A 54809-nucleotide genomic window follows, 5' to 3' on the forward strand; every position below is an offset into this window, starting at 1 on the left:
CGCCAGTGGTGACAGCCCGCCCTTCGCGACCACCCTCGCCCAGGCGATCGCGCTCGCCCAGGAGGAACTGGGCATCACCATCACCCTGCACGAGCCGACCACTCTCGTCCCCGGCAGCGGCGACCCGCTGGAGCCGCCGAGCGTCCTCTCCGCGCTCAACTCCCGCCTGTCCCGGACGTTGGTGGTCACCGGCGACATCACCTACCCCGAGGACCTGGACATCGACGGCGACCGCGGCCGCCAAGGCACCCTGATCGTGGCCCGGGCCACGCTGACGAAGGACCTGCCGTACGAACTGCTCTCGTACGCGGCGGCCCACCCGGTCTTCCCGCACGACAGCACCAGTGACCAGTGGTTCGACCACCGGCAGTTCGACGCGTACCAGACCCTCGGGCGCTGTCTGGGGAAGCGGGTGCAGGAACTGCTGGACGGGGCGGAGGCGTCCTGAGGGGCGAAAGGCTCCACAACGGGGGAACGGAACGGTGATGGCGGGCACGGCCGAAGAACAGGGTGGGCGGCGCGGGGGTACCGCGTGGCCGAGGTTGCGGGCGGAACACGTGGTGGGCGCGGGCGCGGTGCTGGGCGTCGCCGCCCTCGTCGAGCGCATACCGAGGTTCGTGCCCGCACGCGAGTACATCCTGTGCCACACCTCGCCGACCCTCGACCACCTGACCCTCACGGCCCTGGGCCTGGTACTGGCGGCCGGGGCCGCCGCGGTGGCGGGCGGCGTCATGATGCAGGCCCGGCGGGCCCCGGGCCGGGCGCTCCCCGTCGTATGGCTGGTGATCGTCGCCGCCCTGCTGGTCGCGGCGGACGGGGTCGACGCCCACGGCGAGGCGTTGGCCGCGAAGCAGGCGGCGACGGAGTTCACGGAAGGCGCGTGCGACTACGTCCCGCAGGAGTACAGCGCGACGCCGGGATGGTTCTTCTGGTGATCCACCTGGCCGCGTCGCTGGGCCCCGCCGTTTCTACGCGTCCGCCACGGCAGCGGCCAGTTCGGCGAGGGCCGTGGCCTCCGGGGTGTGCTCCTCGGCGCTGAACACATGGACCACCAGGCCCGTTTCGCCGGGTGCCGCCGGTACGTGGAGTGTCTCGAAGTCCAGGGTGAGGAGCCCGGCGACCGGGTGGCGCAGTTGTTTGCGGCCCGCCGCGCACATCACGATCTCACCGGACGCCCAGATCTCGCGGAACTCGGCGCTGCGGGCGGACAGTTCGGTGATGAGCGCGGTGAGTTCCGCGTCGTCCGGGTAGTTGCCCGCGGCCACCCGCAGCTGGCCCACGGCCTCGGCCGCCCGGTCCCGCCACTCGGGGTGCACCACCCGGGAGGCCGGGTCGAGGAAGAGGTAGCGCGCGTTGTTGGGGTCGCGGCGGGCCGGGTCGGCCAGACCGCCGATGAGCTCGGCGCCGAGGCCGTTCCAGGCCACCACGTCGAGGCGGTGGTCCGTGGCGAAGGCGGGCATCTGGGTCATGGAGTCCAGGACCCGTTGGAGCACGGGGCTGACCCGGGCCCGGGGCGCGGGCCCGCGCCTGGCGGCGGCCAGCGTGGCGAGGTGTCCGCGCGCGGCGGTGCCCAGGCCGAGCGCCCGGGCCAGCGCGTCCAGCACCTCGGGCGACGGCTGGGTGGCGCGGCCCTGTTCGAGGCGTACGTAGTAGTCCACGCTGATCCCGGCGAGCTGGGCCAGCTCCTCGCGGCGGAGCCCGCGCACGCGCCGCCGCCGACCACCGGCGAGGCCGACGTTCTCCGGGGCGACCCGGCCCCGGCGGGCGCGCAGGAAGGCGCCCAGTGCGCGGTGGGTGTCGCCGACGCCGTCGATCCGGCCGAGGGTGTCGGTTTGGTCGTCGGTGCCGGGGTCCACGCCGTTCATACGGTCAAGTATGCGTGGCCCTCGCAGTACCAGGAACGCCGGTCCGCCGGTCGAACCGGGTGCTGGCTGCCCGGCCGCGTCCGGGGGAGGGTTGGCGGCATGAACGACACCACCGCCCAGGACCGGCAGCCCAAGAAGATCCTCCTCGTCAGCGCCCACCCCGAACCCCGCTCGCTCAACGCCGAACTGACCGCCTTCGCCGCCGGCCATCTGCGTGCGGCCGGGCACGAGGTGCGGGTGTCCGACCTGTACGCGATGAAGTGGAAGGCGGTGCTGGACGCCGACGACTTCCCCGACCACCCCGGCGACCGGCGGCTGGACGTGATGGACGCCTCGGAACGGGCCACGCTGGCGGGCCGGTTGGCGCCGGACATCGCGGCGGAGCAGGAGAAGGTGCGCTGGTCGGACGCGGTGATCCTGCAGTTCCCGATGTGGTGGTTCTCGACGCCCGCGATCCTGAAGGGCTGGATCGAGCGGGTGTTCACCAGCGGGTTCGGCTACGGCCCCGCGCTTCCCCCGCCGTACAGCGAGAACACCCTGGGCGGGCGGCGCGCGCTGGTGTCGGTGACGGCCGGTGCGCGGGCGTCGGCGTTCTCCGATCGCGGTATCCACGGGGCGCTTGCGGACGTCCTCCACCCGTTGCAGCACGGCCTGTTCTGGTTCACCGGCATGGCGCCGCTGGAGCCGTTCGTGATGTACGACGCGAACGAGGTGTCGAAGGAGGAGTTCGCGGCGGCGAAACTGGCGTACGGGCAGCGCCTGGACGGGCTCTTCACCGATGAGCCGGTCCCGTACCGCACGCTCGTCGGCGGCGACTACGGGCGTGACATGCGACTGCTGCCGGGCGTGGAGGCGCCGGGGGTCAGCGGCCTTGAGCTGCACGTACGGCCGCGCGGCTGAGCGCCTGTCAGTCGCGGCGGCGCAGCCCCGCGTAGAAGGTGGTGGCGGCGGTGAGCAGCAGCAGGCCCAGGGTGACGGCCACGGTGATCTCCGTGGTGTTCTCCTGGTCCGGGCTGTCCGGAAGGCGTGGCTTCAGCAGGCCGAGCGGGTCCTTGCGGATCTCGACGCGGTCGCCGACCTCGGCCTGTCCGAAGCAGTTCTGCTGCTGGGACACCCTGTGCACGCTGTGGTCGCCGCCGGTCTCGGTGACCGTGCAGAACATGTCCGGGCCGCGCCGGTTGTGCTCGTCGACGACCTGGGTGACCACCGCGGGGACCGGCTTCCCGGCCGTCTTCATGTACACCTCGTACATCGCGGGCCCGGCGAACAGCATGAGCGCGAAGCAGCCGACCGAGGCGAGCGTGGCGGCTCCGGCGCGGTGCCAGCCACCGCCGATGAGACAGGCGGCGAGGGCCGTGAAGCCGAGCGTGACGATCACGCCGAGCCAGGTCGCGTACTGACCGATTCCGGCGCCCAGGGCCGTGCCGCCCGGTATGAGCAGGGCCCACAGCGCGGAGTTGAGCGCCCGGCGCCCGCCGCGCACGCCTTCCGGCGACCGTTCCGCCGCCACGACGCTCATGCTGTCCTGCCCCCGTCTGTCCTGTCGATCAACGGGGACAGCCTAGTCAGGGCCGCATGAGGATCTTGACGGCGCCGTCGGCCCCGCGCGCGAGGATGTCGTACGCGTGCGGCGCCTGCTCCAGCGGGAGGTGGTGGGTGGCGAAGTCGTCCACGCCGAGCGGGTCGTCGTCGGCGAGGAACGACATGATGTCGTCGCTCCAGCGGTGGACGTTGGTCCGGCCCGTGCGCAGCTGGACGTGTTTGTCGGACAGCGTCATCAGCGGCAGGGGGTCGCTCATCCCGCCGTAGTTGCCGGCCAGCGAGATGGTGCCGCCCCGGCGGACCAGGGCGACGGCCAGTTGGAGGGCGGCCGTCCGGTCGGGGCCGTTGCCGCAGGCGCGCCGCGCGGCCCGGCCCTGCGGCCGGTCGGGTCCGGACGCCTGCCCGCCCAGGGCCAGTCGGCCGAGGAGGCCGTCATGGGCCTCGGTGCCCACGGCGTCGATCACCGAGTCGGGGCCCCGGCCGAACGTATGGGTGCCGATCGCGGCTATCAGGTCGTCCTGGCTTTCGTAGTCACCCGGATCGAACACCTCCACGCCCCGCTTGCGCGCCCGCGCCAGCCGCTCGGGCACCACGTCGACGCCGATGGCGTGGGAGGCGCCGCGCTGCAGGGCGATCCGGCAGGCCATGTCGCCGAGCGGGCCGAGGCCGAGCACGGCGACGGTACCCGCCGGCGGGACGTCCGCGTACCGGACCGCCTGCCAGGCGCTCGGCAGTACGTCGGAGAGGTAGACGAAACGGTCGTCCTGCGGCCCCTCGGGCACCCGGATCGGCCCGAACTGGGCCTGCGGCACCCGCAGATACTCGGCCTGCGCGCCCGGCACCGATCCGTACAGCTCGCCGTGGCCGATGAGCGCCGCCCCGGTGTCGCGGCCCGGGTCATGGGTGGTCCGGCACTGGGCGGGCAGGCCCGCCGAGCACATCCAGCAGTGCCCGCAGGCGATGTGGAACGGCACGACGACCCGGTCGCCCGGCTTGATCTCCGTCACCTCGGGGCCGGTTTCCTCGACGATCCCGATGGCCTCGTGGCCGAGGACGTCTCCCGGCCTCACGAGCGAGGCGAGTGTGTCGTGCCGCTCGTACAGCCGGAGGTCGAAGTCGCACAGTCCGGTGGAGGTGACGCGCACGATCGCGTCGGTGCGTTCCCGGATGACCGGGTCCGGCACGGTCTCCACCCGGACGTTCCGCTCGCCCTGCCACGTCACAGCCCTCATCGGCGGTCCCTTCCCTCTCGTCGCGGGAGCGCCCGGGTACCCGTACCCCGCCGCGGACAACGCGCCGGCGCCGACGGGTTCACGCCATTGCCGCCGCCGGGATCACTCCCGAGCCGTATCGTCACCACCGCGGATCTCGTCGAGGGACTCCTGCATGAGGCCCTTCGCGCGGGTGAACCAGTCGGCCAGTACGGCGACTTCCTCCGGTCCGTAGTCGGCGAAGAGGGCGCCGAGGCGCTCGTAGAACGGGCCGTAGACCGCGAGGATGCGGGCCTGCGCGTACTCGTCCATGACCACGCGGACACGGCGGCGGTCCTCCGGATCGGCCTGGCGGTGGGCGTAGTTGGCCTTTTCCAGCCGGTTCAGTACGCCGGTGATCCCGCCGGTCGTCAGGCGGGCCCGCTCCGCGAGGTCGCCCGCGGCGAGCGACTCCCCGGCCAGCGAGGCCTCGACGAGGAAGCCGAGACAGGTGAGATCGGTGACGTTGAGGCCGAGCCGCGCCGCGATGTCCTGCTGTCCGAAGTGGGCGAGCGCGATCATCCGGTCCATCGCGTACAGCGCCTGCTCCGGTGTCGCCGCCGGGCGCTCCTTGCCGTCCACCGCGCAATCCCCTTACGATCTAAGCTACTTAGCCGGTAAGGCATTCTATCGCGCGGCTCCGAGGAGACGACATGGGGTTACACGGCGACCACGACATGGGCCACACCGTTGCCGGTTGGACCGGTACGGGGGTGGGGGTGCTCGGCAGCGTCGTCACGGGTGCGGGGCTCGTCGGTGGTTCGGCGGCCGGGGTGTGGCTGGGGGGTGCGGTCATCGCCCTGGCCGCACTCGCCACGTGGACGCTGCACCTGGCGGGGTGGGGCAAGGCGTCCGGGCCGCGCCGGCCGGGGCAGCGGCACTGGCGGACGCGTGACGTCGCGGCCCGGGACGGACACCCCGACTGCGTCGGCTGCCGCATGGCGGGGCGCGCCGGGCCGCGTACGTCCGAAGCCGCTCAGGTGGCCGTGCCCGCGCGGCTCTGAGCGCAGGTCAGCACCCGGGTCGTACTGCCGTCTTCCTCCGTGATGTCCCGGACGTGCTCGAACCCCATCTTCTCCAGCAGCGCCAGCGACGCCGTGTTCGGCGAGGCCACGGTGGCGTGCACCTCGCTCAGATCGAGGGTGTCGAAGCCGTGGGCCACGATCGCCCGCGCCAGCTCCAGACCGAGGCCGCGACCCCACGCCTCGGGGGCCAGCGCGTAGATGATCTCGTGTCCGTCCACCTCGTCGGTGGGCTTGATCTCGGCGTGCCCGACCAGCCGCCCGTCCCGCCGGACGGCCCAGACGTCGAACCGCTCCTCCGCGTACACCTTGGTGAAGATCCGCCCGAACAGGGCCCGGTCGTCCGCTTCGGGAACGGTCCCGTCCCCCATCCACCGCGACACCCTGGTGTCCTGGAACAAGGCGACGAAGGCCTCCTCGTCCTCGGGGGTGTACCGCTCAAGGAGCAGACGCTCGGTACGCAACGTCGGGCTGGAAGCCGGAGTCGAAGTCACGGGCGCGACGCTACGCAGGCGGTGCCCGCGCCGCCAAACGTATTTCGCGGCGGCGGCATCGTCGGAACCGGACGCGGCCCCCGCCCGAGTGGTCGCCGCGAAACTCCGGTGCGCCGGTCCCGGCGGTGGGATACAACGAGAGCATGGCAGAAGAGCGGTTGCCCGGGGGCCGGACGGTCGGCGCGGTGCGCATCGGTGACGCCGTCCACCGGGCCGTCCAGCCCTGGACGCCCGCCGTGCACGCGGTGCTGCGGCACCTGGAGGCCGTGGGCTTCGAGGGCGCGCCCCGGGTGCTCGGCACCGACGAGCAGGGCCGGGAGATCCTGACGCATCTCGCGGGAGAGACGGCCGGGGAGGAGCTGCCCTGGCCCGGCTGGGTGTACTCGGACGCCGCGCTGGTGAGCGTCGGCCGGTGGGCCCGACGGCTCCACGACGCCACGGAGACGTTCGTGCCGCCGCCCGGCGCGCGCTGGCTGGCCGGGCAGACGTGGCGGCCCGGCCTGGTCATCGGCCACCACGACGCCGCCCCGTGGAACGCGGTGTGGCGCGACGGCGACCTGGCCGGGTTCTTCGACTGGGACACCGCGGGGCCCTCGTCGCGCGAGTTCGACCTGGCGTTCACCGCGCTGACCTGGGTGCCGCTGCACGCCCGCCGGTTCGCCCGGCGCACCGGGTTCACGGACTTCGACGACCGGTCGCGCCGCCTCCACCTGTTCCTCGACGCGTACGGCTACGACGGCGACCGCTCGGCCTTCGGGGCCGTCGTGGCCCGCCGGGCCCGTACCAACGCCGAAGTGATCGACCGGATGGCGGCCGGCGGCGATCCCGTCTACACGGCGCTGCTGCCCGTCGCGGCCGACCTGCGCCAGGCGGCCGTCGAAGCCGAAGCGTTGCCGGAGTTCTTCTGGCGCGGGCCGACGGCGTAGGCGCCCGGCCCGGTCCCGTCAGAGATGCGCGGCGGTCATCGCCATCGCGAGGACGATGGTCACCAGTGCCAGGCTCATCATGGCCGCCCGCGCGGAGCTCATCCGGTCGCTCTCCCACCCCGTGCCCGAGGTGCCGCCGCGCCGTAGGGCGCCCCGGTCCGCCTCGCGCAGCCGGGTGCACCATTCGCAGTCGAGTCCCGGGCGGGCTGGTGTGGACAGCCAGTAGGCCCCGGTCAGTTCGGCCCGGTGCGCGGTTTCCGGGCCCTGTGCAGCGTCCCTGTCCATGCCCGGTTCAACGCCGCGGCGCGGCCGGGGGGAATGCGTGCGTCCGGTTTCGCGATCAAATCGTTGCCACCGGGCATGACCGGGCGTACGTACACGAGATCGTTCTCCGCCCCTTTGTGCGCCACCAGGGGAGCGATTGTGGCTGGCGGTTCACTGTCGGCGGGCGGGTGCGCCTGCGATGCTGACGGCAGGGCTTCGAAGCGGCCGGGCCTGTCCGTCGGTACGGCCGCGTGCGTGCCGCGGACGCAGGGTTCCCCTCCCGCTGCGTACCCGGCACCCGGTGCCCGCTCCGTGATTCGCGGAGCGGGCACCGATGGCTTCGGCTCGGCGGTGTCGGCCCAGGGGGGCGGACGGGTCCGGCAACCGACTTCCCCTGCCGCCCGCCCCTACTTGTCCCCCTTCGCATCCGCGTCCGCGTCCGCGTCCGCGGCCGCCGCCGCCGATTCCGCCGCGCCGACCTTCTGCTCCATCTGCTGTTCCGTGCCGGACGGCGAATCCGATCGGGTGGGGGAGTGGGAGCAGCCCGTGGCGAGTGCGGCGGTCAGGGCCACTGCCGCCATGGCGTGGCGGGTGCGCATCACTTCGTCCCGTTGTGGTTGGCCGCGCACCAGGCGGCCACGTCCTTGAGGTCCTTCTGGCGTTGCTGAAGAGTTGTCACCAACCCCTTGCGGTGGGTGAGTTTGTCGTTGAGATAGGTCTCGATCGCCTTGTGCCCCTCCTTCTTGGCGTTGTCCTCCCGCTGTTGCAGCCGGGCCACCGAACCCACGGTGGTCACACCGCCGTTGAGCCGGTCGAGGGAGCGGTCGATGCGCTTGGCGACCTTGGGTGCCCGTTTGCAGATGCCCTTGGCGCCGTCGGTCGTGGGTGCCTTGGCCGTGGTGCGCGGGGCCTTGGAGGGGGTGGCGTCCGCGAAGGCGCTGGGCGCGGTGACGGTCAGTACGGCCGTCGCGGCCAGCGCGGCCGCAGCCACCCGACGGCGGGGCGAGAAGGGTGTGTTCATGGTGGGTGCCTCCCGGTCCACAGGGTCCGGTCCACAGGACCGGTTGGTTCGAACGACCGGAGGCTAGGAAGGCTCTTTGTGGAAACTCTGTGACCGGGCCGCCGTGAGCGTCAGCCAGTCCCGCTGGAGGGGGAGCGCGCCGCTCCGGGAGGGGGCCCGCGCGGGCAGCCGTACCGTGCAGCGGGTGCCCACGCCGCCGGGCCCTTCGCCCAGTTCGACGGTCCCGCCGTGCAGCGCAGCCTGCTGGGCGGCCAGCGTGAGGCCGAGCCCGGAGCCGGTGCTGCCGGGACCCCGGTGGAAGCGCCGGAACACCTCCTCGCGGGCGTCGGGCGGGATGCCGGGGCCCCGGTCGTCCACCGTGATCAGCACCTGCCCGTCCGCCCTGCGGACGGCCACGGCGACCTCGGCCCGGCCCCGCGCGTCCCTGCCGTGCGCGAGCGCGTTGCCGATGAGGTTGCCCAGCAGGATCCGGATGCCGGGCTCCCAGCAGTGCACCGGCGCGGGCTCCGCGTCCAGCGCGATCCGGGCGTCCGGCGACCGCCGCCGGGCCTCGGCCACCGCCGCGTCCGCGGTCTCCGCGACGTCGAGCACACGGAACGCGTCCGGCTCCACCAGATCGCCGCGTCCCAGCTCCCGCAGCGCCACCAGCATGCCGAGCAGCCGCGCGTGCTCCGCCCGCAACTCGTCGACGACGGCGGCGCGTTCCGTCTCCGGCAGGCCGGGAAGGGCCAGGACGTCGAGGTTGGTGCCCATGCTCATCAGCGGGTTGCGCAGCTCGTGCGAGGCGGCCGCGGAGAAGGAGCGGGCGGTGTCCAGGGCCTGAGCGGTGCGGGCGGCCTGTTCGTCGTAGCGGGCGAGGACGGTCCGGAGGGTGGCGGCGAGGTCGTCGACCTCGGTGACCCGGGTCGGCCGGTGGTCCAGCCGTACCGCGCTCGTACGGGGATCGAGGCCCGCCGCGCTGTGCCGCAGCCGGCGCAGCGGGCGGGTCGCGCCGCTCGCGACGGCCCAGGCCAGCAGCGCGGAGAGCGGGGCGGCGAGCAGGGCGGTGGTCGCCGTCCGCCGTCGTACCAGGCCGAGTTGGGCCCGGTTCGCGGTGTCCGGGGCGAACACCCACAGCGTGCCGGCGACCTGCGGCCCCTTGACCGGCAGCGCGTACGCCCGCCAGCTGCGGCCCGCGCCCCGCACGGTCACCGGCACCCTGCTCACGTCCGGCAGCGGGACGGACGCGTCGGGCTGCGGGCCGCCGCTGAACGTGCCGTCGGGCCCGGTCAGCCGTACGCCCACGTCGAGTGCCGCGGTGAACAGCCTGCGCTGGCGGTTCACCTCGGCGGTGGCCTGGTCGTTGGCCGCGGCGCGCAGCAGCGTGCGGGCGTCGTGGGCGATCGCGGTGGCCCGGGTCCGCAGATGGCTGTCCTCCTCGCGGTGCAGATCGCGGGCGACGAGCGTGAGCAGCAGCCAGCCGCAGGCCAGGACGAGGACCGGCACGGCCACGCCCACCGCGAGGGCGATCCGGGTGGACAGTCTCACGGCCGCTCCCGCAGGACGAAGCCCACCCCGCGCACGGTGTGGAGCAGCCGGGGAGCGCCGTCCGCCTCCAGTTTGCGGCGCAGATAGCTGACGAAGGTGTCCACCGCGTCGGTGCGGATGTCGACGTCGTACCCCCAGACCCGTTCGAGCAGTTGGTCGCGGGTGAGGACGAGGCCGGTGTTGCGGGCGAGGACTTCGAGGAGTTCGTACTCGCGCCGGGTGAGGTCGAGGAGGCGTCCGTCGCGGTGTGCGGTGCGGGCCGCCGGGTCGACGACGAGGCCGCAGGCCCGGACCACGTCGTGCGCGGTGGGCGGGTGGCGGCGCAGCAGCGCGCGCAGCCGCAGCACCAGCTCCTGCAACGCGAACGGTTTGACCAGGTAGTCGTCGCCGCCCGCCTGGAGCCCGGCGATGCGGTCGGCGGTCTCGTCGAGCGCCGACAGCATCAGCACGGGCAGGTCGTGCCCGGCGCCGCGCAGGGCCGTACACACCTCGATGCCGCTCATGCCCGGCATGGAGACGTCGAGCACCAGCACATCGGGCGGGGTCTGCGCGACGGCGGCGAGCGCGGCCCGGCCGCCGTCGGCGGTGCGCACCCGGAAGCCGCTGAGCCTGAGCCCCCGCTCCAGCGAGCGGCGCACCGCGTCGTCATCGTCGACGACCAGAACGTCTCCCGGACGGTTCGGACCGCTCATCCGCCTCACCTCACTGCGCGCTGTCGCGGGGTGAGTCAGGGTACGGCGCCCGGCTGTGTACGGGGCGGGCCCGGGTCGACCGGTGACGCGGCTCCCGCGCGCGTCACCGGTTCCGCGGCCCTGACCCGTACGGCCGCGGAGTCCTACAGGTCGAGCTGGTACTCGTGCGCGGTGTGCGTCGGCAGATAGCCGAGCGCGTCGTTGACGTGCCGCATGTGCGGGTTGTTGTCCGCGGTGTCGGTCAGCAGGCCCGCGAGGCGGGGGTGGCGGGTGCGGGCCTCGTGGATGGAGGCGGCCTTCATCCAGAGGGCGAGACCGTGGCCGCGGTGTTCGGGCAGGACGGCGGTGCCGTAGTGCTGGGCGTCGCCGGTGCCGTCGCCCGGGACCACGAGTTCGGTGAACCCGACGATCGAGCCGTCCGACTCGTCGACGGCCGCGACGGTGTGCAGGATCTCGCCGCGCCCGGCGACGGCCGCGGCCGCCGCCTTCACCCGGTCGAGGTCCCACACCACGGTGCCGAAGTCGGTGGTGCCCATCGGCATGTCGTCCATGGCCCGGCGCGAGGCCACGAAGGTGTCGGAGAGCTCGTCGGGCACGGCCCCCTCCCACGACGTCAGCCGGTAGCCGGTGTGCGGGGTTTCGACGGCCTTGGCGAGGGACGGGAGGTCGGCGTCGGCCAACGCCAGCCGGGTGTACGTCAGGGTCAGCACCTTGCCGAAACCGTGTGCGGCGAGGAACGCGTCGCCGGGGGAGCCCGCCGCTGCCTGCGCGATCACGCTGCGCCGGCCGTCCCGGCGCGCCGCCTCCACGGCCGCTTGGAGCAGCCGCGAGCCCACGCCGCCGCGCCGCTCGGCCGGGTGGACCTGGACGTCGAGTTCGGCGAGGTGGTCCTGCCCGGGCCGGGTGAACAGCCGCAGGAAGGCGGATCCGACGGGAGCGCCCTCGGCCCCGGACGCCAGCCAGGCGAGCCTGCGGCTCGCGGTGTTCTCGTCGGGGTCGGTCAGGGCGGTGATGCGCAGCGACAAGGTGTCTCCATCGCGAGAAGGGTGGAAGGAGGCGCGGTCGGGAGTGCGTTGCTCGGCCGCGGGCATGGCTCGGTGATCCATGTCGGTCGATCCCCGTCCCTTAATTGCCGTGCTCGCGAGGCGCCCCCCGGCCTACGCTCGCGGCCATGACATCACAAGATCGCCGGGAAGGCTCCCCCATCGGCTCTCCGGCCGGCGCCCCGGCCGACCTTCCGGCCAGCTCTCCGGCCAGCTCTCCGATTGCCTTCGGCGCCGAGGAGTTGGTGATCCGTCACGAGACGGACGCGGATCACCGGGCGGTACGCGAAGTGCACACGCGCGCGTTCGGGGAGGAGCGGGTGCCCGCCCTGGTGGAGGCGCTGCGCACGGCGCGGGCGCCGCTGGCCCCGATGTCCTTCGTCGCCACCCTCGGCGGCCGGGTGGTCGGGCACGTCCTGCTGAGCGCGTCGCGCCTGGACGCCCCGCGCCGGATCGTGGACGTCATGTCGCTCTCGCCGCTCGGCGTGCACCCCGACGCCCAGGGCCTGGGCATCGGCACCCGCCTCATCGGACACGCCCTCGCGGCGGCCGACGAGCAGGGCGTGCCGTTGGTGTTCCTGGAGGGATCGCCGCTGTACTACCGCACGCGCGGCTTCGAGGCGGCGAGCCCGCTGGGCTTCCGCTCGCCGTCGCTGCGGATCCCCGACCCCGCGTTCCAGGTCGCCCGGCTGGCCGCGCACGAGCCGTGGATGACGGGCACCTTCGTCTACTCGGAGACCTTCTGGGCCCTCGACTGCGTCGGCCTGCGCGACCCGGACGCCTGACGGGGTGCACACCGTACGCCTGTGGTCCGGGCGGACCGACGCGTACACCCGGGGCCCGCCGACCGGCGGGCCCTTTCGCATGCCCGCGCCCGCGCCCGCGCGCCGAGCCGGGCCGAAGTCACACACAACTGCCCAGGCACGCCTGGGGCCTTGACGCCCCATCCTCCCCTTCCTACTGTTTGCTACTGCTTACTTGCGTTCGCTTGTGATCGAAAATGTGCGTGCATGTAGCTGTTTCCCTGTCAGATTCCCTGTCAGAGAGGGTCGCACCACGATGAGATCCCTTCCCCGCACCCTGCTCGCCGTGCTTCTGCTGTGTCTGCCCCTGACCACCGTCCCGCAGGCGGCCGCCGCGCCGCGCGCCGCTCCCCGGGCCACCGCCGCCGCCAACACCGACATCACCGTCGACGGTGCGTCCCCCGGCCGCGTCTTCGACGGCGTCGGGGCGATCAGCGGGGGCGGCGGCAACACGCGGCTGCTGCTCGACTACCCCGAGCCGCAGCGCGCCCAGATCCTCGACTACCTCTTCAAGCCCGGTTACGGCGCCGCCCTCCAGATCCTCAAGGTCGAGGTCGGCGGCGACACCAACTCCACCGACGGCGCCGAGTCCTCCATCGAGCACACCCGGGGCTCCGTCAACTGCTCCAACGGGTACGAGTGGTGGCTGATGGAGCAGGCCAAGGCCCGCAACCCCGGCATCAAGCTCGCCGCGCTCTCTTGGGGAGCGCCCGGCTGGGTGGGCAACGGCAACTTCTGGTCCCAGGACATGATCGACTACCTGATGTCCTGGCTGGGCTGCGCCAAGCAGCACAACCTCACCATCGACTACCTCGGCGGCTGGAACGAGCGCGGCTTCAACGCCGCCTGGTACAAGAACCTGCACGCCACCCTCGCCGCCAAGGGATACGCCACCAAGGTCGTCGGCGCCGACGACGGCTGGCAGATCGCGACCGCGATGCGCGGCGACAGCGCGCTCAACGCCGCCGTGGACATCGTCGGCGCCCACTACCCGTGCGGCTATATGTCCGCGATGACCAGCTGCTCGACCACCCCGGACGCGCTGGCCACCGGCAAGCAGCTCTGGGCGAGCGAGAACGGCTCGGAGGACGCGGCGACCGGTGCCGTCCCGATGGCCCGGGCCATCAACCGCGGCTATCTGGACGCCAGGATGACCGCCTTCATCAACTGGCCGGTGGTGGCCGCGCTCTACCCCAACCTCTCGTTCAACAGCATGGGCCTGGTGACGGCCAACCAGCCCTGGTCGGGCGCGTACAGCGTGGACCGCAGTGCCTGGGCGACCGCGCAGACCACCCAGTTCACCGCTCCCGGCTGGCAGTACCTCGACACCGCCTCCGGCTACCTCGGCGGCAACCGCTCCAACGGCAGCTACGTCAGCTATGCCGCGCCGGGCCGGGCCGCCTGGTCCACCGTGTTCGAGACGATGGACGCGACCGCCGCCCAGACCGTCACCCTGAAGGTCGCGGGCGGCCTTCCGGCCGGCGCCCTGCACGTGTGGTCCACCGACTTCTCCGGCAACGGCGCCACCGCGCACCTGGTGCCCGAGCCCGACCTCACCGCCACCTCGGGGACGTACCGGCTCACGCTCCAGCCCGGTCACCTCTACACCGTCACCACCACGACCGGCCAGGGCGCGGGCACCGTCACCTCCCCGCAGCGCACCCCGCTCGCCCTGCCGTACGCGGACTCGCTGGCCGGGACCGCCACCGGGCAGGAGGCGCGGTATGTCGCCGCGATGAACGGCGCCTTCGAGACCGCGCCGTGCGCCGGTGGCCGCACCGGCCGCTGTCTGCGCCAGCAGGCACCGACCACACCCATCCGCTGGACCGACGAGTCGACGCCGCAGCCGTACGCGCTGATGGGTGACGTCAACTGGACCGACTACACCGTCCGTTCGGACGCCCTGCTCGAACAGCAGGGTGCGGTCGAGCTGCTCGGCCGGGTCGGCACCCAGGGCCGCAACAACAACGGCCTCAACGCCTACCACCTGCGCGTCGCGGACACCGGTGCCTGGTCGCTGCTGCGCACCGACACGGCCTGGTCCTCCACCACCCTGGCGAGCGGTACGGTCATCGCGCCCGGCCTCAAGACCTGGCACACCCTGGCCCTCACCTTCCAGGGCGCCACCATCACCGCGAAGCTCGACGCGGCCACCCTCGCCACCGTCACCGACAACAGCTACGGCGCGGGCCAGATCGGGCTCGGCACCGCCGGGTACTACGGCGCGCAGTTCGCCAACCTCAGCATCACCCCCGGCCCGACGGCGCCGCTCGACGGCACGTACCAGCTGGTCAACGCCCACAGCGGCCAGCTACTCGACGCGTCCGGGCAGGGCACGGCCGACGGCACCCCGATCATCCAGTGGCCGGGCAACGGTGGCGCCAACCAGCAGTGGAAGCTCACCTCGACCGGCGACGGCTACTACACCGTCACCGGCGCGGCCAGCGGCAAACCCCTCGACGTCCCCGGCCGTAGCGTCGTACCGGGCACCCAGCTGAACCTGTGGGCCGCGACCGGCGGGACCAACCAGCAATGGCGGGTGACACCCGGCGCACGCGACTGCCACGTCCTGGAGTCCCGGCTCGACGGCCAGCTGATGGACGTCAGCGGCGGGTCGCTCGTGATGGGCGCCCAGGTGATCCAGTGGCCCGCGAACGGGGGTGCGAACCAGTGCTGGCGGCTGGTCAAGGTGGGCTGATCCGGTGGACTGAGGAGAACGGAGTGGAGCCGATTCGGCGGAACCGTTGACCTCAAGTTAACTAGAGGTCGTACGTTCCTCGTATGAGTATGGAAGCCACCGCGTGGACACAGCTCCACAACGTCATCACCGCGCAGCAGGACCGACGTCCGTTCAACCGAGCCACCCTGCGGCGCATCGCTGTGTTCGCGCGGCCCCACCGCCGCCGCATCGCCCTGTTCCTCCTGCTGAGCGTCGCCACGGCACTGCTCGCGGTGGCCACCCCGCTCCTCGCCGGGCGCGTCGTCAACGCGATCGTCGGCGGCGAGGAGACGGGGACCGTCACCCGGCTGGCCCTGCTCATCGCCGCGATCGCCCTCGCCGAGGCGGCCCTGGGGCTGGTCGGCCGATGGCTGTCGTCGACGCTCGGCGAAGGGCTCATCCTCGACCTGCGCACCGCGGTGTTCGACCACGTCCAGCGCATGCCGGTCGCCTTCTTCACCCGGACCCGCACCGGGGCGCTGGTCAGCCGCCTCAACAACGACGTCATCGGCGCCCAGCGGGCCTTCAGCAACACCCTCTCCGGCGTGGTCAGCAACCTCGTCACGCTGCTGCTCACCCTCGCCGTGATGCTCGGCATCTCCTGGCAGATCACCCTGCTCGCGCTGGTCCTGCTGCCCGTCTTCGTGCTGCCCGCGCGCCGTATGGGCACCAGGATGGCGCGGCTCCAGCGGGAGGCCGCCGAGCACAACGCCGCCATGGGCACCCGAATGACCGAGCGGTTCTCGGCGCCCGGAGCGACCCTGGTCAAGCTGTTCGGGCGGCCCGCCGACGAGTCCGCCGAGTTCGCCGCCCGGGCCGCCCGCGTGCGCGACATCGGCGTCCGTACGGCGATGGCGCAGTCCGCGTTCATCACCGCCCTCACCCTCGTCTCGGCCCTCGCGCTCGCCCTCGTCTACGGGCTCGGCGGCTACTACTCCCTGCACGGCAAGCTGGAGGCGGGCGCGGTCGTCTCCCTCGCCCTGCTGCTCACCCGGCTGTACGCGCCGCTCACCGCGCTCGCCGGGGCGCGCGTCGAGGTCATGAGCGCCCTCGTCAGCTTCGAGCGGGTCTTCGAGGTCCTCGACCTGAAGCCGCTCATCGCCGAGAAGCCGCAGGCCAAGGCGGTGCCGGACGGGCCGGTCTCCGTCGAGTTCGACGACGTGCGGTTCGGCTACCCCTCCGCCGACAAGGTCTCCCTCGCCTCCCTCGAAGAGGTCGCGAGCCTCGACACCCGGGGCGGCGCCGAAGTGCTGCACGGCGTCTCCTTCCGCGCCGAGCCCGGCCAGATGGTGGCCCTCGTCGGCTCCTCGGGCGCGGGCAAGTCGACGGTCGCCCAGCTGCTGCCCCGGCTGTACGACGCGGACGAGGGTGCGGTACGCCTCGGCGGCGTCGACGTACGGGATCTGACCGCCGACTCGATCCGCGACACGATCGGCATGGTCACCCAGGACGGCCACCTCTTCCACGAATCCGTCCGCGCCAACCTGCTGCTCGCCCGCCCCGACGCCGACGAGGAGGACCTCTGGGACGCCCTGCGCCGGGCCCGTCTGGACGGTCTGGTCGCCTCCCTGCCCGACGGTCTCGACACCGTCGTCGGCGAACGCGGCTACCGGCTCTCCGGCGGCGAACGCCAGCGCCTGACCATCGCCCGCCTGCTCCTGGCCCGCCAGCGCGTCGTCATCCTCGACGAGGCCACCGCCCACCTCGACAACACCTCCGAGGCGGCGGTCCAGGAAGCCCTCGGCGAGGCGCTGGAGGGCCGCACCGCGGTGGTGATCGCCCACCGGCTGTCCACGGTACGGTCCGCCGACCTGATCCTTGTGGTGGAGAGCGGCCGCATCGTGGAACGCGGCACCCACGACGAACTGCTGGCGCTCGACGGCCGCTACCGGGAGCTGTACCGCACCCAGTTCGCCCGGCCCGGTGGCGCGCACGCGGAGCTGGGCTGACCGACTGGGCCGACCACGGGGCTCACCGCGAGCCGCGAGCGAGACGCACGTCACATCCGAAGGTGTCACGGCTGGCCGGGCTGCTTTGTCATAGGGGTGACAGCGAACAACGTTGAAGGAGTACACGATGGAAGCCAGGCTGAACCTCTTCGCCAGCCCGATCGCGGCCAAGTTCGGGAAGCACCTCGTCGCCGCGGGCCGGGTGCTCGCGGACTCCACCCTGCCGGGCGCGACGCAGGAGCTGGTGAAGCTGCGTGCCAGTCAGATCAACGGCTGCGGATTCTGCACCGACATGCACACCAAGGACGCCCTGCACGCCGGGGAGACGCAGACGCGCCTCAACCTGGTCGCCGCCTGGCGGGAGGCCACGGTGTTCACCGAGGCCGAGCGCGCCGCCCTGGAGCTGACGGAGGAGGCCACCCGCATCGCCGACGGCGCCGGCGGCGTCTCCGACGAGACGTGGGCGAAGGCCGCCAAGCACTTCGACGAGGAGGAGCTCGCGACGCTGGTGTGCGCCATCTCCCTGATCAACGCCTACAACCGGCTGAACGTCATCGTCCGCCAGCCCGCGGGTGACTACCAGCCGGGCCAGTTCGCCTGATCGGCACCAGAAGTCCGTCGGCACCGCCCCGCGAAGGGGGCGGTGCCGACACGTGTGTGCGCTACTTCGCGAGGTCCGGGTGGATGTGGCGCTGTACGAACTCGTACGAGCGCTGCCCGAACTGCGGGCCCAGATCCTCCGAGGCCTTGACGGCCGACGGGAAGTGGACCCCGGCCCAGACCCTGGTCTTGCCGCAGGTCGTGGCGAAGTCCGTCCAGGAGTCGTACGTCAGCGTGAGGTCCTTCGCCGGGGTGACACCCGGCTCGATCACCGACGAGCCCGCCTTGCGCGGGATCGCGATGTGCACCTTGTCGCTGCCGAGGAAGAGCCGCGCCGCCTGCGCGTACGCATAGCAGGCCGCGGTGGAGCCGGACGGGTACTCGGGGTGGTTGGTGACGGGCAGATAGCTGCGCCACTGGTTGCCGGTGATGTCGTGGACCGTGCCCTTGCCCGGGCCGCCCCAGGCGGTCAGCGGTGTGTCGCCGTACAGGTACCGGATCGCGCTGAACGGCCGTACGGAGTCGTAGTTCGCCTTCTGCTGCCACACCGCGACGGTGCTGTCGAAGATGGCGATCTCGATGGTCGCGATGAACTGCACGAACCCCTCGACGTCCAGGTGCGCGTCCTGGACCACGGCGACGCCGGGTGCCTCCGCGAGGGCCATGAACTTGTCGCCGAAGAACTCGGCGGCCATCTTCTTGTAGTCGGTCAACGCCGCCGACGCCGCGAGCACTTCATCGGCCTGCTGCTTGTAGCCGTGCCGGTTGTGGTGGTTGCTGTTGACCGGCGGGGGGATGTGGAACTGCGCCGGGTCCTTGTACGTGAACGGCGTGGTGAGGCGCATCTGCGGGGTGATGAACTTCTGGATCTCGAAGGTGCCGTCGTCGTGGGGGACGATGGCCGGCTGCCAGCGGGAGGGATCGCGGAGTTCGTACGCCGTGTTGACCGGCTCGTACCCCGTGTAGTCCGCGTACGGCGCCTGCTGCCGTCCGCCCTCGTCGCCGTAGCGGTTCATACCGTCGTGCCACCGGGCCTCCAGGACGTGCCGGGCCGCCAGGTTGCCGATGCCGGCGGCGGTCCGGGTGTTCTCCTGGTGGTCGTCCGGGTCGAGGCCGACCGAGGTCATCATCTCCCGCCAGCCCGCCGCGGCCTGCGGGATACGGGCGTTGAAGATGCGGTAGGAGGTGTAGAGGATGGCGGTGTTCTTGTTCCGGTTGGTGCGTTCGCCGACGGGGCGGCGGCCGAGATTCGAGTAGATGCCGACCGCGCTGCGGTGGTAGGGCGCGATGGAGTCGAACCAGGAGGTCTCCAGGAGCATGCCGTAGTCCACGATCAGGGTGATGTCGGAGCCGTCCTTCGAGATGACGGACCGTTCCTGGGCCTGGAGTGCCGGGTAGACCACTTCGAGCGCGGCGTTGCCGTGGTCGAAGTCGAACGAGGCCGCCTTGGCGGCCGAGTGGGATGCCGGGCGGTCCGTAGCGGGGTCGGCCGACGCGACGTTGGCGAGCGAGCCCAATAACAGGGTCACGCTGCAGGCGGCCGTCCATCGTCGCAAACGCGACCACCGCAGCCGCCTCTGGTCCCTCATGGGTCAGTCTCCCTTCGATGGGAATTGGCCAACGAAGGCACGTTAGGACTCGGCCACCGCTCGTGGTACGGCGCTATCCGGTCGTGTTGGACCCCTCCGCCCCACCGTTCTCCTGGGAGCGGCGGACGGAGTCCTGGACGACCGGGTCGCGGTCGTCGGCGGGCGCCCGAGCCCTCGCGCCCCGGCTCGGACCCACCCCGATGACCAGCCGGTGGGTGACGGCCGGGCGGGCGTGGCAGCGGGCGTTGGATGCGGGAGCGAGGGCGGCTCCGCAGCCGTGGGCGATCGCGCCGAGCCACTCGTCGGGCGGCTCGGCCAGGGCGCCGACGCGGACCGGGTGGCCCTCGCGTCCGTCGGTGGCCAGCAAGTAATCGCGCCACCAGCCGGATTCGGCCGCGCTGGCCAAGAACGGCTCGTCCCACAGGTCGCGGAACGCGACCTCTTCGTGTACGGCCGGTACGCGGCGTCGACGCCGCCTTCGACGGTGCTCGCGGTCGTGCGGTGAGGGATGCGGGCGCGGATGCCCGACCACTGGTAGGAAACCTTCCAGTCCGCTACGCTCCCCGGCGGCGGCTTGGCGCGGTGCCCCACCCCCGTGGGCATGACGCGCTCAGCGAGAGCTCTGACCCGGCTGCCGTGGCGCTGCCCCCTGCCCGCGCGGGCAAGGGGCGGGGCCGCGTCCCGGTGTCCAGCTCTCGCCGTTCCCCACCCCCACGGAGTCCAGGTATGCGCCTGAACACCTCAGCCCGACTCTCCCTGCCACGCGGCAGAAACCTCGTTCTCCTCCTCGTTCTCGCCCTCCTCGGCGGGCTGCTGCTCGCCTGGCCCGGGCGGGCCGGGGCCGCCGCCGATCCCCTCATCTCGCGCGGGAAACCCGCCACCGCCTCCTCCACCGAGGCGTCCTCGCTCGGCGCCGCGAACGCCTTCGACGGCGACACCGCCACCCGCTGGGCCAGCGTCGAGGGCAAGGATCCGCAGTGGATCCGGGTCGACCTCGGCGCCACGGCCACCATCAGCCGGGTGAGGCTCAGTTGGGAGGCCGCCTACGGCAAGGCGTACCGCGTCGAGGTGTCGCAGGACGGGGCGTCCTGGACCACGCTCGCCGAGGAGAAGGCGGGCAACGGCGGCACCGACGACTGGACCGGGCTCACCGGCAAGGGCAGATACCTGCGCGTCCACGGCACCGCGCGCGGCACGTCGTACGGCTACTCGCTGTACGAGGCCGAGGTGTACGGCACCCTCGACGGCGGCCCGCCGCCCGGCAAGAACTTCACCGTGGTCGCGGCCGGTGACATCGCCGCCCAGTGCACCGCCGCCGACAGCGGCTGCGCGCACCCGAAGACCGCCGCGCTGGCCCGGCAGATCGATCCGAAGTTCTATCTGACGATGGGCGACAACCAGTACGACGACGCCCGGATAGCCGACTACCGCGCCTACTACGACAAGACCTGGGGCACCTTCAAGGCGAAGACCCACCCGGTGCCGGGCAACCACGAGACGTACGACCCGGCCGGTTCCCTCGCCGGGTACAAGAGCTACTTCGGGTCCATCGCCTACCCGCAGGGCAAGAGCTACTACAGCTACGACGAGGGCAACTGGCACTTCATCGCGCTCGACTCCAACTCCTTCGACCAGTCCGCCCAGATCGACTGGCTCAAGGCCGACCTCGCCGCCAACGGCAAGCAGTGCATAGCGGCCTACTGGCACCACCCGCTCTACTCGTCCGGCGGCCACGGCAACGACCCGGTCTCCAAGCCGGTGTGGAAGATCCTCTACGGCGCCAGGGCCGACCTCGTCCTCAACGGACACGACCACCACTACGAGCGGTTCGCCCCGCAGGACCCCGACGGCAAGGCGACCGCCGACGGGATCGTGGAGGTGGTCGGCGGCATGGGCGGCGCCGAGCCGTATCCCATCGAGCAGGTCCAGCCCAACAGCCAGAAGCGCATCAGCGGCCAGTACGGCGTGCTGAAGCTGGAGTTCACCGACTCCGGCTACGAGTGGACCTACGTCGGCGCGGACGGGCAGGTCAAGGACACCAGCCCGAAGTACGGCTGCCACTGATGTACCTGGCCACCACCGGCCGTACGGACGCGCCGCCCCGCACCTCAGGGGCCGGGCGGCGCGTCCCCGGCACCGTCCTCGCGCTCGGCGCGGTCAGCCTCGTCACCGACGTCTCCTCGGAGATGGTCACGGCGGTGCTGCCGCTGTACCTCGTCCTGGGCCTCGGCCTCTCGCCGCTCCAGTTCGGCTTCCTGGACGGCATGTTCAACGGCGCCACCGCGCTCGTACGGCTGCTCGGCGGGCGGCTCGCCGACCGCGGGGGCCGGCACAAGCGGGTCGCCGGGACCGGCTATCTGCTCTCCGCCCTCTCCCGGCTCGGGCTGCTCCTCGCCGGGGGAGCCACCGCGGGCATCGCCGCCGCGCTCGCCGCCGACCGGCTCGGCAAGGGCATCCGCACCGCCCCGCGCGACGCCCTGATCTCGCTCAGCGGCCCGCCGGAGACGCTCGGCCGCTCCTTCGGCGTGCACCGCGCCATGGACACCACGGGGGCGCTCCTCGGGCCGCTTGCCGCGTTCGCCGTGCTGAGGGCGACCACCGACGCCTACGACGCGGTGTTCGCCGTCAGCTTCTGCGCCGGGCTGCTGGGTGTGCTGCTGCTGGCGGTGTACGTACCCGCCACGTCCGGGGCGGTGCCCGTACCCGTAACTCCCCGCCCGCGCACGGCACTTCGCGACCCTGCCTTCCGCCGCATCCTGTGCGCGACCGCTCTGCTCGGCGCCGCCACGATCGGCGACTCCTTCCTCTATCTGCTGCTCCAGCGCGGCCTCGACCTGCCGACCGCCCTGTTCCCGCTGCTGCCGCTCGGTCCCGCCGCGGGCTATCTGCTGCTCGCCGTTCCGGTGGGCCGGATCGCCGACCGGACCGGGCGCCGACTGCCGTTCCTGCTCGGGCACGCGGCCCTGCTCGGCGCGTACGCCCTGCTGCTGGCCCCGCTCGCCTGGCCGACCGCGATCGCCGTACTCGCGCTGCTCGGCATCTTCTACGCTGCCACGGACGGGGTGCTGATGGCGCTCGCCGGGCCCCTGCTGCCGGTGCGCGGACGCGCCGGCGGGCTCGCGGTGCTCCAGACCGGTCAGGCGCTGGCCCGGCTCCTCGGCGCGGCCGGGTTCGGGGCGGCGTGGACGCTCTGGGGGCAGCGGCCCGCCCTGTGGATGGCGGGGCTGGCGCTGGCCGGTGCGCTCGCGGCCGCCTGGCGCGTCCTGCCCGCACCCGCACCCGCCCGGGAGGCGTCATGAAGGCCGGTCACCCGCGGCTCGCCGTCGTCGTCATCGCCGTGCTCCTGCTGGCGGGCGGCTCCCTCGGCTACGTCCTGCACGCCCGCCACCGCGAGCGCCCGCCCCAACAGGCCGTCGCCGACGCCTCGTTCACCCTCGACGAGCCCGGACTGTACTTCCGGGACTCGGCCACCGGACGGGTCGCGCGCCTGCCCGCCCGAGGCGGGCCGCGCGTCACCGGCGGCCCGTCCTGCGACCGGTTCTACGCGGCGGGGGAGCGCGCCCTGTGCCTGCGGAAGCTGCCGGGCCTGCCCGCCCGCACCCGGGCCCTCGTCCTGGACCGGCGGCTGCGCGAAGTGCGCGCCGTGACCGTCCCCGGCATCCCCAACCGGGCCCGCGTCTCCGCCTCGGGGCACCTGGTGTCGTGGACGGCGTTCGCCGTCGGCGACTCGTACGCCACCTCCGGCTTCTCGACCCGGACCTCGGTCCTGGACCTGCGCACCGGCTATCTGATCAAGTCGATCGAAGGCATCCCGCTGACCATCGGCGGTGCCCGTCACCACGCACCGGACGTCAACTACTGGGGCGTCACCTTCGCCCGCGACGACAACCGCTTCTACGCCACCGTCTCGACCCGGGGCCGCACCCACCTGGTCGAGGGCGACCTGCGGAACTGGTCGGCGAGGGCGCTGCGCGAGAACGTCGAATGCCCGTCGCTGTCGCCGGACAACACCCGGATCGCCTTCAAGAAGAAGGTCTCCGGCGACCCCCGGTCGCCCTGGCGGCTGTACGTCCTGGACCTGGCGGGGAAGCGCGAGCACCCGCTGGCCGAGTCACACAGCGTCGACGACCAGGCGGCCTGGCTGGACGACGCGACCGTCGCTTACGCGCTGCCGGGACGCGAGGGGCGCGCGAGCGACCTCTGGTCGGTCCCGGCGGACGGCACGGGCAAGCCCCGCCTGCTGGCACCGGGCGGCTCTTCACCGGTGGCGGTGCGGTGACCTTCCCGGCAGAGCGGACGCCGTCGGGGCGCTACGCCCCGCGCTCCGCGTCGGACTCCTTGGCGTGGCCGGTCACCAGTGCGCGCAGGAGCCCGGGGAAGACCTCGTCGAACTCATCGCGCCGCAGGGCGTTCATCCGGGAGGTGCCCACGTAATACTGGCGGATGAGCCCGGCCTCGCGCAGCACGTGGAAGTGGTGGGTGGCCGTGGACTTGCTGACCGGCAGGTCGATCGTGCCGCAGCTGAGGTCATCGCGGGCCGCGTAGAGCTCGCCGACGATCCGGCGGCGCACGGGATCGACCAGGGCTTCGAGCACCTGCTGGGTGCTGATCGCCCGGACGTCCGGGTGGGGCGGAATGCGCCCTCGCTCGCTCTGCCTCGCTGCTGCCATCGACTGCCGACCTCCGGCCCACATCGTACGACACGCATCGAAGTATGACTGCCATCAAAGTATGATCGCCATCAAAGTTTGACAGTGATCGTACTTCCTGTTTGGCTGAGCTCCGGCGGCGCGGTCATCGCACCGCCGTCAACTCGTCGAAGGGGGAGGCCCGATGGCCAGGACGGTGCGGTTCCATGAGCTCGGAGGACCCGAGGTGCTGCGGCTGGAGGACGTGGAGGTCGGCGCGCCCGGGCCGGGTGAACTGCTGATTCGGGTGGACGCGATCGGCCTCAACCGCGCCGAGGCGCTGTTCCGCAGCGGCAACTACATCGAGGACGTCAAGGAGTTCCCCGCCCGGCTCGGCGCCGAGGCGGCGGGAGTGGTCGAGGCCGTCGGCGCCGGTGTGACGGGCTTCGAGCCCGGTCGGGCCGTCAGCGTGGTGCCCGCGTTCTCGATGAACGCGTACGGGGTCTACGCCGAGCGCGCGATCGTCCCGGCGGCCGCGGTGGTGCACCGGCCGGCCTCGCTGGACGCGGTCGGCGGCGCGGCGGTGTGGATGCCGTATCTGACGGCATACGGGGCACTGGTGGAGGTCGGCGGGATGGGGGCCGGGGACACGGTCGTGCTCACCGCCGCGTCCAGCAGCGTGGGCCTGGCCGCGATCCAGGTCGCCCACCGCGTCGGGGCGGTGCCCATCGCGACCACCCGGACCGGCGCCAAGCGGGACGCGCTGCTCAAGGCCGGGGCGGCCGAGGTGATCGCCACCGGTGAGGAGGACGTCGTAAAGCGTGTGCTGGGCCTGACGGCGGGCCGGGGTGCCGAGTTCGTCTTCGATGCCGTCGCGGGACCCGGTGTACTGGACCTCGCCAGGGTGGTTGCCCCCGGCGGCACGCTGATCGAATACGGGGCACTGAGCGGGGAGGTGACGCCGTATCCGGGGTTCGAACTCGGCATGCCCGCCCTGAACATGCGCACCTACACCGCCCTGGAGACGACCACCGACCCCGAGCGGCTGCGCCGGGCCGAGGCCTTCGTCACCTCGGGGCTGCGGAGCGGCGCCTTCGTGCCCGCCGTGGACCGCGTGTTCGGGCTGGACGAGATCGTCGAGGCCCACCGCTATATGGAGGCGGGCGGCCAGGTGGGCAAGATCGTGGTTGCGGTCGACCACTGAGGACCGGCCGAGGCAGGGGCCAAACGGGGGAAAAGTCGGAAAATCGCGTGAGTGTCGCCGGGGTCGGTCAAGTCCTCAAGAGGGTGCCTCGGCACAAGGACGCCATGCCACCGAAGGAGATCCTCATGCGCTTGTACAGGCGACCGGCCCTCACTTCCGCCCTCCTCGTCGCGGCACTGCCGGCAGCGGTGCTCCCCGTGGCGGCCCACGCCGCGTCCCCGCCCTCGCGGCCCGCGGCCGACCAGCCGCGGAGCGCGGCGCTCAACTTTGACGAGCTCGACTGCGAGGGCCCGGAGGAGGACCGGCTGCCGTCGACCGACTCGGGCCAGGGGGCCGTGCACGAGCCCGGCACCGCCGCGTTCGTCCCGGCCCCGCTTCCCACCGGCCTTCCGCCCGCCAAGGTCAAGTGGCCCAAGAACATCCCCGACCTGGACGACGCCAAGCGCATGCTCTCCGAGCTGGACGTCGGAACGTTCGACAGCAAGGGGTTCCGACGGACCGCCTTCGGCGGCAAGAGCTGCTGGGTCCTGCACGGCGTCGACAAGTGCCCCACCCGTGAACTCGCCCTGAAGGCCCTGTCCGACATCCCCGCCACCCTGAAGGACGGCTGCAAGGTGGTGGGCGGCCGCTGGCGCAGCCCCTACGACGACCTGACGGTCACCAACCCCCTGCGCGTCGACATCGACCACGTCGTGCCGCTCCGCGCCGCATGGGGTTCGGGCGCCCGGGACTGGCCCGAGTACAAGCGCCGCGCGTTCGCCAACGACCTCAGCGGCTCGCCGCAGCTCGTCGCGGTCTCCACGTGGAGCAACCGCGACAAGGGCGACAAGGGCCCGGACAAGTGGCTGCCCAAGGGGTACGAGTGCACGTACAGCCGTGCGTGGATCGGTGTGAAGGACTACTACGGGCTGCGGGTCACGACGCAGGAGCGTACGAAGCTGGCGGAGGTGCTGGGCGACTGCCCAGGGTAGGTCCCCGGCAGTCGGCGGGGGAGGCGGGCCGCGCCCGGCGCGCAAGCATCCCCCGGCGCGAATACACTTCTGCGGTGGACGAGAACAACCTTCCCCGCTGCCCCGAGTGCTCCGGCGCGTACACCTACGAGATGGGTGCGCTGCTGGTCTGCCCGGAGTGCGGGCACGAGTGGTCGCCCGCGACCGGTGTGTCCGACGAGGGCGGGGCCGGGGTGGTCAGGGACGCCGTCGGCAATGTGCTCGCCGACGGCGACACGGTGACCGTGATCAGGACACTGAAGGTCAAGGGCAGTCCGACCGGCATCAAGGCGGGCACCAAGGTGCGCAACATCCGCCTCGTCGACGGGGTCGACGGCCACGACATCGACTGCAAGGTCGAGGGTTTCGGGGCCATGCAGCTCAAGTCCAGCGTGGTCAAGAAGGCCTGACCGGTGCCGCGCGCTCAGGCGTGGGACACCGTGAGTTTGTAGAAGCCGACCCGGGCGCCCTTGGTGGTGCTGTCCGAGGACGACTGGTTGTACGACCCGGCCTTGAAGTACTGCTTGTAGCCGTTGAAGGACGACGGGATCGGGTAGTGGGTGGTCGTGCCGTTGACCGTCAGGTCGATGGTGTGGCCGCCCGAGACGCCGATGGTGTAGCTCCACGTCCTGCCGACCGGGACGTGGCCCACCGTGTGCGGGGTCTGGCCGCCCGAGGGAGAGTTCTCCGTGCCGAGGACGATGTCGCCGCTCGCCCGGTAGTACAGCTCCAGCAGTGGTTTGGTGGACGAGCCGCCCGTACCGAGGTGGATCTGCCCTACGCAGACGTTCGACGTCACGGACACCACGCGCAGGGTCGCGTCGAGCCGGTGCGTGCCGCGCAGTGACCAGTTGGCGGGGCTGCCGTCGCGGTTCATCTCGCGCAGCTCGGAGCGGGCGTAGTGGGAGTGGGGCGTGGTGACGCCCTTCTCCGGCGCCCAGAACGTCATCGCGCCGTCGCGTGTGTCCGTGTAGAAGTACGCGTCCTGGAAGCCGTTGGCCCCCTTGAGCCGGGACGGCGGGATCGTGGTCGGCGAGCCGGGGGAGCCCACCGGTTCCTGGAGCTCCCACACCGAGAGGTCGAAGTTGCCGCCGGGGGCGACCGAGGGGCTCGCGAGGATTGCCGCAGTGGCCGAGGGGGGTAGGGCCGATGCGGCGGGGGCGGCGACGGCCAGGCTGCCTGCGGCGGTCGCGGTGGTCACGTATATGAGCAGCGTGCGGATGCGCATGGGGGGCTTCCCGTCGAGTGGGGGAGTCGAGGGTCGGGTCGGTGCTCTGGGGTCTTGATGGTCGTCGAGTTCACATGGCTGAACCTTGTGCTTTGACGTGAACTCGGAGAACCGTAGAGCTCCGGCGTGACCGCGTCAATGGATCGCGCCGACCGCTTGAATCGGCCACGCGTTCCGCTCACCGGAACGGCCGATCGCCGGGCCGCTCGCCGGACACTACGGTGAGGTCTCCGCCCGACGACGTAGAGAGGCAGGGATCGCCTTGTCACGAGCGACACTTCGGATGATGGCGGCGGGGGCCGTGATGGCCGCCGCCGTGGCCGTCGCCGCCCCCGTACCGGTTGCCCAGGCCGCACCGCAAGGCGCCGCCGCCTGCTCCTACAACGTGCCGAGCCAGTTCCTGCGGCGGTGGAACGACAACCATGGCGCGGACGGCGGCTTCGGCTGTCCGGTGCAGGAGGCGTTCCAGTACGGGAACGGGCTGTACCAGTGGTTCGCGAAGGGCGCGATGGTCTGGTCCCCGAACCAGGGCGGCAACATGGTCACCTCCGTCCAGCGCTGGGGTGCCGGTCTACGGTTCGACTGGGGGCTGAGCGACGCCTACAACTACGACGGCTGGCTCATCAACATCAGGCGTGACGGCCAGGACATCAACGGGGACCAGGAGTGCATCGCCCACGGCGGCGGCAGCGGCGACTGCGGACGGTACGACGGCACGGTGTACTGGAACACCCTCCAGCCCGGCGCGTACCGCATCTCGGTGGAAGGGTGCGACATCGGCTCGGGCCACACCTGCCGCCAGGGCTGGACCCTTCCTGTCTACGACTACCTGTAGTCCCCGGAAGCGAAGGCAGCCCGCGTACCCCGGCGCAAGACGGTGTTTCCGGTCATTTCGCGGCCGGTTGGGTGCTTCGCTGCTTTCCGGCAAGTCGGGGGTTCTACCCTGCGGCTGTTCGTCACCGCCCGATGGATGGTGGGCGGTTGGCCGGTGCGAGGGGGGATCGGTGGCCTACGGGAGAGTGCGGGCGGGCGAGGCCGTGGCGGGCCCGCCGGGGCCGGCGCCGGGGAGCGCGCCATGGCGGGGCGCGGTGGTGGAGTGCGCGCTGACCGCCGTCATGATGTTCTTCGTGGTGACGATGGTGCGCTGGCTGCTCGATCCGGCCTCGCCGCTCTTCATCGCCGATCCGCATCTCGCGCTGGGCGTCGTCGGCGCCCTGGTCGCGGTCCTGCTGGTGGGGCTGATCACCAGCCCGCCGGGCCGCGGCTCGGGAGCACACCTCAATCCGGCTGTCAGCGTGACTCTGTGGCTGATGCGGGCCTTTCCGGGGCGCGCTGTTGTTCCGTACGCCATGGGGCAGTTGCTCGGCGGGCTGGCCGGGACCGGGCTGGCCCGGTTGGTGTGGGGGCCGGTGCTCCAGTCGGCGGCGCTCAGCGACGGACTGGCCCGCCCGGCTCCCGGCCGGTCCTCCATGGCGGTGTTCGCCCTGGAGGCGGCGAGCTTCGCGGCGGTGGCCCTGCTCATCGGCTTCTTCGTCGCCCATCCCGGGCTTGTCCGGCCGATGCCGTACGCGGTGGGGCTGGTGGTCGGCCTGATCATCGCGCTGCTCGGCCCGGTGAGCGGCGGGGCGGCCAACCCGGCCCGCCAGCTCGGCCCGGCGGCCCTGTCCGGCACGACCACGGCACTGTGGGCGTATCTGACGGCGCCGCTCCTCGGCGCCGCGCTGGGGGCGCTCGTCCACTACTGGTTCACGTCGAAGCGTGCCAAGTCAGGTGTGTACACCGGTAGTTGACGGTATCGGTTGCCCCACTACCGCGCCCCTAGCATCTCTCCCGCCAGAACAGCCAGTTCAATGGCCTGGGTGCGGTTCAGGCGCGGGTCGCAGGCCGTGGTGTAGCGGTGGGGGAGGTCCGCGGGGGAGAGGTGTTGGGGGCCGCCCAGGCATTCCGTCACGTCGGCGCCCGTGAGTTCCACGTGCAGGCCGCCGGGGTGGGTGCCCAGAGTGCGGTGGACCTCGGCGAAGCCGCGTATCTCGTCGAGGACGCGGTCGAAGTGGCGGGTCTTGTATCCGCCTCGGGACTGCACCGTGTTGCCGTGCATCGGGTCGCACTGCCAGACCACCGCGTGCCCGGTCGCGGTGACCTTCTCCACGATCGGCGGCAGCACGCGCCGCACCTCCGCGCTGCCCATCCGGCTGATCAGGGTCAGTCGGCCCGGCTCGTCGTACGGGTCGAGGTGTTCCACGTACGCGACGGCCTGCTCCGGCGTGGTCGTCGGGCCGATCTTCACGCCGATGGGGTTGGTCAGGAGCTCGGCGAACGCGAGGTGGGCGCCGTCGAGTTGACGGGTGCGTTCGCCGATCCAGAGGAAGTGCGCCGACAGGTCGTACGGCCGGCGCTCACCTCGTATCCGTAGCATCGAACGCTCGTAGTCGAGCAGCAGGGCCTCGTGGCTGGTGAAGAACTCGGCCTCGGCGCCGCCTCCGACCGCCCTCGTCGCACGCAGCGCACGCACCACCGTCATCGCGGCCGTCGCGTTGACGTAGGCGCGGAGCATGCGGTGCGGGTCGGGGATACGGGCTTCGGCGGTCGCCTCACTGTCGTTGACGATGTCTCCCCGGTATGTGGGGAGGCCCTGCGCGTCCGTGGGGGAGGAGCGGGGTTTGGCGTATTGGCCGGCGAGCCTGCCGACGGTCACCACCGGCAGCCCGGTCGTGGAGGTGAGTGCCGACGCCATCCGGTACAGGGTGTCGACGGTGCCCGCGATCGAGCGCTCGGTGGTTCCGGCGAAGGTCTCCGCGCAGTCGCCGCCCTGGAGGAGGAATCCGGTGCCGGTCGCCACCGCCGCCAGGTGGCCACGCAGCCGGTCGACCTCGTCCGCGCCCACCACCGGGGCCACCCCCTCAAGGATCGTCCGCACCTCATGTACGGCCCCGGGGTTGGGCCACTGCGGCTGCTGGGCGGCGGGGCGGGCGAGGGCGCGGTCCAGCGCGGCACTCAGGCGGTCCGGTAGCGGTTCGTCAGGAAGCGGTCGGGGCGGCGACGGCCGTGCGGGGCCGAACCGAGGAGCCGCGGGCGCTTGTCCGTTCAACGATCCCCCTCGTACGGCCCGGCACGACGGGGTGCGAGCCGGTGGCGTCATTACGGAGTCGGGCGAGGTGTGAGGCGCGAGGTGCGTGACGTGAGACGCGGGATGCGCGGTTTCTTCTCCGATCTTATGGCCTTCGCCGCCTGCGATAAATGCCGTATGGGTACGGCGAGTTGGTCCACTTGGACACCCGTGAACTATGGCGTCCGCTTCGCTAGCGTGGGTCAGATCGGACCCCCTGGTGAAGGTCGTCTCGGGAAGGACATGTACGTGAGTGGACTGATGCGGGGCAAGGTTGTTCTGGTGACCGGCGCGGCCCGTGGGCAGGGCCGTGAGCACGTCATGCGGATGGCGGGCGAGGGCGCCGACGTCATCGCCGTCGACCTGTGCGCGCCCCTGCCCGGCGTGGCCTACGCCTCCTCGGAACCCACCGACCTCGACACGACCGTCGCCCTGGCGGAGGAGTCCGGGCAGCAGGTCGTCCCGCTCGTCGCCGACGTCCGTGACCTCGCCGGTCTGCGGGACGCCGTCGACGGGGCCGTGGAGAAACTGGGGCGCCTCGACGCCGTCGTGGCCAACGCGGGCATCTGCATACCCCGTGCCTGGGACCAGGTCACCGAAGAGATCTTCCGCGACACCATGGACGTCAACGTCACCGGTACGTGGAACACCGTGATGGCGACCGCGCCCCACCTCGTGACGGCGGGCGGCGGCTCCATCGTGCTGATGAGCTCCTCGGCCGGGCTGAAGGTGCAGCCGTTCATGATTCCGTACACGACCAGCAAGTTCGCGGTGCGCGGCATGGCGAAGGCCTTCGCCGCCGAGCTCGCGCGGTTCGGGATCCGGGTGAACAGCGTGCACCCGACCGGCGTCGACACCGCGATGGGCAGCCGCGCCATGCTCACCCAGGTCGCCAAGGCGAGCATGGCCGATCCCCGGCTGCGCGGCATGCTGGTCAACATGCAGCCGGTGGAGGGTATTTCGGTCGAGGACGTGGCCAACGCCGTACTGTTCCTGGTCTCCGACGCCTCCCGCCATGTCACCGCGCACGCCATGGCGGTCGACGCCGGGGTCAGCGAGTTCTGAGCAGCGGGGTCGCTCAGCCCCTCGCCGACGGCACCAGGTTCTCGACGGTCGCCCGCAGCCGGGTGCGCAGCACCTCGGGGCTGCTGACGTGCAGGGTGCGCATGCCCAGGTCGCGCGCGGCCGCGATGACGGCCGTGCGGTCGTCGACCATCAGCGCCTCGCGTGGTTCGGCTCCGCAGCGGTCCAGCGTCGCGGCGAAGTACTCGGCGGAGGGTTTCACCTGACCCACTCGCCATGAGGAGCAGAGGTGGTCGAAGAGGCGGTAGTGGTCGTGGCGTTGGTTCTTGAGGTGGTCCCAGTGCTCGGCCTCGTTGTTGGCCAGGACCAGGGTGAGCTCCGGGCGGGCGCGGGCCACCTCGGCCAGTTCCACGACGTTGGCGCTGTAGCAGCGGACGCTGGCGGCGTACAGGCGGTCCACCCACTCCCCGTCGAAGGTGTCCGCCAAGGGGCTGCCCGCCTCCTCCAGGAGACCGCGCAGGACGTCGTGCGCATGGCGGGCGCCGCTCTCGTACGCGTGAGCCGATGACAGTACGGCGCCGAGCATGCGGCTCTCGTCGACGGCATAGCGGCGTGCGATGTCCCGTATGAAGGAAGTCTCCTCATTGACGTTGTTGAACAGAACTCCACCTGCGTCGACCAGGAGCGCTCGAATCATTTCCTCAATCCCGTCTCGGTCTCAGTAATTTCAGCCATGCGTAATTTTTCAGCCATGGTGTGGCGGCCAATTCCGAAGTAGTGGAAAGGAGCGGCGCTATGGCGCTCTATCGCGATCTCGTCGGGCGGACCTGGGATTCCGGAACCCGGCAGTGGACATTCTCGGACACCTCCCTCTATGCGCTCGGAGTGGGCGCGGGCGGCGACGACCCGGCCGACGAGCTGGAGTTCACCACGGAGAATTCCGCGGGAGCCGTGCCCTCGGTCCTGCCGACCTTCGCGGCCACCCTCGTCTCCCGGCGGGCCGAGCCCGCGCTCGGGGACTTCGACGTGTCGCAGCTGCTGCACACCCAGCAGTCCCTGACGCTGTACGGGCCGCTCCCCGTCGAGGGCGCGGCGGCCACGACCTCGCGGCTGGCCGCACTGCGGGACCGGGGGAGCAGCGCGCTCGCGGTCATCGAATCCTCCTGCGTGGACCCCGCCACGGGCCGGCCGCTCGCCGACATCCGCACCGGGCTGACCATCAGGCGTGAAGGCGGCTTCGGCGGCGAGCCGGGCGAGGACGAGCCGTGGGAGCGCCCGGAGGGGGAGCCCGACCACACCGTGGACTACCGCACCGCGCCCAACCAGGCGCTGCTGTACCGGCTCAGCGGTGACCCGAACCCGCTGCACTCGGATCCCGCGATCGCCGCGCGTCTCGGCTTCCGCCGACCGCTGCTGCACGGGCTCTGCACGTTCGGCTTCGCGGGCCGGGCGCTGCTGCGCGCGCTCTGCGGGGGCGACCCGGCCCGGTTCGGGACGATGTCGGCGCACTTCACCGCACCCGTGTTTCCTGGCCAGGACCTGACCGTACGGATCTGGGAGCGCGGGGAGTCGGCGCGCTTCCAGGTCCGCGCCCAGGGCAGGGTCGTCCTGGGCCGTGGCACCTTCGTCCGGCGCGCTACCGGCTCCGGCTCGGGAGGCTGAGCGGGGAGGCGCTCAGCCAGGTCAGCGGCCATCGGGGCGGCCGCCCGGTTCGGCCAGGGTGTCCGCGTACCAGCGCACGGTGCTCCGTACGCCCTCCGCCAGCCCGATCCGCGGCTTCCAGCCCGTGGCGAGCAGGCGTGAGACGTCGAGGAGCTTGCGCGGTGTGCCGTCGGGCCTGCTCGCGTCCCAGGTGATCCGGCCGGTGAAGCCGGTCGCGTCGGCCACGAGGGCGACGAGGTCCGCGATCGTGAGGTCCTCGCCGACGCCGATGTTGACCGGTGACGGGTCGTCGTAGTGCGCCAGCAGGTGCAGACACGCCGTCGCCAGGTCGTCGACGTGGATGAACTCCCGCCGTGGCGTGCCGCTGCCCCACACCACGACCTCCTCGGAGCCGGAGCGGACCGCCTCGTGGAAGCGCCGGATCAGCGCGGGCAGGACGTGCGACCGGGTGGGGTGGAAGGTGTCGCCGGGGCCGTACACATTGGTGGGCATGGCGGAGATCCATCGGCGACCGTACTGCCTGCGGTACGACTTCACCGCGATCACCCCCGCGATTTTCGCTATCGCGTAGGCGTCGTTGGTCTCCTCCAACGGGCCGGTGAGCAGCGCCGACTCCGGGATCGGCTGGGGGCTGTGCTTCGGGTAGATGCAGGAGGAACCGAGGAACAGCAGCCGGTCCACGTCCGCCGCGTGTGCCGCCGCGAGCAGGTTGGTCTGGATCCGGAGGTTGTCGTTGAGGAACTCCACGGGTTCGGCGTCGTTGGCGGCGATGCCGCCGACCCGCGCGGCCGCGTCGACCACCACGGCGGGCCGGAGCGAGGTGACGTAGGCGAGCGTCGCGCGGGCGTCGGTGAGGTCCACGTCCGAGGAGCGGATCCCGACGACGGAGGTGAACCCTTCGGCGCGGAGGCGGCGCACGACGGCGGAGCCCACGAGCCCGGACGAGCCCGCCACGAGCACGGTCGCCGACGGGTCAAGGGCGGGGGAGACTGCGGACATGGGCCTTCTCATCCTCGGTCGGTTCGGTCGGTTCGGTCGGTTCGATGGGCTCGGTCTGCTTGGTCGGCGGGCGGCTGCTGGTCCGTGGCCGGGGTGACCTCGGCGTGTACGTGGCCGTCGAGCGCCGGGATCTCCAGGCCCCGGCAGTGCAGCGCCCCCAGCAGGCGCAGCAGCGAGACCGGCTCGGGGGTCTGCCGCTGGCCGGAGGCGATCACCAGCGGATCGTCGACGCCCTCGGCCCGCAGCGTCTCGCGCAGCGGCGGGATCAGGACCGGATGCGGCCCGATCTCCGCGTACGCCCGGATGCCCAGCCGGGCCAGCGCCGACACCGCCTGGGTGAAGCGGACCGGGCGGCGCAGGTTGCGCGCCCAGTAGTCCGCGGTGGCCAGGCCCGGCGGGTCCTGGTCGGCGTCGACCGTCGAGATCCACGGGATACGCGGCGTCGCGGGGGCGAGATCGGCCAGCTCGGCGCGGAGCTGGGGCAGCACACTGTCGACGAACGGGCTGTGCGACGCCGCGTTGATACGGATCAGCCGGCACCGCACCCCCTCGGCCTCCAGGGCGCTCACCAGCGCCTTGGTCGCCTCGCTCTCACCGGTGACCACGGTCTGCCGCGGCGCGCTGTGGGCGGCGACGACCACCGTCCCCGGGATCTGCTCGCACCGCCGCGCGACCGTGTGCCGGTCGAGGTTGACCGTCGCCATCGCCCCGCCGCCTCCCGCTTTCGCGAGGAGGCGGGAGCGTACGGCGACGACCCGCGCCGCGTCTTCGAGGGTGAGGGCGCCCGCGACATGGGCGGCGGCGACCTCGCCGAGGCTGTGCCCGACGACCGCCTCCGGCCGCAGCCCGAGCGACCACAGCCAGCGGGCGGTGGCGACCTGGACGGCGAAGATCAGCGGCTGTGTGGTGTCGGGCGGGCCGAGCTCGCCGTCGGCCGCGCTCAGCAGTGGTTCGATCACGCCGTTGGGCAGCAGTACGTCGAGTTCGGCGAGCACCTTCGCGGCCTCGGGCGCCCAGTTCAGCAGGGCGCGCCCCATGCCCGGCCACTGGCTGCCGTGGCCGCCGAAGCACCAGGCGGTACGGGAGGCGGCGCCGTCGGCCCGCCCCGACGTCCAGCGCGGGCTGGGCAGCCCGTCGGCGAAGAAGGACAACCCCTCGACCAGGCCCGCCGTATCGGCGGCCGCGACCGCGAGGCGCTCGATGCCGTGCCCCGCGGAAAGGGGCCGGGCGGGCAACACCGCATCGGGCCGGGCGCCATCGGCCAGTAATTCGGCGGCCGTTCGCGCCGTATCCGTCAACGCGGCCCGGTCGGCGGCGGAAAACATCAGCAGCCATGGCGGGGGAGGCGGCACCGTTGGGGTGTGGGGCATGGGAACTCCCTGGTTCCGGAATAGGGGATCGGACAGGTCGTCAGTACTTGCTACGATCGCTGCGCTGGCAATACCGGACCAATGAACGGGCCGTTGAACGGTCCGTTGGCCGGATAACGCGATAAAGGAGTAGAGGAAGCATGCCGGAAACCTCCTTCCAGGGCCAGATCGTTGACACCGAACCCGCCTCCGACGTATTTCTCGTCATCGGCATTCCAGGGTCCGGGAAGAGTTCGGTGTCGGCGGCTCTGGCCCGCCGGTTCCCCCTCGGCGCGCACATCGAGGGCGACCACCTCCAGGACCTCATCGTCGCGGGTGGGCATCTGCCCTCGCCGGAGGAGGATCTTGAGGCGGACCGCCAACTGCTGCTGCGGGCCCGCAACGCGTCGGTCCTCGCACGCAGTTTCCACGCCGCGGGTGTCGTTCCGGTCATCGACGACGTGGTGGTCAGGCGCGCCCATCTGGAGTTCTATCTGGAGCAGTTGAAGGATCTGCCGCTGCGCCTGATCGTGCTGGCTCCGGCGGCCGACGTCGTCTCCCGGCGGGTCGCCGAGCGGGACAAGGTGTTGGCGGACGACTGGTCGTTCCTGGACGACGCACTGCGCAGCGAACTCGCCGGTGAGGGAACGTGGTTCGACAGCTCCGACCTGACCCTGGAGGAGACGGTCGACGCCGTTCTGGCGAAGGGCTGAGCGGCCGAAGAGGGGCTGAAGAGCGGCTGAAGGAGTCCGGCGCGGGTGACCCTGGAGAGGGTCCCCGCGCCGGACTCTGTTCTTTCAGCCGCCGTCGACGCGGCGCACCGCGCTCAGCCAGGTGCGCATGAGGTAGGCGCTGCGGTGCAGGAACGCCCTCGCCTCCTGCGACCAGGCCCCGCCCTTCGCCTGCTCGGCGAAGTCCTCCAGGCCGTGGCTGAGGGACTCGTAGGCCTCGCGGTAGTCGCTCCCCTGGAGCTCGAACTCCTTCAGCCAGGCGAGGAGTTCATCCATGAAGCGGATCGCGGGCAGCTCGATGGCGAGGTCGTTGAGCAGGTCGTGTTCGTTGCGCTCGTGGTTGACGAGGGGGCCGCCGAACCTGACCGAGTGGCCGAGGTGTTTGGCGCACGCGGCGACGAAATAGCCGCTGAAGATGTCACCGAAGCGCTCGACCGCGGCCCCGCCGATGGGCTGGCCCATCCGCAGGAAGTAGTAGGCGGGCAGGGCGTCGTGGTGGACGGCGGTGTTCTGGGAGTTGACCGGGCACCAGGTGTCCCTGGCCAGTACGGCCGGTTTGCCGTTGTAGCCGGTCACCCTGGGCCGGACCGCGAGCCGGGTCACCGCGTCCACATCGGGATCGTCCAGCCACAGACCGGCGTTGACGCGCACATCGGCCACCTCCTCGGTGCTGGTGACCTCGGTCGGCGTCTGTCGGGGGCCGTACGGGAAGCCGCGCGGGAAGACCCGGCAGGGGCTCACTTCGAGCAGGTCGCAGGCGTTGAACCAGCCGTTGCCGGCCGACACCACGCGGTGCGGTACCGGGCCTTGCAGCACCACCCGGTGCTCGTCGAAGAAGGGGCTGTCGATCGGCAGGTTGTCGTCGTCCATGGACACCGCCATCGCGCTGCCGTTCAGATAGGACAGCAGATACCCGATGTTGCGGCGGTTGTCGGAGTCGTACGGAATGAGATCCGGCACACCGAGCTTCGCGAGCAACCGGTCCTGCTCGTCCACGTCGGGGGAGACGATGGCGGCGCCCCGGCCACGGGCCTTGTCGCAGGCCTCGTAGAACGACCTGGGGGTTTTCCGGTCGGGTATGACGACGAGCCGGGCGCCGGATTCGGCGAGGGTGTCGGCGTAGTGCTCCAGGAACGACCCGGAACCGATGGTTGTGATGACGATGTCGATCGTCTCAGACATGTGGTCACTCCACAGTAGGAATGTCCCGCCAGGACCGTAAGCGAGACGACGCGGTGATGAGCGGGGCGCTGAGCCAGAGGAACATCACGACGGCCAGCGCGGCCCGGGGGCCGAAGAGGCTGCCCAGGCCGCCGCCGACGAGGCCGCCGAAGAAGAGCATGCCCCGGCTGATGAACCGGACGCAGGCGACGGTCCGTTGCAGCAGGTCGGGTGGTGTCAGCAGTTGTACGAGGGTGGCCTGGCCGACCGTGAACACCGAGAAGCCGGCGTGGAAGAGCAACGCCCCGCTGAAGAAGAGGAGCAGCCCGGAGCCCGGCCGGGTCATCGGCAGGAGCAGGCCCGCCGGGGCGAGGGCGGCGGCGGGGATCCAGACGGCCCGCGCCGTGCCGAGCCGGCGGCTGACGCGGCCCGCGCTGAACGCGCCGATCAGACCGCCGATGCCCACCGACCCGAGCAGCATGCCCAGGGTACCCGGGGCCACCCCGACGTCGTCGGCCAGGAAGAGGACGACGAGTGCCTCGTACGCGGCGAAGCAGCAGTTCCCGACGGCCGAGCCCGCGATCGAGGCCAGGATCACCGGGCGCCGGGTGACGAACCGTACGGCCTCCGACAGTTCGGCCCACATGCCCCTCGCGCCGGATGCCGAAGAGGTGGCCTCGATGTGGGAGCGCATGAGCAGGTTGCACGTCACGGACGCGGCGAAGCCCGCCGAGTTGAGCAGCGGAGCGTGGTCGGGGCCGAGCAGCTGCACCGTGAAGCCCGCCAGGGTCGGGCCGAAGGCGAGCGAGACGGCGCGGGCGATCTGGAGGCGGATGTTGCCGTAGACGAGTTTGTCCTTCGGCAGCATCCGCGGCGGCATGGACAGGTACACGATCTCGTAGAACACCGTCGCGCAACTGACCAGCACATTGGACATGTACAGGTGCCACAGCGCCAGGTGCCCGGTCGCGGCGAGGACCGGCACCATGGTGACGATCAGCGCGCGGCCGAGGTCGGCGAGCAGCAGCATGGTTCTCGGGGGAAGCCTGCCGCTGTACACCCCGGCGGGCAGGGTGAGGATCAGCCAGGGCAGATACCCGGCCGCGGTGATCAGACCGACCTCGCCGACCGACGCCCCGAGGGTCTGGGCGGCGAGCAGCGGGAACGCGACCACCGTGGACATCCCGCACAGCTGGCTGATGCCGCTGCCGATCCACAGCAGCCGGAAGTCCCGTTCGCGGACGGACTCGGGCGCCAGGGTGGCGGGACCGGACATGACAGGTGGCCTCTTCTTCCTCGGTCCGCGTGGGGTCCCGCTCCGGGAGCCCTCGGTGGGTCACGGATGTGCTTGTTCGGCGGGGGTTGCTTCGTCGGCGGCTGCGTTGTCAGGCGATGCCGCGATGAACGCCTCGACCGCGTCGAAGGCCTCCGAGTCGCGGTACTGCCGGGGAGGCGACTTCATGAAGTACGACGACGGCGCGAGCAGCGGCCCGCCGATCCCCCGGTCCAGGGCTATCTTCGCCGCGCGTACGGCGTCGATGATGACGCCTGCGGAGTTGGGCGAGTCCCACACCTCGAGCTTGTACTCCAGGTTCAGCGGTACGTCGCCGAAGGCGCGTCCCTCCAGGCGTACATAGGCCCACTTGCGGTCGTCGAGCCACGGCACATGGTCGGAGGGCCCGATGTGCACGTCGTCCTTGCCCAGGGTGTGGTCGATCTGGGAGGTCACCGCCTGGGTCTTCGACGTCTTCTTCGAGACCAGCCGTTTGCGTTCGAGCATGTTCCGGAAGTCCATGTTGCCGCCGACGTTGAGCTGCATGGTGCGTTCGAGGTGGACGCCGCGGTCCTCGAAGAGGCGGGCCAGCACCCGGTGGGTGATGGTGGCGCCGACCTGCGACTTGATGTCGTCGCCGATGATCGGCACACCCGCCTCGGTGAACTTCGCCGCCCACTGCGGATCGGAGGCGATGAACACGGGGAGCGCATTGACGAAGGCCACGCCCGCGTCGAGGGCGCACTGGGCGTAGAAACGGTCCGCGTCCTCGCTGCCGACGGGCAGATAGGAGATGAGGACGTCGGCCCCGGTGGCGCGGAGTACGGCGACGACGTCGGCCGGGTCCTCGGCGGACTCCGTGATGGTCTCGCGGTAGTACTGGCCGAGCCCGTCCAGGGTGGGTCCCCGCTGCACGGTGACGCCGGTGGGTGGGACGTCGCAGATGCGGATGGTGTTGTTCTCGGACCGGGAGATGGCGGACGAGAGGTCCTGGCCGACCTTCTTGGCGTCCACGTCGAACGCGGCGACGAACTCCAGGTCGCGTACGTGGTAGCCGCCGAACTCGACGTGCATCAGGCCGGGGACGCGCAGTGCGGGGTCCGCGTCCGCGTAGTAGTGCACTCCCTGGACGAGCGAGGCGGCGCAGTTGCCGATGCCGGCGATGGCCACGCGGATCTTGCTCATGGTGTTCCCTTCGCAGAGTCGCCGTATCAAGGATCTGGGGTTGGAGTAGAGGGTGTTCAGAGCGCTACCGGTACCGAACCCGTTCTGGCCGACCGCTCGGCCGCCAGCGCACACCGCAGCGCCTCGTGCGAGTCGCGCCAGCCACCGGCGTCCGACGTGGCGGGCCCGCCCGCGGCCATGGTCAGGAACGCCCGCACCTGTTCGCGGTAGGCGGTGGCGAACCGGTCCCAGTACCCCCGGAACCGCGAGGTGTCCACGCTGCCCGCGCCGGGTGTCTCGGCCCGGGTCAGCCCGGCCTGCAAGTTGCCCTTCTCGCCCAGGACTTCGGCCCGTACGTCGTAGCCCACCGGCTGCCACCGGCCCGCCGAGAGCGCGGCCAGCGTGCCGTCGTCGAGCCGGACCGTCGCCGTGACCGTGTCGAAGTCGCCGATGTCCGCGAGGCCCGGGCCGGACAGCGCCGAGCCGTCCGCGACGACCTGGACGATCCGGCGGCCGGTGAGCCAGCGCACCATGTCGAAGTCGTGGAGCATGAGGTCGGTGAAGATGGAACCGCTCTCGCGCAGCCGCGCGAGGGGCGGCAGGGACACGTCGTGCGAGACCAGCCGGAGCAACTGCACACGCCCCAGCTCCCCGCCCGCCGTACGGGCCCGCAGATCGGCGAAGCCCGGGTCGAAGTGGCGCTGGAAACCCACCCACAGCGGCACACCGCGCTGCTCGGCGCGGGTGCCCAGCGCCTCGGTGCGGGCGAGGTCGACGGTCAGGGGTTTCTCGCACAGGGTCGGCACACCGGCGTCGATCAGCGCGCCCACCAGCTCCGGATGGCTCGTGGTGGCGGCCGTCACCAGCGCCGCGTCGCAGCCGCCCGACACCAGCTCCTCGACCGACTCGGCGACGGTCCGCGAGGACACCCCTTGCGCCAGTTTCTCGGCGCGGGCGCGGTCCGCGTCCACGCAGACCACCCGGTACGAGCCCAGCGCGTCGAGGTGGTCGGCGTACATCGCGCCGATCTGACCGCAGCCCACGACGCCCACGGTCATCCCGGCGCTCATCGGCTCGCCTCCGGCACCGGCGAGAGCGCGGAGTGGGCCAGGGCGACCAGGTCCGCCGCCTCACGGCACTCGAGCAGACGGGCACCCCAGTGCGCGGCCCGCTGGGTGAACGAGGGGTCGCCGAGCACCTCGGCGATGCCCTTCCGGATGTCGTCGGCGCCGACGCACGGCTGGTCGGACGGGCCCGAGTAGCGGTCGCTGAAGGTCAGACGGCCGTACGGGGTGGTCTCACTGGTCCGCAGCAGCACCCCGGACCCGGTGTCCTCGACCAACTGCCGCCCGTTCATCTCCTGTTCGGACATGAACGGCATCACGACCTGCGGTTTGCCGTGCAGCAGGGTGGCCAGGACGGTGGCCGAGCCGCCGTGGTCGACCACCACGTCCGCCCACTCCAGCGGTGTGTCCAGCCCGGTGAAGCCCGCCACCACGACGTTCTCGGGCACCGCGAGGCCGCCCTCGAAGGCGAAACCGCTGGACACGTACACGCTCCACGGCTGGTCCGCGCAGGCGTCCAGGACGTTCTGCAGCGCCTGGCGGCCCACCGTGCCGCCGCTGCCGATGGTGACGTACACCTTCGGCCGGCCGGTGCGCGGGGGTGCGGGGGCGTCGGAGGCCACCACCGGGTTCCAGTACATCGGTCCGACGAAGTGCAGCGCGCCCCGGTGCGCAGGTCCGTCGACCGGTTCCAGCGCCGACAGGCTGGACACCAGCGTGACGTCGCCCCACAGCAGGTGCTCGGCGCGGGCCACCGGGCCCAGGCCCAGCTCGCGCGAGACCCGGTCCCACACCGGCAGGCTCGACGGGTGCGGCAGCAGATCGCGCGGCGCCACCGTGGACCACGGCATCCACCCGTTCGCCCGCGGGGTGATGAAGTCCGCGTCGGCGAGGGAGACCACGGGGATGCCCGCGGCCCGGGCGGCGAGGGCCGCGGTGGGGCACATGTCGATGACGACGAGCGTCGGGCGGTACGCCTCGATCAGCCGGGCGTCGGCGGCGACCCGGCTCCGGACGCGCTCGACGCGGTGGTAGGTCGCGGCCACCGCGAAGACGCGCTCCACGTCCGCGAAGGGCAGATACGGCGGCATCGGGTGCCGGTCGGGCGGCCTCGGCGCCTCGGGCTCCGACTCCAGGACCGGGAAGCCCGCCTCGCGCACCATGGCGTTGATGCCGCAGTCCGCGAAGGCCACCTCGTCGCCCGCCTCCGCCAGCGCCGAGGCCAGGGCGAGACAGCGGCCGGTGTAGGCCGCGCCGCCTCCCCAGCCCCAGGGGAAGAACAACACTCGCTCGCTCACACGTCCTCCAGCTCGTCGGTCGTCCTCATACCGTCAACCCGCCGTCCACCGCGATCACTTGCCCGGTCACGTAGGAGGCCGGGGGAGAGCACAGGAAGGCCACCACGGAGGCGATCTCGTCGACGCGGCCCGCCCGGCCCAGCGGTGTGCGGTCGAGCACGCCGTCCCGCGCCTTGCCGGACAGACCGTGGTAGGCGGGGGTGTCGGCGATCAGTCCGGGGGCCACGCAGTTGCAGGTGATCCCGTACCGGCCGTACTCCCTCGCGGTCGTCCACGCCAGCCCGTGCAGACCCGACTTGCTCGCCGCGTACGCCGCCTGGCCGGGCTGGCCACGCAGTGCGGCCACCGAGGACACCAGGACGATCCGGCCGCCCCCGTGCCGCGTCATGGCCTTCACCCCGGCCCGGACGCAGCGGAACGCGCCGCTCAGATTGACCGCGATCTGGTCGTCCCACTCGTCCTCGGCCACGTTCAGGAGCAGCCGGTCGTGGTGGACCCCGGCGTTGACCACCAGCGCGTCGAGCCGGCCGAACTCCTCCACGACCTTGCCCACCACGTGCTCGCCGCTGTGCGGGCGGGACAGGTCGGCGGTCAGGGCGAGCGCGGCCGCGCCCGCCGCGCGCAGATCCTCGGCCACGGCCGCCGCGGCCTCCTCGTTGCGGTGCGCGTGCACCCCCACGGCGTATCCCGCCATGGCCAGCGAGTCGGCGATCGCCCGGCCCAGCGGGCCGGAGCCCCCGGTCACCAGGGCCACCTGTGCGCTCATGGCGCCGCTTCCTCGCGTACCGGAAAGCAGGTGCTCTCGATCTGCGCGAACCGGGCGCGCAGCCGGGCCGGGGCGCCCGGGTCGGCCGGTCCCTCTTGGCCGCCCGCGGCGACCAGGGCCTCGCGCAGCCGGTCGAGCGCGGTGCGCAGCGGACGGCCCAGCTCCAGGACGCGCGGATACACCGCGAGCGGGTCCGGCTTCTCGTGCGCCGCGATCAGCGCGATGCCCAGCCGCTTGGCGTGCACCCGGGCGTCGAGCGCGGCCTTGCGGACAGCGGCCAGCTCCGGGGGCAGGGCGAGCGGTTCACCGGGGGCGGGGGCCACGGCGAGCGCGTTGGCGTAGATGAACAGCTGGGGCTGGATGTCGCCGAGGACCAGCACGTGCAGGGCTCTGGCCGTCAGCGCGCTCAGGCCGGTCCCGGCGAGCTCGTCGAGAAGGCCGCCGAGGGCGTCCGCGCCGACCGAGAACAGCGCGGTGTCGCGGTGCAGCCGCTCGGCGAAGTACTCCCGCGGGTCCCGGTGGTCCGGCGCGTCGGTGACCGTGACCGTGCCCACCCAGGTGAACAGGGAGTGCAGCGCGGGCGTCAGCGTCCAGTGCCGGCGGAAGCCGTCGGCCGGGTCGGCGTCGGTGTCCAGGACGGTCATGACGCTGTCCCGCTCCGACCAGTCCACCGCGAGGACCGCGTGGTCGTGGAAGTGGAAGCGGCCCTCGTACACGTCGCCGGGAAGGTGGAAGCGGTCCGGCAGCACCATCACCGGCTCGCCCAAGCCGAGGCGCTCCAGGACGAACGGCACGTTGCGGCCGCCGTCGTCGAACTCGGTGCGGTAGTCCACCCGGCAGCCGTCGAAGTCCTTGGCCAGGTCGCGGCCCACCGGGTCGAGGGGGCCGTTGAGCGCGCGGGCGACCGCGAGCGGGCCGAGGCCCCGGAAGCGCAGGACGGACTCGACGCAGCGCAGTACGCAGTTGAGCCCGTCCAGCGCGCGGTCCTGCCAGCCCAGTGCCCCCAACTGGTCGAACTGCGGGGTCATCGTGGCGGTCACCGCAGCTCTCGCCCGGCGGTCCGCGCGCGGGCGACCAGGGTGTCGGCCAGGTGCCCCAGGTTGTCGAAGGCCGTGCCGTCGGTCTCCTCGCCGCTGTAGGGCACACCCCACTTCTCCTCGAAGCGGGAGAGGACCACGATCAGGTCCAGCGAGTCCATGCCGATCTCGTCGAGCGTGGTGGTCTCGCTGAGCTGGTCGGGCAGATGGGGGCGTTCCGCGAGGACGGTCGTGATGAGCTCCATGACGTGGTCGCGGTCGATGGGCTGTGCGTCGGCACCGTTGGTCATGTCCTTCTCTTCCTCTTGCGGTTGGGTCCTCTTGCGGTTGGGTGTCGATGGGTGGGTCGGGTTGACGGTGTGTCAGGCGCCGTCCTCGATCAGCAGACCCCGGCGGATCTTCCCGCTGCCCGTCCGGGGCAGCCGGTCGACCCGGCGGATCACCGAGGGGACCTTGACCGTCATGAGGAGTTCGCCCGCCCGGCGGCGCAGGGCCGCCGCGTCGAACTCTTCGGCGCCGGCCTCGACGAAGGCCCACACCTGGGTCTCGCCCGAGGGCCCCGGCCGCCCCACCACGGCGCAGTCGTCGACTCCGGGCAGAGCGCGCAGGACGGTCTCCACTTCGAGGGGGGAGACCTTGTTCCCGCCGATGTTGATGACGAGGTCGCTGCGGCCGGTGAGCCGGAGTCCGTCGTCGTCGAGCACCCCGAGGTCACCGGTGGCGACCCAGCCCTCGGCGTCGGCGAGCGGCACCGGGTGCCCCTCCTCCATGCGTACGGGGGACAGGCCCGGGAAGCACGCCACCACCGGCCCTGGCTCGTCCCCGCCCGCCTTGAGCTTGACGCCGGGCAGCGGGTGTCCGACGCTGCCGCCGCCTCCGGCCGGGTGGAGGGTGAGCTGGCCGAGTTCGGAGTTGCCGTAGTGGTCGTACACGGGGACGCCCGCGTCGCGCCAGGCGGTGACCGCCTGGGCCGGGAGGGCCTCGCCCGCGCTGACACACCGCTTCCACCAGCCCGCGTGCGGCACGCCTCCCCGGCCCCACCAGTCCAGGATCAGCGGAACGCTCTGCAGGACGGTGGGCCGGTGGCGCTCGGCAAGGCCCGCGGCCCGCGCCGGGGTGAGCGGCCCGGACGGGATGAGCTGGCAGGCCCCGGCCGACAGGACGGCCAGGGTGCCCGCCTCGATGGCGTAACTGTGGCCCAGCGGGCTGGTGGTGAGCACGACGTCGTCGGCGTCGATGCCGAGTCCGCGCGCGAAGCCGGCCGAGTTGCGCAGGGTGCCGGACCACTCGCGGGAGATCACCTTGGGTCGGCCGCCGGTGCCCGAGCTGGTGACCGCGAAGGCCGCCTCGCCGCCACCGGGCCGGGACGGCCGCAGCCGGGTCACCCCCCTGGCGTCGATGCTCAGTTCGGCGCCGAAGTCGGCCAGCGCGGCCGAGCGTTCCGTCTCGCCCGCGCGCTCCTGGAGTACGAGCACGGCGGCGCCCAGGGACGTCGCGGCGGCGAAGTCGACGACCGAGTCCAGCGAAGACGTCAGGACGACGGCCGTCCGGGTGCCCGCGCCGACACCCGTCGACCGCAACGCCCGTAACCGTGCGGCGACTTCACGCTCCAGCTCCGCGTACGTCACCGAGCGCCGCTGGTCCACCAGGGCGGGGCGGTCGCCTCGTCCGGCGCGGCGGTGCCCCGCGAGGACGTCCACCAGTGTGTCGTCCACGGTCATCCCTCCTTGTGCGCGGTGCAGCGGTAGCCGTGCCGACGCCCCGCCACCGCCACGGTTGTCGTGGCGGGTCCGCCGTCGTCGGTGAGCCGCGCGGCCAGCTCGGCCAGGGGAGCGGTCGCGCGGATGTCGGCCGCCCGCTCCACCGGCGGCGGACACGTCTCGACGGGGCCGAGCCGGGCAAGGACGCGGGCCCCACGCTCATGGGCCCGCGCGGCCGTCTCCAGGACCAGGAAGGCGGCCCAGCCGCTCACCGGATCGCTGCCCCGGGCGCGTGCGGCGGCCGGGCTGAGCATCTCGTACGCGCCGCACAGCACCGGGCCGTCGCCCGCGAGCCGGAGCCTGCGCTGCCCGAGGGCGAGGGCCTGGAGCCCCGCGCCCGGTCCGAGGACGGTGGCGCAGTAGCCGCGCAGTCGGTGGCGCAGACAGATCAGCGACGTCACGCCGTGCGCGTTGAAGTACAGGAAGGACTCCGGTGCCAGCGACGAGCGGGCGCCCGCGTCGAGCCGGGCGCGCATGGTCTCGGCCACGTGCCCCGCCCCGTACACCGACCCGATGACACAGGCGGTGGCGCCCGGGACCAAGTCGCCCGCCCCGGCGAGTGCCTGCCCCGCCAACTCCGCGATGCGCTCGGGCAGTTCACGGGTCCACTTGTTGACGTCCTGCCAGCCGTCGGCGCCCGCCGTGTGCGCCTCCCACAGCTCCGCCGTGTCGACCTCGCCCGAGGCCACGGCGGTGATCACGACCGAGTCGTCCATCAGGGCCTCCGGAAGATGAGTGCGGTGTTCATGCCGCCCAGACCGCAGGACACGCTGAGCGCGGTCCGCAGGCCCGGCAGCCGCCGTGGGCCGTCCTCGAGGACCAGGTCGAGGTCGGCGCAGATCGGGTCGACCGGCTCGGCGCCCCAGGTCGGGGTGACCGCGCCGTGCGCCAGCGACAGCACGCAGGCCATGGCCTCGACCGCGCCCGCGCCGCCCTGGAGGTGCCACAGGACGCCTTTGACGCTGTTGACCGGGATCGAGGACAGCCGCGGGCCGAACACCGCGCGCAGCGCCTCGATCTCGGCGGTGTCGCCGCGCCGGGTGCCGGGCCCGTGGGTGTTGACGAAGTCGATGTCGTCGGGGGCCAGCCCCGCGTCGGCCAGGGCGAGCCGTACGGCCAGCTCGATGCCGTCGGCCCCCGGTGCGGCGAGGTGGCCGGTGGCGTTGGTCAGCCCGCAGCCGGCCAGCACGGCCAGCGGTGTCGCGGTGTGCGGCGCGGCCTCGTCGTACGGTTCGAGCCGGAGCACCGCCGCCCCCTCGGAGACACCGATGCCGCGCCGCTCGGTGCTGAAGGGGCGGCAGCCCTCCGGGCCGAGGGTGCGCAGCGAGTTGAGGCCCAGGAAGGCCATGTCGGTCACGGCGTCGGCCCCGCCGACCACGGCCGCGGGCGCCTCGCCGAGGGCCACCAGGTCGCGGGCGACCGCGATGGCGGCGGCGCCCGAGGCGGAGGCGTTGGCGATGGTCAGGGCCTCACCCCCGAGTCCCGTGCGCTCCGCGCAGGCCCCGGCCAGGTCGCCGGTGAAGTGCCCGTCCCGGGGCGGGACCACACCGGGGTCGGTGGTACCCAGGACGAGGGCCAGGTGCTCGCGGTCGACGTCGTCGAGGGCTTCCCGTACGGCGGTCTCGGCGAGGTCGAGGGCCCGCCAGACGCCGTCCCCCTCGGTGTGTCCCGGTACGCGGCCCGCCGCGCCGAGGGTTGCTCCGGAGGCGTCGAAACCGGTGAGGGGAGGGTGGTGGGCCTTGCCCGTGGCCAGCGCCTCCCACAGGGCGGGGACGCCGACCCCGCCCGGGCCGCACACACCCAGACCGGTGACGGCGACCGTGGCGCGTGTTCCGCTCATCGGCGCGCTCCCCGGGTCAGTGCGGTGGCGAGCGAGCTGATGCTCGCCGATTCCAGGACGGCGTCGTCCGGCAGTGTCACGCCCAGCTCCTGTTCCAACTTGCCGACCACCGAGATGAGTTGGACCGAGTCGACTCCGGCGGGCGCCAGCGGCTCGGTGTCGCTCAGCCAGGGCAGGCTCGGCTCCTCCTGCAACTGGTGCGCGAGTTCGGCCCGTACGCGGGCCCGCATCGCCTGCTGGGTGTCCACCGCGCTCACGCCACCTTCGCCACGGCGCGGAAGGCCTCGTCGCAGGCCGCCAGGGTGTGGTCGAGGTCGGCGTCGGTGGTGGCGGCGCAGATGAACCAGTGGTGGGTGGGGTGCAGCAGTACACCGCGGCGGGTGGTGTGGGTGAAGAACGTGTCCTGCATGAGGCGCGCGCGGCCCGGGTCGGGGTGGGAGAAGGTGAGGAACGGCATCTGCGGCACACCGCGCACCTCCGCCGGGACGCCGTGGCGGCGAATCAGCTCCTGAAGGCCGCTCTGCAGGCGCACGCCGAGACGGCGCACCTTGTCCAGGACGGTTCCGTCGGCGAGTTGGTCCATCGTCGCCACCGCCGCGGCCATCGCGACGGTGTTGGAGTAGAACGTGGACGAGATATGCGTGCGGCCGACCATCGCCATCACGTCGGCCCGGCCGGTCAGCGCCGACACCGCCCAGCCGTTCGCCATCGCCTTGCTGAAGGTGGCCAGGTCGGCCCGGACACCGAACAGCTCCTGCGCGCCGCCGAGGGCCACCCGGAAACCTGAGCGCATCTCGTCGAAGACCACCAGCGCCCCGTGCTCGTGCGCCAGGTCCACCGCGCCCTGGAGGAACCCGGGCTCGGGGCTGTCGAGTTCGAACGGCATCAGCAGGAGACAGGCCACCTCGCCGGGGTGCGCGCGGAAGACCTCCCGCAGGCTGTCCAGGTCGTTGTACCGGAAGGTGTCGACCTGGGTGCGCACGGTGTCGGGGATCCCGCCGGGGCGCTGCGCGGCCCAGTCGTGCCACCCGTTGTAGCCCCAGCGCACCACCCGGTCGCGGTCGGTGTACGCGCGGGCGAGGCGGACCGCCGCGCTGGTGGCGTCCGACCCGGTCTTGAGCAGGAACACCCGCTCGGCGCCCGGGATGATCTGCACCAGCCGCTCGGCGAGCTCGATCTGGGTGCGCTTGCGGAGCGTGATCGAGAAGCCCTCCTCGATCTCCCGCAGAGCGGCCTCGGTCACCACCGGGTCCGCGTGCCCGAGGATGATCGTGCCGTACGCGAGGATGTAGTCGAGGTACTCGTTGCCGTCGGCGTCCCAGATGCGGGCGCCCCTGGCCCGCTCGCCGTAGACGGGGTAGGCGCCGTCCACCAGCCGGTCGCGCTCGATCACGTAGTCCTTCTCGGACAGGGTCGCGTCGACGAGGCGGCCGCGGGCGAGCAGCTTCATCGAGTTGTCGAGCCGGAGCCCTTCGGTCACGTCGGTCACTGCGTAGTCCCCTCTGTAGCGTGATGTCCCCGGTGCACGGGACGACGGTTCACAGGACGACCGGTCACAGGACGACCGGGCCCGGTCGGGTGCCGCGGACGAGCTTGCCGGGCAGTGCGCCGGTGGCTTCGCCGTCGCGGAAGGTGATCTCACCGGCGACCACCGTCGCCGCGTAGCCGTCCGCCTTCTGGATCAGCCGGCCGCCGCCCGCCGGCAGGTCGTGGACGAACTCGGGGGAGCGCAGGGTCAGCCGGTCGAGGTCGATGACGTTGATGTCGGCCCGGTAGCCGGGGCGCAGCAGACCCCGGTCGCGCAGCCCGTACAGCCGGGCGGGCTCGGAGGTCTGCTTCTTGATGACGAACTCCAGCGGGAGCCGTTCGCCCCGGGCGCGGTCGCGCGCCCAGTGCGTGAGCATCGAAGTCGGCGTACTGGCGTCGCAGATGAGCCGGCAGTGCGCGCCCGCGTCGCTGAGGCCGAGGACCGCCTGGGGGTGCAGCAGCATCTCGCGGATCGGGTCGAGGGTGTACTCGGCGTAGCCGAGCAGCGGCCGGAAGATCATCCCGCTGGTGTCCTCGGAGGTGAGGAAGTCGTAGATGAGGGCTTCCGGGTTCTCGCCGGTGCGCCGGGCCAGCGCGTCGAAGGACTGGTCGGCGGCGGGCTCGTAGTCCGGTGAGGTCGACTCCATCGGGAAGTGCCGCTCGTAGCCCTGCGGGAACAGCGCCGAGCGCGGGTCGGCGTTCTCCGGCTGCTCGGCGAGGATCCGCTCGCGCAGCGCGGGATCGCGCATCGCCACCCGCCGTTCATGGGCGGGCAGATGGGCGATCTTCTTGTACGAGGGCCGTTTGTGGAAGGGGTGGGTGGAGTCCAGGCTGATGATGACGCTGAACGGGCGCCCGGCCACCTGCGGGTGCAGATCGGCGCCCTCGGCCACCGCGTCCTCGGCGATCTGGAGCAGTTCGCGCCAGCCGTCGGGGTCGTTGTCGTTCTGGAAGAGGCCGAAGGTGATGGGGCGGCGCACCGCCGCCGAGAGGCGGCGCATCCACTTGATCTCGCCGAGGGGGTCGTCCACCTTCTCGCCGCCCGCGCCCAGCGGCACCAGCTGGAACACCCCGGTCCCGGCGTCCCCCAGCACCCCGCCGAGCGCGAACAGCTCGTCCTCGGCGGCGAAGGTGCCGGGCACCGGGGCGCCGGTGATGGCGAGATGGGTGAGGGTGCGCGAGGTGGAGAAGCCGATGGCGCCCGCGTCCAGTCCCTCGCGGACCAGCGCGCACATCCGGCGCAGATCGTCCTCGGTCGGCGGCTCGTTGTCGGCGCCCCGCTCGCCCATCACGTACGCGCGCAGGGCGCCGTGCGGGACCTGCGCGGCCACGTCCATCACCCGGGGCACGCGCTCCACGGCGTCGAGGTATTCGGGGAAGCTCTCCCACTCCCAGGTGATGCCCTCGGAGAGGGATGCGCCGGGGATGTCCTCGACGCCCTCCATCAGACCGATGAGCCACTCGTGGCGGTCGGGCCGGGCGGGGGCGAAACCCACCCCGCAGTTGCCCATGACCACCGAGGTGACGCCGTGCCAGCAGCTCGGGGTGAGCTGGGGATCCCAGCTGACCTGTCCGTCGAAGTGGGTGTGGATGTCGACGAAACCGGGGGTGACGAGGTGGCCGTGGGCGTCGATCTCGGTGCGGCCCCGGCCGGTGACCCGGCCGACCTTGGTGATCACACCTTGGTCCACGGCGACGTCCGCGACGCGCGCCGGTATGCCGGATCCATCGCACACGGAGCCGTTTCGGATGATCAGGTCATGCATGGTGATGCGGACTCCTCGGGTCGGGTGAGTGCCACAGGCCCGCCGGTGCGAAGAGCAGGTTCTGGTACGCGTAGTGCGTCTGCGGCCGGTGGGGCACGGGGGTTCCGCCGTGCAGCTCCCATGGCTCGTACTCGGCGGCGATCAGGGTGTCGACCAGTTCCCGGCTGGAGGGCGCGCCGGCCACGTCGAGGTCGCCCACCTCCAGGGAGATGACGGGCCGCCGGCCGGAGAGCAGGTCGCGCATCCCGCTCAGGACGTGTGCCTCCGCGCTCTCGGTGTCGATCTTGATGAAGTCGACGTCGATGCCCTCGGCGCGTACGTAGTCGTCGAGGCTCAGCGCCTGCACGGTGAAGGGGTCGGAGGGGATCCGGGCCCGGACCGCGTCGGGCAGCCGTGCCTCGAAGGCGGAGTTGTAGGCGCTGTAGCCGAGGCCGTGGTCGAAGAAGACGAGTTCCTCCTTCTTGGACCAGGCCGCCGCGGCCACCACCGAGGCGTTGGGCAGCCGCGCGGCGTTCGCCCGCAGCACCGAGAGCGTCGAGGGGGTCGGCTCGAACGCGATCACCCGACCGGCGTGGCCGACCAGGTCGCTCGCCCACGCCGTGTAGTAGCCGATGTGGGCGCCGACGTCGAGCACGGTCGCGCCGGGGCGCAGATGGGAGAGGAGGAAGGCGGTGAGGTCGTAGTCCACGAAGCCGTACCGGTGGAGGGAGATGGACACCTCCTCGGGGAGCGCGATGGACATCTCCCGGCCCCAGAAGGTCTTCGCGGTCGACGGCGCGCCCTCGCCGCGGTGGCGTCGCTCGCGCAGGGTGCGGGTGGTCGGGAACGTGGTCCGGACGGGGTGGCGCAGGCGCTGCGCGAGCCCGCCGATCCCCGTCGTACGGGAGCGCCGGTCGAGGGCGGTGCGCCAGGCGGTGCGGTCGGGTGGGGTCACAGACGGCTCCGAGTCTGCTCGTGGTGGGCCCGGGAATCCGCGAAGGGAAGGGTGTCCGACGGCTCGTGGCCGCTCGCCCCGAGCCGGGCGAGCTCGGCGTCCACCATGATCTGGGCCAGCCGCTGCACCGAGGTGCGCGCGCTCCAGCCCAGTGCGGTACGGGCCTTGGAGGCGTCCCCGATCAGCGAGTCGACCTCGGTGGGGCGCAGATACGCCTCGTCGTAGCGCACATGGCTCTGCCAGTCGAGGCCGACGTGGGAGAAGCAGTGCTCGGCGAACTCCCGCACGGTGGAGCCGACCCCGGTGGCCAGCACATAGTCGTCCGGCTCGTCGCGCTGCAGCATGCGCCACATGCCCTCGACGTACTCCGGCGCGTATCCCCAGTCGCGGACGGCGTCGATGTTGCCGAGGTAGAGGTGTTTCTCCAGCCCGTTCCTGATCCGCGCCGCCGCTCGGGCGATCTTGCGGGTCACGAAGGTCTCGCCGCGCCGGGGCGACTCGTGGTTGAAGAGGATGCCGTTGACCGCGAACAGGCCGTACGCCTCACGGTAGTTGCGCGTCATCCAGTAGCTGTACACCTTGGCCGCGCCGTACGGGCTGCGCGGGTGGAAGGCGGTGTGCTCGTTCTGCGGCGGCGGGGTCGCTCCGAACATCTCGGAGGAGGAGGCCTGGTAGTAGCGGATGTCCCGCGCGGACATGAGGATGGCCTCGAGGAGCCGGGTGGTGCCGATCCCGGTGATGTTGCCGGTGTTCTCCGGCTCGTCGAAGCTCACCCGCACATGGGACTGCGCGGCCAGGTGGTAGACCTCGTCCGGCCGGATGCGGGCCAGCAGGGTCACCAGCCGGCTCGCGTCGCTGACGTCGCCGTAGTGCAGGATCAGACGCCGTCCGGCGTCGTGCGGATCGCGGTAGATGTGGTCGAGCCGACGGGTGTTGAAGGTCGAGCTGCGGCGGACTATGCCGTGGACCTCGTAGCCCTTGTCCAGCAGGAGGTCGGCGAGATAGGAGCCGTCCTGGCCGGTGATTCCGGTGATCAGCGCGCGCTTCACGCCGGTTCGCTCCGGAGCGGGGGTGTGCTGGGGGAAGCCATGTGCGTCAACCGTTCCTTTCCAGAGGCTCCGGAGCGTGACGGGGTTCCAGCGGCACGAACCTGGGGTTGAACCGTTCGTGTACGTAGACCCGTCCGGCTCCGCCGCAGTCGATGATGTATTCCTTGCTCACGCACGCGGGCGAGGTGGCGCCGAGCGGCCAGGTGTCCCGGGAGACGGCGAGGGGTTCGCGCTTCAGCGCCAGACCCACCTTCTTCAGGTAGGGGCCCAGGAGTTCGTCGGGCGGGGGGACCAGGCGGTCGCTCTCGCGTCCGGCGATGACCACCCGGTTCACGCTGATGACCTCGTCGTCGGGGGTGAGGATCCTGGTCTGGCGGTCGACCACCAGGGCGTCGGGGGCGGCGCCGAGGATCTGGCACCCGATGCGCCGGACGCGGGCGGCGGGCACCTGCTGCTGGTGGTCGATCCGTACGCTCAGCCGCTCGCCGACCAGGGCGTCGAGCAGGAGCGTTGTCGATCCGTCTGCGCAGACGAGCATTCTCGTGTGCGGCGGAGCCGAAGAGAATTGATTCAGGCGTTCTTTCATGTCACGACCGTTCCACGCCACAAGGCGGACCAGAAAACGTGAATCGCGCTGCCGATTTCTTCGATGATCATGCGCCAAAAGGCTAAGAGCCAGGGAAGTGGGGGGTCAAGTGGTGTTCGACTGCACAAACTTGTGCAGTCGAACACCTGGAACCTCAATTCCTGGAACACCTTGAACAGGCCGGCGGGCAGCCCTTTGTCCTACCGCTGCTCGAGTTCCGTCGCGAACTCTTCCAGATTGGCCATGCATACGCGCATGGCGCGCGCCGCGATCGCGGAGCAGTGCTCGGGGACGCTGTTCACTATGGCACTGTGGTTCTTGCTGACGGCCGCGGTCAGCCGCAGCCACTGCACCAGCATGCGGCCCGTGTCGGTGTGCCGCACGGACGGGTCGCGGGCCAGCAGTTCCAGGTGGCGCAGCTGCTCCGGGCCGGAGTCCGCCGACTGCACCGCGGAGAGGGCCGGCGGCTGCCGCGCCTGGGGGTCGGGGGAAGTCCGCCTCAGCGTCGCGCGCCGTCGTACGTCCTGGGCGGTCGAAGGGGAGATGTTCGCCGCTCGCGCGATCTCCCGCAAAGAGGCGTGGGGGTTTTCCTGAAGGTACTCTTCGGCAATCCTTCGGTTCTCCTTGGGGTTTACGGGTCGGGCGCGCCCGTCCACGCCGATGCGCGACGTGCCGGGCCTGGTGGGGGGAGTCTGCTGTCGAATTCTGGCGACGGTCTGCTGGGCGAGACCGGTGAACTTCGACAGCGCTCGGTCGGACATCGTCGGAAAGGCCTTGATGATCCTCTCCGCGGCGGCTCTTCGGTCCTCCCGGGTGAGGGGAAGGCCGTGTTTCGTATTCGACTGGACGGCGAACAGAAACGCTTCGTTCTCGCTTCCGGTGAAATAGCGGGCCCGGATGGTGGTGTCGCCGCGCTCGGCCCGGGCCCGCAGCCGGTGCATTCCGTCGATCACCCGCATGGACTGCTGGTGCACGACGATCGGTTGCGGCTCGTCGTCCAGCTCCGCGATCAGCCGGACGTGCTCCGTGCTCTCGCCGTTGAGACGAGGGGAATCGGCGGGCAGCAGCGATTCGATGGGCAGAAAGACGCAGTGCTCGCTGATGTACCGCTGGAGCGGAAGGAAGTGGTCGGCGCGGTCCTCGTTCGCTAAGTCAGGAACTGTCGACATGATCCCCCATGCGATGGTGACGATGGTGAAGGTGTCATTTCGGCCATGGTGGCGCCGGTGGTCGCCTTCCGGCGTGGTGGGACCGGGTGCCCTCGTACCGGTGCATGCCATGCCCGCGAGGGCGACCCGTGGAGGCAGTGGAGACCACTGAGCTCCCCTTTCGCATCGGTGAGTACTGCATTCAACTTTC

57 protein-coding genes (1 of these 57 cut by a window edge) are annotated in these 54809 nt (G+C 71.9%); 20 read left to right on the forward strand and 37 right to left on the reverse strand.

Going from position 1 to position 54809, the window contains the following annotated elements; all coding sequences use genetic code 11:
• On the forward strand, nt 1-448 hold the 3' end of the coding sequence (locus tag BX283_RS35025) for a patatin-like phospholipase family protein (RefSeq protein WP_101391413.1). 2462 nt of this gene lie to the left of the window's left edge; only the last 448 of its 2910 coding nucleotides appear in the window; its start codon lies off the left edge, out of view; the stop codon is at nt 446-448.
• A 37-nt stretch (nt 449-485) separates the two neighbouring features.
• Nucleotides 486-935 carry a hypothetical protein gene (locus tag BX283_RS35030; RefSeq protein WP_143676534.1) on the forward strand — a complete coding sequence of 150 codons (450 nt, stop codon included), beginning with the start codon at nt 486-488 and terminating at the stop codon, nt 933-935.
• A 33-nt stretch (nt 936-968) separates the two neighbouring features.
• On the opposite strand, the gene BX283_RS42225 is transcribed toward BX283_RS35030, so the two are convergent.
• Nucleotides 969-1865: a helix-turn-helix transcriptional regulator gene (locus BX283_RS42225; protein ID WP_101391415.1), complete on the reverse strand. Its 897-nt coding sequence runs from the start codon at nt 1863-1865 to the stop codon at nt 969-971.
• A gap of 99 nt (nt 1866-1964) precedes the next feature.
• On the opposite strand from BX283_RS42225, the gene BX283_RS35040 reads away from it, so the two are divergent.
• On the forward strand, nt 1965-2765 hold the full coding sequence (locus tag BX283_RS35040) for an NAD(P)H-dependent oxidoreductase (protein WP_101391416.1): 801 nt from the start codon (nt 1965-1967) through the stop codon (nt 2763-2765).
• 7 nt (nt 2766-2772) lie between these two features.
• Here the strand turns inward: BX283_RS35040 and BX283_RS35045 are convergent, their stop codons facing one another.
• The 3 genes from BX283_RS35045 to BX283_RS35055 all read right to left on the reverse strand — a co-directional run bounded on the left by BX283_RS35045 (nt 2773) and on the right by BX283_RS35055 (nt 5239).
• Complete coding sequence (locus tag BX283_RS35045; protein ID WP_101391417.1) at nt 2773-3384, reverse strand: hypothetical protein; 612 nt, start codon at nt 3382-3384, stop codon at nt 2773-2775.
• 46 nt (nt 3385-3430) lie between these two features.
• Nucleotides 3431-4639: an alcohol dehydrogenase catalytic domain-containing protein gene (locus BX283_RS35050; protein ID WP_101391418.1), complete on the reverse strand. Its 1209-nt coding sequence runs from the start codon at nt 4637-4639 to the stop codon at nt 3431-3433.
• Nucleotides 4640-4741: 102 nt separating this feature from the next.
• Entirely contained in the window at nt 4742-5239 is a 498-nt protein-coding gene (locus BX283_RS35055) for a MarR family winged helix-turn-helix transcriptional regulator (protein ID WP_180357346.1), read from the reverse strand.
• Nucleotides 5240-5310: 71 nt separating this feature from the next.
• On the opposite strand from BX283_RS35055, the gene BX283_RS35060 reads away from it, so the two are divergent.
• The gene (locus tag BX283_RS35060) at nt 5311-5661 is read left to right on the forward strand and encodes an HGxxPAAW family protein (RefSeq protein ID WP_101391419.1); all 351 of its coding nucleotides are present in this window, start codon (nt 5311-5313) and stop codon (nt 5659-5661) included.
• Here the strand turns inward: BX283_RS35060 and BX283_RS35065 are convergent.
• Nucleotides 5634-6173, reverse strand: coding sequence for a GNAT family N-acetyltransferase (locus tag BX283_RS35065; protein WP_101391420.1), 540 nt, complete (start codon nt 6171-6173; stop codon nt 5634-5636). The genes BX283_RS35060 and BX283_RS35065 overlap by 28 nt on opposite strands.
• A 143-nt stretch (nt 6174-6316) precedes the next feature.
• Between BX283_RS35065 and BX283_RS35070 the strand changes: the two genes are divergently transcribed.
• The gene (locus tag BX283_RS35070; RefSeq protein ID WP_101391421.1) at nt 6317-7099 is read left to right on the forward strand and encodes a phosphotransferase; all 783 of its coding nucleotides are present in this window, start codon (nt 6317-6319) and stop codon (nt 7097-7099) included.
• Between the two features lie 18 nt (nt 7100-7117).
• Here BX283_RS35070 and BX283_RS35075 read toward each other — a convergent pair whose 3' ends face one another.
• The 6 genes from BX283_RS35075 to BX283_RS35100 all read right to left on the reverse strand — a co-directional run bounded on the left by BX283_RS35075 (nt 7118) and on the right by BX283_RS35100 (nt 11628).
• On the reverse strand, nt 7118-7384 hold the full coding sequence (locus tag BX283_RS35075; RefSeq protein ID WP_101391422.1) for a hypothetical protein: 267 nt from the start codon (nt 7382-7384) through the stop codon (nt 7118-7120).
• A 386-nt stretch (nt 7385-7770) separates the two neighbouring features.
• Nucleotides 7771-7962: a hypothetical protein gene (locus tag BX283_RS35080; protein WP_101391423.1), complete on the reverse strand. Its 192-nt coding sequence runs from the start codon at nt 7960-7962 to the stop codon at nt 7771-7773.
• On the reverse strand, nt 7962-8384 hold the full coding sequence (locus BX283_RS35085; protein WP_143676535.1) for a hypothetical protein: 423 nt from the start codon (nt 8382-8384) through the stop codon (nt 7962-7964). The genes BX283_RS35080 and BX283_RS35085 overlap by 1 nt, the downstream gene beginning before the upstream one ends.
• 63 nt (nt 8385-8447) lie before the next feature.
• Nucleotides 8448-9911 (reverse strand): HAMP domain-containing sensor histidine kinase, encoded by a 1464-nt coding sequence (locus BX283_RS35090; RefSeq protein WP_101391425.1) that lies wholly within the window; start codon nt 9909-9911, stop codon nt 8448-8450.
• Nucleotides 9908-10603 (reverse strand): response regulator transcription factor, encoded by a 696-nt coding sequence (locus BX283_RS35095; protein WP_101391426.1) that lies wholly within the window; start codon nt 10601-10603, stop codon nt 9908-9910. Before BX283_RS35095 ends, BX283_RS35090 begins: the two co-directional genes overlap by 4 nt.
• Nucleotides 10604-10746: 143 nt before the next feature.
• Nucleotides 10747-11628: a GNAT family N-acetyltransferase gene (locus tag BX283_RS35100; protein WP_101391427.1), complete on the reverse strand. Its 882-nt coding sequence runs from the start codon at nt 11626-11628 to the stop codon at nt 10747-10749.
• A 146-nt stretch (nt 11629-11774) separates the two neighbouring features.
• Here BX283_RS35100 and BX283_RS35105 point away from each other — a divergent pair, with 146 nt between their 5' ends.
• The 4 genes from BX283_RS35105 (at nt 11775) to BX283_RS35120 (ending at nt 17718) form a co-directional block, all read left to right on the forward strand.
• Nucleotides 11775-12431: a GNAT family N-acetyltransferase gene (locus tag BX283_RS35105; protein ID WP_306822838.1), complete on the forward strand. Its 657-nt coding sequence runs from the start codon at nt 11775-11777 to the stop codon at nt 12429-12431.
• 274 nt (nt 12432-12705) lie between these two features.
• A complete protein-coding gene (locus BX283_RS35110; protein WP_101391429.1) occupies nt 12706-15147 on the forward strand; it encodes an RICIN domain-containing protein in 2442 nt (813 codons plus the stop codon).
• An 83-nt stretch (nt 15148-15230) separates the two neighbouring features.
• Nucleotides 15231-17117 (forward strand): ABC transporter ATP-binding protein, encoded by a 1887-nt coding sequence (locus BX283_RS35115; protein WP_101391430.1) that lies wholly within the window; start codon nt 15231-15233, stop codon nt 17115-17117.
• Nucleotides 17118-17244: 127 nt separating this feature from the next.
• Nucleotides 17245-17718, forward strand: a complete 474-nt coding sequence (locus BX283_RS35120) for a carboxymuconolactone decarboxylase family protein (RefSeq protein ID WP_101391431.1) — start codon at nt 17245-17247, stop codon at nt 17716-17718.
• A gap of 61 nt (nt 17719-17779) precedes the next feature.
• On the opposite strand, the gene BX283_RS35125 is transcribed toward BX283_RS35120, so the two are convergent.
• A complete protein-coding gene (locus BX283_RS35125) occupies nt 17780-19246 on the reverse strand; it encodes a DUF6851 domain-containing protein (RefSeq protein ID WP_143676537.1) in 1467 nt (488 codons plus the stop codon).
• 133 nt (nt 19247-19379) lie between these two features.
• A complete protein-coding gene (locus tag BX283_RS35130; RefSeq protein WP_101391433.1) occupies nt 19380-19712 on the reverse strand; it encodes a hypothetical protein in 333 nt (110 codons plus the stop codon).
• Between the two features lie 320 nt (nt 19713-20032).
• On the opposite strand from BX283_RS35130, the gene BX283_RS35135 reads away from it, so the two are divergent.
• From BX283_RS35135 to BX283_RS35145, 3 genes are read left to right on the forward strand one after another with little or no spacing between them, the layout of a single operon-like run.
• The gene (locus BX283_RS35135; protein ID WP_101391434.1) at nt 20033-21370 is read left to right on the forward strand and encodes a discoidin domain-containing protein; all 1338 of its coding nucleotides are present in this window, start codon (nt 20033-20035) and stop codon (nt 21368-21370) included.
• Nucleotides 21370-22605, forward strand: coding sequence for an MFS transporter (locus BX283_RS35140; RefSeq protein ID WP_101391435.1), 1236 nt, complete (start codon nt 21370-21372; stop codon nt 22603-22605). Before BX283_RS35135 ends, BX283_RS35140 begins: the two co-directional genes overlap by 1 nt.
• Entirely contained in the window at nt 22602-23585 is a 984-nt protein-coding gene (locus tag BX283_RS35145; protein WP_101391436.1) for a hypothetical protein, read from the forward strand. Before BX283_RS35140 ends, BX283_RS35145 begins: the two co-directional genes overlap by 4 nt.
• Before the next feature lie 31 nt (nt 23586-23616).
• Here BX283_RS35145 and BX283_RS35150 read toward each other — a convergent pair whose 3' ends face one another.
• Nucleotides 23617-23976 carry a helix-turn-helix transcriptional regulator gene (locus BX283_RS35150; RefSeq protein WP_101391437.1) on the reverse strand — a complete coding sequence of 120 codons (360 nt, stop codon included), beginning with the start codon at nt 23974-23976 and terminating at the stop codon, nt 23617-23619.
• A 163-nt stretch (nt 23977-24139) separates the two neighbouring features.
• Here BX283_RS35150 and BX283_RS35155 point away from each other — a divergent pair, with 163 nt between their 5' ends.
• From BX283_RS35155 to BX283_RS35165, 3 genes are all read left to right on the forward strand, one after another.
• Nucleotides 24140-25138, forward strand: coding sequence for a zinc-dependent alcohol dehydrogenase family protein (locus BX283_RS35155; RefSeq protein WP_101391438.1), 999 nt, complete (start codon nt 24140-24142; stop codon nt 25136-25138).
• Nucleotides 25139-25263: 125 nt separating this feature from the next.
• The gene (locus BX283_RS35160; protein WP_101391439.1) at nt 25264-26109 is read left to right on the forward strand and encodes an HNH endonuclease family protein; all 846 of its coding nucleotides are present in this window, start codon (nt 25264-25266) and stop codon (nt 26107-26109) included.
• Between the two features lie 74 nt (nt 26110-26183).
• Complete coding sequence (locus BX283_RS35165; RefSeq protein WP_101391440.1) at nt 26184-26537, forward strand: zinc ribbon domain-containing protein YjdM; 354 nt, start codon at nt 26184-26186, stop codon at nt 26535-26537.
• A gap of 14 nt (nt 26538-26551) precedes the next feature.
• On the opposite strand, the gene BX283_RS35170 is transcribed toward BX283_RS35165, so the two are convergent.
• Nucleotides 26552-27355, reverse strand: coding sequence for a polysaccharide lyase family 7 protein (locus BX283_RS35170; protein WP_101391441.1), 804 nt, complete (start codon nt 27353-27355; stop codon nt 26552-26554).
• 262 nt (nt 27356-27617) lie between these two features.
• Here BX283_RS35170 and BX283_RS35175 point away from each other — a divergent pair, with 262 nt between their 5' ends.
• The gene (locus BX283_RS35175; RefSeq protein WP_143676539.1) at nt 27618-28190 is read left to right on the forward strand and encodes a hypothetical protein; all 573 of its coding nucleotides are present in this window, start codon (nt 27618-27620) and stop codon (nt 28188-28190) included.
• A gap of 169 nt (nt 28191-28359) precedes the next feature.
• Nucleotides 28360-29145, forward strand: coding sequence for an aquaporin (locus BX283_RS35180; RefSeq protein WP_257584079.1), 786 nt, complete (start codon nt 28360-28362; stop codon nt 29143-29145).
• A 17-nt stretch (nt 29146-29162) separates the two neighbouring features.
• Here BX283_RS35180 and BX283_RS35185 read toward each other — a convergent pair whose 3' ends face one another.
• Nucleotides 29163-30443 (reverse strand): 3-deoxy-7-phosphoheptulonate synthase, encoded by a 1281-nt coding sequence (locus BX283_RS35185; RefSeq protein WP_373979326.1) that lies wholly within the window; start codon nt 30441-30443, stop codon nt 29163-29165.
• A gap of 261 nt (nt 30444-30704) precedes the next feature.
• Between BX283_RS35185 and BX283_RS35190 the strand changes: the two genes are divergently transcribed.
• Nucleotides 30705-31526, forward strand: a complete 822-nt coding sequence (locus BX283_RS35190) for a mycofactocin-coupled SDR family oxidoreductase (protein ID WP_257584080.1) — start codon at nt 30705-30707, stop codon at nt 31524-31526.
• A 13-nt stretch (nt 31527-31539) separates the two neighbouring features.
• Here BX283_RS35190 and BX283_RS35195 read toward each other — a convergent pair whose 3' ends face one another.
• Entirely contained in the window at nt 31540-32181 is a 642-nt protein-coding gene (locus BX283_RS35195; RefSeq protein WP_101391444.1) for an HAD-IA family hydrolase, read from the reverse strand.
• Nucleotides 32182-32279: 98 nt separating this feature from the next.
• Between BX283_RS35195 and BX283_RS35200 the strand changes: the two genes are divergently transcribed.
• Nucleotides 32280-33146 carry a MaoC/PaaZ C-terminal domain-containing protein gene (locus BX283_RS35200; RefSeq protein ID WP_101391445.1) on the forward strand — a complete coding sequence of 289 codons (867 nt, stop codon included), beginning with the start codon at nt 32280-32282 and terminating at the stop codon, nt 33144-33146.
• Between the two features lie 21 nt (nt 33147-33167).
• Here BX283_RS35200 and BX283_RS35205 read toward each other — a convergent pair whose 3' ends face one another.
• Together BX283_RS35205 and BX283_RS35210 are read right to left on the reverse strand one after the other, a co-directional pair.
• On the reverse strand, nt 33168-34145 hold the full coding sequence (locus BX283_RS35205) for a GDP-L-fucose synthase (RefSeq protein ID WP_101391446.1): 978 nt from the start codon (nt 34143-34145) through the stop codon (nt 33168-33170).
• A gap of 8 nt (nt 34146-34153) precedes the next feature.
• Nucleotides 34154-35515 (reverse strand): acyltransferase domain-containing protein, encoded by a 1362-nt coding sequence (locus BX283_RS35210; RefSeq protein WP_101391447.1) that lies wholly within the window; start codon nt 35513-35515, stop codon nt 34154-34156.
• Nucleotides 35516-35655: 140 nt separating this feature from the next.
• Here BX283_RS35210 and BX283_RS35215 point away from each other — a divergent pair, with 140 nt between their 5' ends.
• Complete coding sequence (locus BX283_RS35215; RefSeq protein WP_101391448.1) at nt 35656-36207, forward strand: AAA family ATPase; 552 nt, start codon at nt 35656-35658, stop codon at nt 36205-36207.
• 84 nt (nt 36208-36291) lie between these two features.
• On the opposite strand, the gene BX283_RS35220 is transcribed toward BX283_RS35215, so the two are convergent.
• The 18 genes from BX283_RS35220 to BX283_RS35305 form a co-directional block, all read right to left on the reverse strand.
• A complete protein-coding gene (locus BX283_RS35220) occupies nt 36292-37407 on the reverse strand; it encodes a hypothetical protein (protein ID WP_101391449.1) in 1116 nt (371 codons plus the stop codon).
• Nucleotides 37408-37411: 4 nt separating this feature from the next.
• The gene (locus BX283_RS35225) at nt 37412-38662 is read right to left on the reverse strand and encodes an MFS transporter (protein ID WP_101391450.1); all 1251 of its coding nucleotides are present in this window, start codon (nt 38660-38662) and stop codon (nt 37412-37414) included.
• A gap of 60 nt (nt 38663-38722) precedes the next feature.
• The gene (locus BX283_RS35230) at nt 38723-39844 is read right to left on the reverse strand and encodes an inositol-3-phosphate synthase (RefSeq protein ID WP_101391451.1); all 1122 of its coding nucleotides are present in this window, start codon (nt 39842-39844) and stop codon (nt 38723-38725) included.
• 56 nt (nt 39845-39900) lie between these two features.
• Nucleotides 39901-40893, reverse strand: a complete 993-nt coding sequence (locus tag BX283_RS35235) for a Gfo/Idh/MocA family oxidoreductase (protein ID WP_101391452.1) — start codon at nt 40891-40893, stop codon at nt 39901-39903.
• Complete coding sequence (locus tag BX283_RS35240) at nt 40890-42185, reverse strand: glycosyltransferase (protein WP_101391453.1); 1296 nt, start codon at nt 42183-42185, stop codon at nt 40890-40892. Before BX283_RS35240 ends, BX283_RS35235 begins: the two co-directional genes overlap by 4 nt.
• A gap of 25 nt (nt 42186-42210) precedes the next feature.
• Nucleotides 42211-42951 carry a 3-oxoacyl-ACP reductase FabG gene (fabG, locus tag BX283_RS35245; RefSeq protein WP_101391454.1) on the reverse strand — a complete coding sequence of 247 codons (741 nt, stop codon included), beginning with the start codon at nt 42949-42951 and terminating at the stop codon, nt 42211-42213.
• On the reverse strand, nt 42948-43991 hold the full coding sequence (locus BX283_RS35250) for a BtrH N-terminal domain-containing protein (protein WP_257584081.1): 1044 nt from the start codon (nt 43989-43991) through the stop codon (nt 42948-42950). Before BX283_RS35250 ends, fabG begins: the two co-directional genes overlap by 4 nt.
• Nucleotides 43988-44278, reverse strand: a complete 291-nt coding sequence (locus BX283_RS35255) for an acyl carrier protein (protein WP_101391455.1) — start codon at nt 44276-44278, stop codon at nt 43988-43990. Before BX283_RS35255 ends, BX283_RS35250 begins: the two co-directional genes overlap by 4 nt.
• Before the next feature lie 72 nt (nt 44279-44350).
• Entirely contained in the window at nt 44351-45709 is a 1359-nt protein-coding gene (locus BX283_RS35260; RefSeq protein ID WP_101391456.1) for a class I adenylate-forming enzyme family protein, read from the reverse strand.
• The gene (locus tag BX283_RS35265; protein WP_218976544.1) at nt 45706-46464 is read right to left on the reverse strand and encodes a 3-oxoacyl-ACP synthase; all 759 of its coding nucleotides are present in this window, start codon (nt 46462-46464) and stop codon (nt 45706-45708) included. The genes BX283_RS35260 and BX283_RS35265 overlap by 4 nt, the downstream gene beginning before the upstream one ends.
• Complete coding sequence (locus tag BX283_RS35270) at nt 46464-47588, reverse strand: beta-ketoacyl synthase N-terminal-like domain-containing protein (protein WP_101391457.1); 1125 nt, start codon at nt 47586-47588, stop codon at nt 46464-46466. Before BX283_RS35270 ends, BX283_RS35265 begins: the two co-directional genes overlap by 1 nt.
• Entirely contained in the window at nt 47585-47845 is a 261-nt protein-coding gene (locus BX283_RS35275; RefSeq protein ID WP_257584082.1) for an acyl carrier protein, read from the reverse strand. The genes BX283_RS35270 and BX283_RS35275 overlap by 4 nt, the downstream gene beginning before the upstream one ends.
• Nucleotides 47842-49077: an aspartate aminotransferase family protein gene (locus tag BX283_RS35280; protein ID WP_180357347.1), complete on the reverse strand. Its 1236-nt coding sequence runs from the start codon at nt 49075-49077 to the stop codon at nt 47842-47844. Before BX283_RS35280 ends, BX283_RS35275 begins: the two co-directional genes overlap by 4 nt.
• Nucleotides 49078-49141: 64 nt before the next feature.
• Nucleotides 49142-50881 (reverse strand): amidohydrolase family protein, encoded by a 1740-nt coding sequence (locus BX283_RS35285; protein WP_101391458.1) that lies wholly within the window; start codon nt 50879-50881, stop codon nt 49142-49144.
• Entirely contained in the window at nt 50874-51815 is a 942-nt protein-coding gene (locus BX283_RS35290; RefSeq protein ID WP_218976545.1) for an FkbM family methyltransferase, read from the reverse strand. Before BX283_RS35290 ends, BX283_RS35285 begins: the two co-directional genes overlap by 8 nt.
• On the reverse strand, nt 51812-52864 hold the full coding sequence (gene gmd / locus BX283_RS35295; RefSeq protein WP_101391459.1) for a GDP-mannose 4,6-dehydratase: 1053 nt from the start codon (nt 52862-52864) through the stop codon (nt 51812-51814). The genes BX283_RS35290 and gmd overlap by 4 nt, the downstream gene beginning before the upstream one ends.
• Nucleotides 52865-52910: 46 nt before the next feature.
• The gene (locus BX283_RS35300) at nt 52911-53402 is read right to left on the reverse strand and encodes a hypothetical protein (RefSeq protein ID WP_101391460.1); all 492 of its coding nucleotides are present in this window, start codon (nt 53400-53402) and stop codon (nt 52911-52913) included.
• Nucleotides 53403-53650: 248 nt separating this feature from the next.
• Nucleotides 53651-54730: a winged helix-turn-helix transcriptional regulator gene (locus BX283_RS35305; RefSeq protein WP_101391461.1), complete on the reverse strand. Its 1080-nt coding sequence runs from the start codon at nt 54728-54730 to the stop codon at nt 53651-53653.
• Between the last annotated feature and the right edge of the window lie 79 nt (nt 54731-54809).

It is taken from the genome of Streptomyces sp. TLI_146 (assembly GCF_002846415.1).
GTDB lineage: Bacteria > Actinomycetota > Actinomycetes > Streptomycetales > Streptomycetaceae > Streptomyces.

Bases quoted from the DNA above. Each gene is read 5' to 3' on its own strand.
- BX283_RS35045 (WP_101391417.1), bottom strand. From the start codon at position 3,384: ATGAGCGTCGTGGCGGCGGAACGGTCGCCGGAAGGCGTGCGCGGCGGG.
- BX283_RS35235 (WP_101391452.1), bottom strand. From the start codon at position 40,893: ATGAGCGCCGGGATGACCGTGGGCGTCGTGGGCTGCGGTCAGATCGGC.
- BX283_RS35085 (WP_143676535.1), bottom strand. From the start codon at position 8,384: ATGAACACACCCTTCTCGCCCCGCCGTCGGGTGGCTGCGGCCGCGCTG.
- BX283_RS35305 (WP_101391461.1), bottom strand. From the start codon at position 54,730: ATGGCATGCACCGGTACGAGGGCACCCGGTCCCACCACGCCGGAAGGC.
- BX283_RS35040 (WP_101391416.1), top strand. From the start codon at position 1,965: ATGAACGACACCACCGCCCAGGACCGGCAGCCCAAGAAGATCCTCCTC.
- BX283_RS35270 (WP_101391457.1), bottom strand. From the start codon at position 47,588: ATGAGCGGAACACGCGCCACGGTCGCCGTCACCGGTCTGGGTGTGTGC.
- BX283_RS35080 (WP_101391423.1), bottom strand. From the start codon at position 7,962: ATGCGCACCCGCCACGCCATGGCGGCAGTGGCCCTGACCGCCGCACTC.
- BX283_RS35060 (WP_101391419.1), top strand. From the start codon at position 5,311: ATGGGGTTACACGGCGACCACGACATGGGCCACACCGTTGCCGGTTGG.
- BX283_RS35140 (WP_101391435.1), top strand. From the start codon at position 21,370: ATGTACCTGGCCACCACCGGCCGTACGGACGCGCCGCCCCGCACCTCA.
- BX283_RS35150 (WP_101391437.1), bottom strand. From the start codon at position 23,976: ATGGCAGCAGCGAGGCAGAGCGAGCGAGGGCGCATTCCGCCCCACCCG.
- BX283_RS35155 (WP_101391438.1), top strand. From the start codon at position 24,140: ATGGCCAGGACGGTGCGGTTCCATGAGCTCGGAGGACCCGAGGTGCTG.
- BX283_RS35030 (WP_143676534.1), top strand. From the start codon at position 486: ATGGCGGGCACGGCCGAAGAACAGGGTGGGCGGCGCGGGGGTACCGCG.
- BX283_RS35105 (WP_306822838.1), top strand. From the start codon at position 11,775: ATGACATCACAAGATCGCCGGGAAGGCTCCCCCATCGGCTCTCCGGCC.
- BX283_RS35075 (WP_101391422.1), bottom strand. From the start codon at position 7,384: ATGGACAGGGACGCTGCACAGGGCCCGGAAACCGCGCACCGGGCCGAA.
- BX283_RS35215 (WP_101391448.1), top strand. From the start codon at position 35,656: ATGCCGGAAACCTCCTTCCAGGGCCAGATCGTTGACACCGAACCCGCC.
- BX283_RS35260 (WP_101391456.1), bottom strand. From the start codon at position 45,709: ATGACCGTGGACGACACACTGGTGGACGTCCTCGCGGGGCACCGCCGC.
- BX283_RS35050 (WP_101391418.1), bottom strand. From the start codon at position 4,639: ATGAGGGCTGTGACGTGGCAGGGCGAGCGGAACGTCCGGGTGGAGACC.
- BX283_RS35190 (WP_257584080.1), top strand. From the start codon at position 30,705: ATGTACGTGAGTGGACTGATGCGGGGCAAGGTTGTTCTGGTGACCGGC.
- BX283_RS35160 (WP_101391439.1), top strand. From the start codon at position 25,264: ATGCGCTTGTACAGGCGACCGGCCCTCACTTCCGCCCTCCTCGTCGCG.
- BX283_RS35110 (WP_101391429.1), top strand. From the start codon at position 12,706: ATGAGATCCCTTCCCCGCACCCTGCTCGCCGTGCTTCTGCTGTGTCTG.
- BX283_RS35135 (WP_101391434.1), top strand. From the start codon at position 20,033: ATGCGCCTGAACACCTCAGCCCGACTCTCCCTGCCACGCGGCAGAAAC.
- BX283_RS35265 (WP_218976544.1), bottom strand. From the start codon at position 46,464: ATGGACGACTCGGTCGTGATCACCGCCGTGGCCTCGGGCGAGGTCGAC.
- BX283_RS35120 (WP_101391431.1), top strand. From the start codon at position 17,245: ATGGAAGCCAGGCTGAACCTCTTCGCCAGCCCGATCGCGGCCAAGTTC.
- BX283_RS35230 (WP_101391451.1), bottom strand. From the start codon at position 39,844: ATGAGCAAGATCCGCGTGGCCATCGCCGGCATCGGCAACTGCGCCGCC.
- BX283_RS35225 (WP_101391450.1), bottom strand. From the start codon at position 38,662: ATGTCCGGTCCCGCCACCCTGGCGCCCGAGTCCGTCCGCGAACGGGAC.
- BX283_RS35200 (WP_101391445.1), top strand. From the start codon at position 32,280: ATGGCGCTCTATCGCGATCTCGTCGGGCGGACCTGGGATTCCGGAACC.
- fabG (WP_101391454.1), bottom strand. From the start codon at position 42,951: ATGAGCGCACAGGTGGCCCTGGTGACCGGGGGCTCCGGCCCGCTGGGC.
- BX283_RS35205 (WP_101391446.1), bottom strand. From the start codon at position 34,145: ATGTCCGCAGTCTCCCCCGCCCTTGACCCGTCGGCGACCGTGCTCGTG.
- BX283_RS35195 (WP_101391444.1), bottom strand. From the start codon at position 32,181: ATGATTCGAGCGCTCCTGGTCGACGCAGGTGGAGTTCTGTTCAACAAC.
- BX283_RS42225 (WP_101391415.1), bottom strand. From the start codon at position 1,865: ATGAACGGCGTGGACCCCGGCACCGACGACCAAACCGACACCCTCGGC.
- BX283_RS35170 (WP_101391441.1), bottom strand. From the start codon at position 27,355: ATGCGCATCCGCACGCTGCTCATATACGTGACCACCGCGACCGCCGCA.
- BX283_RS35285 (WP_101391458.1), bottom strand. From the start codon at position 50,881: ATGCATGACCTGATCATCCGAAACGGCTCCGTGTGCGATGGATCCGGC.
- BX283_RS35145 (WP_101391436.1), top strand. From the start codon at position 22,602: ATGAAGGCCGGTCACCCGCGGCTCGCCGTCGTCGTCATCGCCGTGCTC.
- BX283_RS35220 (WP_101391449.1), bottom strand. From the start codon at position 37,407: ATGTCTGAGACGATCGACATCGTCATCACAACCATCGGTTCCGGGTCG.
- BX283_RS35115 (WP_101391430.1), top strand. From the start codon at position 15,231: ATGAGTATGGAAGCCACCGCGTGGACACAGCTCCACAACGTCATCACC.
- BX283_RS35300 (WP_101391460.1), bottom strand. From the start codon at position 53,402: ATGCTCGTCTGCGCAGACGGATCGACAACGCTCCTGCTCGACGCCCTG.
- BX283_RS35095 (WP_101391426.1), bottom strand. From the start codon at position 10,603: ATGAGCGGTCCGAACCGTCCGGGAGACGTTCTGGTCGTCGACGATGAC.
- BX283_RS35210 (WP_101391447.1), bottom strand. From the start codon at position 35,515: ATGCCCCACACCCCAACGGTGCCGCCTCCCCCGCCATGGCTGCTGATG.
- BX283_RS35070 (WP_101391421.1), top strand. From the start codon at position 6,317: ATGGCAGAAGAGCGGTTGCCCGGGGGCCGGACGGTCGGCGCGGTGCGC.
- BX283_RS35255 (WP_101391455.1), bottom strand. From the start codon at position 44,278: ATGACCAACGGTGCCGACGCACAGCCCATCGACCGCGACCACGTCATG.